Annotated in this window: 48 protein-coding genes (1 of these 48 only partly in view); 32 read left to right on the top strand and 16 right to left on the bottom strand. The window is 72.1% G+C overall.

Annotation, left to right across the window (positions count from 1 at the left end):
- The first annotated feature begins 25 nt into the window (after positions 1-25).
- Together J2S55_RS10250 and J2S55_RS10245 are read left to right on the top strand one after the other, a co-directional pair.
- Positions 26-769 (top strand): hypothetical protein, encoded by a 744-nt coding sequence (locus tag J2S55_RS10250; RefSeq protein ID WP_306859141.1) that lies wholly within the window; start codon positions 26-28, stop codon positions 767-769.
- A gap of 90 nt (positions 770-859) precedes the next feature.
- Positions 860-1,729, top strand: coding sequence for a hypothetical protein (locus J2S55_RS10245; RefSeq protein ID WP_306859140.1), 870 nt, complete (start codon positions 860-862; stop codon positions 1,727-1,729).
- Positions 1,730-2,203: 474 nt separating this feature from the next.
- Here J2S55_RS10245 and J2S55_RS10240 read toward each other — a convergent pair whose 3' ends face one another.
- From J2S55_RS10240 to J2S55_RS10230, 3 genes are all read right to left on the bottom strand, one after another.
- Complete coding sequence (locus J2S55_RS10240; RefSeq protein WP_306859138.1) at positions 2,204-2,695, bottom strand: hypothetical protein; 492 nt, start codon at positions 2,693-2,695, stop codon at positions 2,204-2,206.
- A gap of 717 nt (positions 2,696-3,412) precedes the next feature.
- Entirely contained in the window at positions 3,413-3,760 is a 348-nt protein-coding gene (locus J2S55_RS10235) for an STAS domain-containing protein (RefSeq protein ID WP_306859136.1), read from the bottom strand.
- Between the two features lie 96 nt (positions 3,761-3,856).
- A complete protein-coding gene (locus J2S55_RS10230) occupies positions 3,857-5,368 on the bottom strand; it encodes an LCP family protein (protein ID WP_306859134.1) in 1,512 nt (503 codons plus the stop codon).
- 65 nt (positions 5,369-5,433) lie between these two features.
- On the opposite strand from J2S55_RS10230, the gene J2S55_RS10225 reads away from it, so the two are divergent.
- Positions 5,434-6,465 carry a glycosyltransferase family 2 protein gene (locus tag J2S55_RS10225; protein WP_306875291.1) on the top strand — a complete coding sequence of 344 codons (1,032 nt, stop codon included), beginning with the start codon at positions 5,434-5,436 and terminating at the stop codon, positions 6,463-6,465.
- Positions 6,466-6,486: 21 nt separating this feature from the next.
- Here the strand turns inward: J2S55_RS10225 and J2S55_RS10220 are convergent, their stop codons facing one another.
- Positions 6,487-8,277, bottom strand: a complete 1,791-nt coding sequence (locus J2S55_RS10220) for a hypothetical protein (RefSeq protein ID WP_306859132.1) — start codon at positions 8,275-8,277, stop codon at positions 6,487-6,489.
- Between the two features lie 50 nt (positions 8,278-8,327).
- Entirely contained in the window at positions 8,328-9,740 is a 1,413-nt protein-coding gene (locus J2S55_RS10215; protein ID WP_306859130.1) for a bifunctional cytidylyltransferase/SDR family oxidoreductase, read from the bottom strand.
- A gap of 156 nt (positions 9,741-9,896) precedes the next feature.
- On the opposite strand from J2S55_RS10215, the gene J2S55_RS10210 reads away from it, so the two are divergent.
- From J2S55_RS10210 to J2S55_RS10185, 6 genes are all read left to right on the top strand, one after another.
- Entirely contained in the window at positions 9,897-11,516 is a 1,620-nt protein-coding gene (locus tag J2S55_RS10210; RefSeq protein WP_306859128.1) for a CDP-alcohol phosphatidyltransferase family protein, read from the top strand.
- Positions 11,517-11,614: 98 nt separating this feature from the next.
- Complete coding sequence (locus J2S55_RS10205) at positions 11,615-12,238, top strand: DUF5941 domain-containing protein (protein WP_306859126.1); 624 nt, start codon at positions 11,615-11,617, stop codon at positions 12,236-12,238.
- Positions 12,239-12,341: 103 nt separating this feature from the next.
- Entirely contained in the window at positions 12,342-13,076 is a 735-nt protein-coding gene (locus J2S55_RS10200) for a phosphocholine cytidylyltransferase family protein (RefSeq protein ID WP_306859125.1), read from the top strand.
- A 5-nt stretch (positions 13,077-13,081) separates the two neighbouring features.
- Positions 13,082-14,122, top strand: a complete 1,041-nt coding sequence (locus J2S55_RS10195; protein ID WP_306875290.1) for an iron-containing alcohol dehydrogenase family protein — start codon at positions 13,082-13,084, stop codon at positions 14,120-14,122.
- Positions 14,100-14,867: a CDP-alcohol phosphatidyltransferase family protein gene (locus J2S55_RS10190; RefSeq protein ID WP_306859122.1), complete on the top strand. Its 768-nt coding sequence runs from the start codon at positions 14,100-14,102 to the stop codon at positions 14,865-14,867. The genes J2S55_RS10195 and J2S55_RS10190 overlap by 23 nt, the downstream gene beginning before the upstream one ends.
- 196 nt (positions 14,868-15,063) lie before the next feature.
- Positions 15,064-15,945 (top strand): glycosyltransferase family 2 protein, encoded by an 882-nt coding sequence (locus tag J2S55_RS10185; RefSeq protein ID WP_306875288.1) that lies wholly within the window; start codon positions 15,064-15,066, stop codon positions 15,943-15,945.
- Between the two features lie 58 nt (positions 15,946-16,003).
- Here the strand turns inward: J2S55_RS10185 and J2S55_RS10180 are convergent, their stop codons facing one another.
- On the bottom strand, positions 16,004-16,837 hold the full coding sequence (locus tag J2S55_RS10180; RefSeq protein ID WP_306859121.1) for an aldo/keto reductase: 834 nt from the start codon (positions 16,835-16,837) through the stop codon (positions 16,004-16,006).
- Positions 16,838-17,137: 300 nt separating this feature from the next.
- Between J2S55_RS10180 and J2S55_RS10175 the strand changes: the two genes are divergently transcribed.
- Positions 17,138-18,013 carry a sugar kinase gene (locus J2S55_RS10175; protein WP_306859119.1) on the top strand — a complete coding sequence of 292 codons (876 nt, stop codon included), beginning with the start codon at positions 17,138-17,140 and terminating at the stop codon, positions 18,011-18,013.
- 128 nt (positions 18,014-18,141) lie between these two features.
- Here J2S55_RS10175 and J2S55_RS10170 read toward each other — a convergent pair whose 3' ends face one another.
- From J2S55_RS10170 to J2S55_RS10150, 5 genes are all read right to left on the bottom strand, one after another.
- Positions 18,142-18,879 (bottom strand): acetoacetate decarboxylase family protein, encoded by a 738-nt coding sequence (locus J2S55_RS10170; RefSeq protein WP_306859117.1) that lies wholly within the window; start codon positions 18,877-18,879, stop codon positions 18,142-18,144.
- A gap of 297 nt (positions 18,880-19,176) precedes the next feature.
- Positions 19,177-20,298 (bottom strand): glycosyltransferase family 4 protein, encoded by a 1,122-nt coding sequence (locus J2S55_RS10165; protein ID WP_306859114.1) that lies wholly within the window; start codon positions 20,296-20,298, stop codon positions 19,177-19,179.
- Between the two features lie 49 nt (positions 20,299-20,347).
- Entirely contained in the window at positions 20,348-22,360 is a 2,013-nt protein-coding gene (locus J2S55_RS10160; RefSeq protein WP_306859112.1) for an acyltransferase family protein, read from the bottom strand.
- 437 nt (positions 22,361-22,797) lie between these two features.
- Complete coding sequence (locus J2S55_RS10155; protein WP_306859110.1) at positions 22,798-24,390, bottom strand: LCP family protein; 1,593 nt, start codon at positions 24,388-24,390, stop codon at positions 22,798-22,800.
- Positions 24,391-24,547: 157 nt separating this feature from the next.
- Positions 24,548-25,936, bottom strand: coding sequence for a hypothetical protein (locus tag J2S55_RS10150; RefSeq protein WP_306859108.1), 1,389 nt, complete (start codon positions 25,934-25,936; stop codon positions 24,548-24,550).
- Positions 25,937-26,055: 119 nt separating this feature from the next.
- Between J2S55_RS10150 and J2S55_RS10145 the strand changes: the two genes are divergently transcribed.
- The 4 genes from J2S55_RS10145 (at position 26,056) to J2S55_RS10130 (ending at position 30,774) form a co-directional block, all read left to right on the top strand.
- Positions 26,056-28,179 (top strand): hypothetical protein, encoded by a 2,124-nt coding sequence (locus J2S55_RS10145; RefSeq protein ID WP_306859106.1) that lies wholly within the window; start codon positions 26,056-26,058, stop codon positions 28,177-28,179.
- A 175-nt stretch (positions 28,180-28,354) separates the two neighbouring features.
- Complete coding sequence (locus J2S55_RS10140; RefSeq protein WP_306859104.1) at positions 28,355-28,558, top strand: type II toxin-antitoxin system Phd/YefM family antitoxin; 204 nt, start codon at positions 28,355-28,357, stop codon at positions 28,556-28,558.
- Between the two features lie 248 nt (positions 28,559-28,806).
- A complete protein-coding gene (locus J2S55_RS10135) occupies positions 28,807-29,700 on the top strand; it encodes a glycosyltransferase family 2 protein (RefSeq protein ID WP_306859102.1) in 894 nt (297 codons plus the stop codon).
- Positions 29,701-30,774: a glycosyltransferase family 4 protein gene (locus tag J2S55_RS10130; protein ID WP_306859100.1), complete on the top strand. Its 1,074-nt coding sequence runs from the start codon at positions 29,701-29,703 to the stop codon at positions 30,772-30,774.
- On the opposite strand, the gene J2S55_RS10125 is transcribed toward J2S55_RS10130, so the two are convergent.
- Positions 30,729-31,694 (bottom strand): lysylphosphatidylglycerol synthase transmembrane domain-containing protein, encoded by a 966-nt coding sequence (locus J2S55_RS10125; RefSeq protein WP_306859098.1) that lies wholly within the window; start codon positions 31,692-31,694, stop codon positions 30,729-30,731. The two genes, J2S55_RS10130 and J2S55_RS10125, sit on opposite strands and share 46 nt — an antisense overlap.
- Positions 31,695-31,808: 114 nt before the next feature.
- Here J2S55_RS10125 and J2S55_RS10120 point away from each other — a divergent pair, with 114 nt between their 5' ends.
- The 8 genes from J2S55_RS10120 (at position 31,809) to J2S55_RS10085 (ending at position 42,194) form a co-directional block, all read left to right on the top strand.
- Positions 31,809-32,648, top strand: coding sequence for a class I SAM-dependent methyltransferase (locus J2S55_RS10120; protein WP_306859096.1), 840 nt, complete (start codon positions 31,809-31,811; stop codon positions 32,646-32,648).
- Entirely contained in the window at positions 32,645-33,571 is a 927-nt protein-coding gene (locus J2S55_RS10115) for a lysylphosphatidylglycerol synthase transmembrane domain-containing protein (RefSeq protein WP_306859095.1), read from the top strand. The genes J2S55_RS10120 and J2S55_RS10115 overlap by 4 nt, the downstream gene beginning before the upstream one ends.
- A gap of 91 nt (positions 33,572-33,662) precedes the next feature.
- Positions 33,663-34,784, top strand: a complete 1,122-nt coding sequence (locus J2S55_RS10110) for a glycosyltransferase family 4 protein (protein ID WP_306859093.1) — start codon at positions 33,663-33,665, stop codon at positions 34,782-34,784.
- Between the two features lie 17 nt (positions 34,785-34,801).
- A complete protein-coding gene (gene manB, locus J2S55_RS10105; RefSeq protein WP_306859091.1) occupies positions 34,802-35,896 on the top strand; it encodes a mannose-1-phosphate guanylyltransferase in 1,095 nt (364 codons plus the stop codon).
- Positions 35,897-35,944: 48 nt separating this feature from the next.
- Positions 35,945-36,841 carry a DNA-3-methyladenine glycosylase family protein gene (locus tag J2S55_RS10100; protein ID WP_306859088.1) on the top strand — a complete coding sequence of 299 codons (897 nt, stop codon included), beginning with the start codon at positions 35,945-35,947 and terminating at the stop codon, positions 36,839-36,841.
- Between the two features lie 379 nt (positions 36,842-37,220).
- Positions 37,221-39,815 carry a bifunctional FO biosynthesis protein CofGH gene (locus tag J2S55_RS10095; protein ID WP_306859086.1) on the top strand — a complete coding sequence of 865 codons (2,595 nt, stop codon included), beginning with the start codon at positions 37,221-37,223 and terminating at the stop codon, positions 39,813-39,815.
- A gap of 77 nt (positions 39,816-39,892) precedes the next feature.
- Entirely contained in the window at positions 39,893-41,647 is a 1,755-nt protein-coding gene (locus tag J2S55_RS10090; RefSeq protein WP_306859084.1) for a substrate-binding and VWA domain-containing protein, read from the top strand.
- A gap of 298 nt (positions 41,648-41,945) precedes the next feature.
- On the top strand, positions 41,946-42,194 hold the full coding sequence (locus tag J2S55_RS10085) for a hypothetical protein (protein WP_306859082.1): 249 nt from the start codon (positions 41,946-41,948) through the stop codon (positions 42,192-42,194).
- 330 nt (positions 42,195-42,524) lie between these two features.
- Here the strand turns inward: J2S55_RS10085 and J2S55_RS10080 are convergent, their stop codons facing one another.
- Both J2S55_RS10080 and cofD read right to left on the bottom strand, forming a co-directional pair.
- Positions 42,525-43,844, bottom strand: coding sequence for a coenzyme F420-0:L-glutamate ligase (locus J2S55_RS10080; protein WP_306859080.1), 1,320 nt, complete (start codon positions 43,842-43,844; stop codon positions 42,525-42,527).
- Positions 43,841-44,821, bottom strand: coding sequence for a 2-phospho-L-lactate transferase (cofD, locus tag J2S55_RS10075; RefSeq protein WP_306859078.1), 981 nt, complete (start codon positions 44,819-44,821; stop codon positions 43,841-43,843). The genes J2S55_RS10080 and cofD overlap by 4 nt, the downstream gene beginning before the upstream one ends.
- Positions 44,822-45,059: 238 nt before the next feature.
- Between cofD and J2S55_RS10070 the strand changes: the two genes are divergently transcribed.
- From J2S55_RS10070 to J2S55_RS10055, 4 genes are all read left to right on the top strand, one after another.
- Positions 45,060-47,279 carry an ABC transporter permease gene (locus J2S55_RS10070; protein WP_306859076.1) on the top strand — a complete coding sequence of 740 codons (2,220 nt, stop codon included), beginning with the start codon at positions 45,060-45,062 and terminating at the stop codon, positions 47,277-47,279.
- A 223-nt stretch (positions 47,280-47,502) separates the two neighbouring features.
- Positions 47,503-47,763, top strand: a complete 261-nt coding sequence (locus J2S55_RS10065) for a WhiB family transcriptional regulator (RefSeq protein ID WP_012888122.1) — start codon at positions 47,503-47,505, stop codon at positions 47,761-47,763.
- A gap of 163 nt (positions 47,764-47,926) precedes the next feature.
- Positions 47,927-50,791: a glycosyltransferase family 2 protein gene (locus J2S55_RS10060; RefSeq protein ID WP_306859073.1), complete on the top strand. Its 2,865-nt coding sequence runs from the start codon at positions 47,927-47,929 to the stop codon at positions 50,789-50,791.
- A complete protein-coding gene (locus tag J2S55_RS10055; protein ID WP_306859071.1) occupies positions 50,788-52,203 on the top strand; it encodes a DUF5719 family protein in 1,416 nt (471 codons plus the stop codon). The genes J2S55_RS10060 and J2S55_RS10055 overlap by 4 nt, the downstream gene beginning before the upstream one ends.
- 30 nt (positions 52,204-52,233) lie before the next feature.
- On the opposite strand, the gene J2S55_RS10050 is transcribed toward J2S55_RS10055, so the two are convergent.
- Positions 52,234-52,689, bottom strand: a complete 456-nt coding sequence (locus tag J2S55_RS10050; RefSeq protein ID WP_306859069.1) for a metallopeptidase family protein — start codon at positions 52,687-52,689, stop codon at positions 52,234-52,236.
- A 167-nt stretch (positions 52,690-52,856) separates the two neighbouring features.
- Here J2S55_RS10050 and J2S55_RS10045 point away from each other — a divergent pair, with 167 nt between their 5' ends.
- From J2S55_RS10045 to J2S55_RS10025, 5 genes are read left to right on the top strand one after another with little or no spacing between them, the layout of a single operon-like run.
- The gene (locus J2S55_RS10045; protein ID WP_043651503.1) at positions 52,857-53,225 is read left to right on the top strand and encodes a DUF3499 domain-containing protein; all 369 of its coding nucleotides are present in this window, start codon (positions 52,857-52,859) and stop codon (positions 53,223-53,225) included.
- A 49-nt stretch (positions 53,226-53,274) separates the two neighbouring features.
- Complete coding sequence (locus tag J2S55_RS10040; protein ID WP_306859066.1) at positions 53,275-54,627, top strand: phosphomannomutase/phosphoglucomutase; 1,353 nt, start codon at positions 53,275-53,277, stop codon at positions 54,625-54,627.
- A gap of 4 nt (positions 54,628-54,631) precedes the next feature.
- Positions 54,632-54,805 carry a Trm112 family protein gene (locus J2S55_RS10035; protein ID WP_012888128.1) on the top strand — a complete coding sequence of 58 codons (174 nt, stop codon included), beginning with the start codon at positions 54,632-54,634 and terminating at the stop codon, positions 54,803-54,805.
- Entirely contained in the window at positions 54,802-55,908 is a 1,107-nt protein-coding gene (locus tag J2S55_RS10030; RefSeq protein WP_306859061.1) for a bifunctional phosphoglucose/phosphomannose isomerase, read from the top strand. The genes J2S55_RS10035 and J2S55_RS10030 overlap by 4 nt, the downstream gene beginning before the upstream one ends.
- 42 nt (positions 55,909-55,950) lie before the next feature.
- Entirely contained in the window at positions 55,951-56,880 is a 930-nt protein-coding gene (locus J2S55_RS10025; RefSeq protein ID WP_306859059.1) for a cation diffusion facilitator family transporter, read from the top strand.
- A 178-nt stretch (positions 56,881-57,058) separates the two neighbouring features.
- Here the strand turns inward: J2S55_RS10025 and J2S55_RS10020 are convergent, their stop codons facing one another.
- The gene (locus J2S55_RS10020) at positions 57,059-57,394 is read right to left on the bottom strand and encodes a MerR family transcriptional regulator (RefSeq protein ID WP_306859057.1); all 336 of its coding nucleotides are present in this window, start codon (positions 57,392-57,394) and stop codon (positions 57,059-57,061) included.
- A gap of 216 nt (positions 57,395-57,610) precedes the next feature.
- Between J2S55_RS10020 and ahcY the strand changes: the two genes are divergently transcribed.
- On the top strand, positions 57,611-57,671 hold the 5' portion of the coding sequence (ahcY, locus tag J2S55_RS10015) for an adenosylhomocysteinase (protein ID WP_306859055.1). It continues 1,367 nt past the right edge of the window; 61 of the gene's 1,428 nt are visible here — the first part of the coding sequence; its start codon is at positions 57,611-57,613; the stop codon falls past the right edge of the window.

The following is a 57,671-nucleotide window of genomic DNA, read 5'->3' as shown; positions in this document are numbered from 1 at the left end:
AGTCATCACATCGAGAGGTACTTTCATGCAGAAAGCAACGGTCCCGAAGCCGTCCGCACACCTCGTTCTGAATTACCGGGAAAGCCGGCCCCACGGCTGGCCGGCGAGGCCGGGGCAGACGGTCGGCGCGACCATCGGCGGGCACACCGCGGCCAGGGACTTCGAGCGCAACGGAAAGTCCTACCGGATCAGCCTGCTGCCGTTCGGCCAGGCGGGCGATTCCCCCCATCCGGTTTATGAGGACGTTCCGACCGACGCGGCCATCGATTTCAAGCGGACCCTCGCCAAGGCGTTCGGCGCCTACTACTCGTTCAAGTATGTGGGCGGTTTCCACGGCGGGCCCGCGTTCGATGTCCAGTCGTACAGCGTGTTCACCGACCAGGACACCTCACCCGATCTGAGCTACGGTGCCGATCTGTACGTCGTCTGCGACCCCGGCCTCCGCCAGGGCGTCCACGGCACCCTGCGATGGATCCAGGTCGCCAGGCGGATCGGGGCCGCCGGATCGTCCGAAAGTTATGTCGACAACGTCGGACGCCCCAACCCCTTCTATAAATATGGGGGGCGCACTTCGATCTATGGCGACCAGGTGTTCAATTTCGTCTACGGCATCGTGCCCGATATGACATCCGTCCTGTCGGACGTCCAGTTCATGGCCGAAGCGTTCCTCGTACAGGACACCGGGACCACGAGCGCGACTGGGAAGGCCGTGGTCAATGTCTTCGCCGGCATCAAATACGGCTGGCAGGTGCAGGAAAGACAGCGGTGAAACGGCTCCCGCCGCCGACCGAACAGCGCGGCAAAGCGCACCCCCGCACCCAGCGCGTAAACCGGCCCCGACGATTTCGAGGTTAACCCCATGCGTCCGATCCAGGTCACAGACCCCGCAGAACCGTCCCACGTATCCGTATCACGAAGATCTCTGCTGCAAGGCGGAAGCCTCCTCGGCCTGTCCGCCCTCGCCTCGGCCGGGCTCGCCGCCGCGCCGGCGTCCGCCGCCGTCGCGTCCCGGACCCGATTCTCGGAGACAGCCGCACACCTCGTGCCGGATTACCGGCCCAGCCAGCCGCACGGGTGGTATCAGGGGTCGACGGTCGGTGGGCATGTCACGTCCAAGGACTTCGAGCACAACGGGAAGTCGTACCGGGTCGCCTTGCTCCCGTTCGGCCGGTCGGGCGATTCCCCCTACCTGGTCTACGAGGATGTTCCGGCCGATCCGGCCGTCGGTTTCAAGCGGAATCTCGCCGAGACGTTCGGAACCCACTACGCGTTCAACTATGTGGGTGGTTTCCGGGGCCGGCATGAGTTCCGCGTCCAGTCGCACAGCGTGTACGTCAGCAGGCCGTCGGAAACCTCCCCCGCCCTGGACTGCGGGGCCGACCTGCATGTCGTCTACCAGCCGGACCCTCGCAAGGGAGATCCTGCCGTCAATGACAATCTGCAATGGATCCAGGTCGTCAAGTCGCTGGGCCCCGCTCTCGACAATCTCTGGCGCGCCAACCCCTTCTATCTCGCCGGGGGACTCACCTCGGTCTACGGCAAGAAAGTCTGCAGTTTCTACGACGCACCCCAGATCGGGGTCGGGGGAGGGCCCGATCCTGATGTGCAGTTCCTGGCCGAGACGTTCCTCGTGCAGGACACCGGGACCAAGAACGCGGCGGGGAAGGACGTCGTCAACATCTTCGGCGGAATCAAGTGGGGCTGGCAGATACAGGAAGTGACACGGTGACCGGCTGAGCAGCACGACGGCGCGGGGCTGAGCGTAGCCTGTGCTGCATCGATCTCGTACGTCCACGAAGGTGGTGTACAGCGGTGCCGTACAGCAACGTCGCCTCCGTGTCGCGGCTCCGAGGCGTTAGCGGGAAGGATGTCCACCGGCTCACCTTCAACGACGGGCGCACCGCGGTTCTCTCCATCCGGGACGAGGCCGAGAACCACTGGCCGGCGGGTGCGGGGCTGGAGAGAAGCCACAACACGAAGGGCCCGGAACCCGGGCTTTGGGTTCAAGAGGTTGTCGCAACGACCCCTTGGAACCGCCCATGCGGTCTGGGTCCTTCGTCGTTTACGTATGCGCGGCGTCGTGATTGCGGATCGAAGGCTTTACGTCGATGACTCATGATCAAGACGGGTGTTGGCCTATGCTCGCTGCGATCCGGCTCCCGGACGGGAGGCTCCAACCAGATCCGCCCGGGATGAATGCGGTTCAGCAGTTCCCGGTTCCAAGGGAACGCAAAATCGAAAAACTGATCAGAGAAGAGCTGCGCGGCGGTGTGGCGCGGGCCTTCCATGAAGTCTCGCTCCCACCGCCGGCAGCGTCGATCACGTGCGCGACCCACCTGCTGTCCGCGTCCAGCAACGTGATCTTGTAGGTCCTGCCGCCCGCCGCCGGGTCGCCGGGGTCCAGTGGGAGGACCACCGTCCAGGCGCCGTCGCCGCCGACCTCGATCAGCTCGAAGTGGTATCTCGCCTTCTTGTCGTACGGCTGCCGCACGGCGGCCACCAGCGACTTGCCGGCCTGGAGCCGGGCGCTGCCCCGCATCACCTGGCAGGGGTTCCACGGCGTGGCGTTGGCCGCCACCGGTTCGGTGACCGAGGCCTCGGAGCCGGGTGCGGGCCTCCCGAAGAGGCTGCGAGCCCCTTTGACGGCGTCAACCCCTCCGGCGAAGGCCGTGCAGAGCGTGCCCACGAGCATCAAGATCGAAACAATGCACCCTACGCGTTTCACTCCTTTGGAACGGGTGTCGGGGGGCTCCTGGGAGTCGGGGAGCTCCGGCTTTTGCGGGGGATCGGGCGAGCCTTCGCGAGAGGTATCCGAGGGCTCGGCGGCCTGATGGACCATTGCGGAAATTAACCCCATTCATGATCGATGGTTCGGCTTGAATCGTCACAATAGCCTCACGATCATGAGTTAGCCAACGTAACTTCACCCGAATTTGAACGATCTTCAACATATCTGTTCTGAGCTGCATGAATGCCATTTACCCGACCGGTCAGTACGGATCAACTGGAACGGTATTCCGGCTGGTGATCCACGGTCACATATGGGCTAAAAGCCGCAACTGTGACGAATTGTGCTATCTACGGTCGAGCGCTCTCGGGGTTTCGCAAACAGGTCATTGCAGCAAAAGTGGCGGATCATGAAACACGCTCGCCTGATATTCGGGTATGGCCGGACGTATCTGTTAAGAAGGTTCCTAGTTTGTCCGCAGCCACCTGGCGTCCGGTAACGAGCCGCGCCGTTGAGTCGCTCCGTTCCGCGCCGCCCGGATCTCCCGGCCGTCAGTGGGGGCAGGCGTTCAGCCTACGGACGTCAGACGCCGCGGGGGCGGGAATCCGCGGGCCTCAGCCGGGCTGCAGGCGGGACTCGGCCGGGCTGCAGGCGGGACTCGGCCGGGACCGCCCGGATCAGGCCTCAGGCGGCGGCGTCGAGGGCCTCGCGCAGGCTCCCGCACGTCTCGAAGTGCCGGTTGAGATTGGTGATCGTCAACAGATGGGTGATCATTCCGGGGCTCACCACCAGGATGAGGCGGCCGTGGGTGTCCTTGATCCTGGTGAGCGCGCCCACCAGGATGCCCAGCCCCACCGAGTCGCAGAACGGCACCTCGGTCAGGTCCATCACCAGGCATGGGTGACCGGGGGTCTCCAGGGCTCGGTCCACCTCCGCACGGAGCCTGGGGGCGACGGCCATGTCGAGCTCGCCCGCCGCCCGCACCACCACGCAGGGACCGTTGTTCCAACTCTGAACATCGAATGCCGGCATCACGATCATCACCTCCGTGGGGGCTTACTGCCCTGGTGGGAGGCTTTTATGCGCACAGCTCATTTTTCGCGGATGTGCCAGGTGAACGCCCCCGGGTCATTTCTTGCAGATGTTCTGGGTAGCGGTCCTGGCCGTGGGGGCGGGGGTGGCGGAGGGGGTCGCGGACGGCTTGACGGCCTCGTCGACGGTGACCTTCTTGGCCCCCGGATACTTCCGGCCGACGATCACCTCGATCCGGTCGCCGAGGTCCTCCACCAGGCGCGTCTCCGCGCCGGACAGCGCGGCGGCCAGGGTCCGCGCCGAGTCCTCGCGGCCCGGGCCGTATCGGATGACCGTCTTGTCGTGGTCTCTGTCCTTGGTGTCGCCGGCCGCCTCGGGGACCAGGAACCCGGCTTTCAGCAGGTCCGTCCGGGTCCGCGCGCCGAGGCCGGTGATCGGGGTGCCGTTGAGCACCTTGACCGAGATCCGCGAGGGCGGCACGGTCAGCGCGGTGGCCGAGGGGGACGGCGTCGCGCTCGGTGTCGCGGCCGGGCTCGCCGTGGACTTGGCGGGCTTGGCGGGCTCGACGAGCGGCTCGTCGGCGGCGATCCGGCGGAACAGCTCTTTGGCCGCGTCCTTGTCCCAGAGCACGGCGGACTCGTTGGTCGGCGTCCTGTAGTCGACGTCGGCGAGCGGGACCGTGGCGAAGGCCACGTCGTCGGTGGAGACGTCCTTGAGCTGGTTGGCCAGGCCGAGCAGGTCCTTGCGGAGGGCGTCGTCCACCCGGAGCGTGCCGAGGGCGGTGTCGACGAAGGAGGCGAGCCTGACCGGGTTGGTGAGCGTGTCGCCGCTGAGCGCCTGGTGCAGCATGGCGGAGATCACCTGCTGCTGGCGGTCGATGCGGTCGAGGTCGGAGCGGGCGGTGGCCCGGGTGCGGGCGTAGGCGAGGGCCTTGACGCCGTCGAGGGAGTAGGTGCCCGGCTGGAGCGTGAGCGCGGTCTTCGGGTCGTTGATCGCGACCGGGGTGCACACCGAGACGCCCCCCAGCGCGTCGACCACCTCGATGAAGCCGAGCACGTTGACCTCGACGTAGTGGTGGATGGTCAGCCCGGTGGCGTTCTGCACGGTCCGCACGGCGAGCTTCGGGCCGCCGAGCTGGTAGGCGGCGTTGATCTTGTGGTCGCCCTTGCCGGGGATCGTCGTCCAGGTGTCGCGGGGGAGACTGACCACGGTCGCCCTGGTGTGGTCCTCCGAAAGGTGGAGCACCATCATGGTGTCGGTCCGCTCGCCGCTCTCGCGGCCGAGTTTGAGCTGGTTCTGCTTCTGCCGGGAGAGGTTGTCGCGCCGGTCCACGCCGACCACCAGGATGTTCATCGCGCCGGTGGACTGCGAGCCGGGCACCCCGGCGTCGACCGCCTCGATCTTCCGCTCGGCGTAGTTCGTCAGCGCCCACGTCACCCCGGAGCTGCTCAGGACCAGGCACGAGAGCGCGCCGGCGACGAACAGGCCGCGGCGCCGGGACCGGGCTCCCCGCACGGACCTGCGCTCACGCCTCGGATTGACCCGGACGGTGCCGTAGGCGTCACCGCCCACCTGCACACCCGAGTCGCCCTCTTCCGGGTCGCGCATGCGTGGCCCCCTAGGCTCGGCTGGGTCGATGAGGTACCCGTCCGTACAGTAGCGTGAGCGACGCCATGAAGCAGTTCCCCGACTCGCCCGCGCCGGCGTCGTCTCCCGAGACACGTGTCTGGCCCCCCATCTCCATCGTCATCCCGGTGCTGAACGAGGAGCGCCATCTGCGGGAGGCGGTGCGCCAGGTCCTCGCGCAGCGATACGCGGGACCGATCGAGGTCGTGCTCGCCATCGGCCCCTCCAAGGACCGGACCCAGGAGGTCGCCGACGCGATCGCGGCCGAGGACCCCCGGGTGACCGTGGTCCCGAACCCGACCGGACGCACCCCCAACGCCCTCAACGCCGCCATCGGCGCATCCCGCAGCGGGATCATCGCCCGCGTGGACGGCCACGCCATGCTCCCGGAGGACTATCTCCAGGTCGCGGTCGAGACGCTTGAGGAGACCGGCGCCGACAACGTCGGCGGCGTCATGGCCGCCGAGGGCGTCACGCCGTTCGAGCAGGCCGTGGCACGGGCCATGACCTCCAAGATCGGCGTCGGCGGAGCCCGGTTCCACACCGGCGGCACCGCGGGCCCGGCCGACACGGTCTACCTCGGCGTCTTCCGCCGTGCGGCGCTGGACCGGGTCGGCGGCTACGACGAGCACTTCCAGCGGGCGCAGGACTGGGAGATGAACCACCGCATCCGCGAGACCGGCGGCCTGGTCTGGTTCCAGCCCCGGATGCGCGTCTCCTACCGGCCCAGGCCCACGGTCAAGGCCCTCGCCAAGCAATACTTCCACTACGGCCGCTGGCGGAGGGTCGTCGCCCGCACCCACGAGGGCACGATCAACCTGCGCTACCTGGCGCCCCCGGCGGCGGTGCTGGCCATCCTCGCCGGTCTGGCCGTCTCCCCGTTCTTCTGGCCGGGCCTGCTGGTCCCCGGCGCCTACCTGGCGGCGATCCTGGCCGGCTCGGCGGTGACCGGCAGCGGCCTGCCCGCCGCCTCGCTCCTCCGGCTGCCCCTGGCCTACATCACCATGCACATGTCGTGGGGCTGGGGTTTCCTGACGAGCCCGAAGAGCCTGAGCCGGCCCGTGAGGACGCGGGGCTGACCCGCGCGGGCGGAGACGGCCTCAGCCGTCTCCGCCGCCGTGCACGGCGCGGCCGTAGGCGCCGTTCACCGCCCCGTTGAAGCGGGCCATGGCGTCCGGGCCGGAACCGAGCAGATAGGTCTTCAGCGTGCGCCTGGCGGCCGCCAGGGCGTCCTCCTCGGCGTGGTCCAGGCCCGCCAGGACGGCGGGCAGCTCGCTCAGGCCCTCGGTGAGCAGATAGCCGGCCTCCGCGCTCGGATACCGCTCGCGGAAGGTCCGCTCCGGCAGCCCCGCCACGTTGGTCACCATGTACGGCTTGCCGCTGGCGATGAAGTCCGCCACCACGCTGGAGATGTCGGCGATCATCAGGTCGGCCTGGTTGAAGCAGTCGTAGAGGGGCGGCCGGGGTCCGGTGACGGCCTGGTGCCTGATCGGCTCGGCGTGGGCCGTGCCGGCGGGGTGGCGGGCGATCGACCGGGACAGCTCCGCCCCCTCCAGGATCGCGAGGATCTCCCGGTGGGCGCGGTCGGCGGCGGGGTTGCGGTAGCCGGTCAGCGGATGCGGCTTGTAGATCACCCGGAGCGCGGGGGAGTGGGCGAGCAGGGCCCGGACGATCGCCGGCCCCATCGTGATGATCGAGGTGTGGAACAGGTCGTCGGTCCACCCCTCCCAGGTGGGGGCGTAGAGCACGGTGCGGTACGGCAGGCCGGGCCCGGCCGTGCGGACGCCGGTGAGCTGCGGGCGGCCCACCTCGTGGATGTCCTCGTCGCGCACGCCCACCCGGGCGCGGAGGTAGCGGTCGCGCCCGGCCCGCCCGGCCACCCAGACCTCGTCGTAGACCTTGGTGAACGGGTTGAACGACGCCTCCTTGTCGCTGTCCCCGTGACCCACGAAGACGCTGCGCATCCCCTGGATGCGCAGCATGTGGATGTTCTTGCCGACGTTGGACGGATACAGGCACACCCGGGCCGAACCGAGAGCCCGGAAGCTCATCAGGTCGGCCGCCGAGGGGATGCAGACCACCGGCAGCGAGGTCTCTCCCAGCGTCCGGAGCATCCCCCGCTCCCGCAGGACCACCACGGCCCGCCGGTCGATCCGCTCCAGCGGGCGCAGCCACATGCTGACCTGGTAGGCGGAGTCGTTCGGCCCGGAGAAGTAGAGGATCACCTCCGGCCGGTACCGGGCCAGGCGCCTGCCGGCCGCCTTCAGCACGGCGCGCCGGTTGCGCAGCGGCCGGACCCGGCGCAGGTGGGGCAGGACGCCGAGCACGCCCGCGCTCCCGAGGCCCAGCGCGAGCGCCGCCCCGGCCGCGCCCAGGCGGTCGGTGCCGAGGACCGCGCCCAGGGCGGCGCCCCCGACGGGGAGCACGTCGAGGTAGAGCGCCCGCATGCTCCGGTGGCCGACCAGGATGTCGGCCGGGGGCGCCGGGATCTCCGGCACGCCGTCGATGTTGCGGGTCAGCACCGGCAGCTGGCCGAGGACGCGGGTGTAGGCGATCGCCAGCCCGGTCTGCAGGGCCCGCACGCCGTGCAGGGCGGTCAGCCCCAGGACCAGGGCCGCCAACCAGGGCGAGTCGGTGCCCGCCGTACGCGCGACCAGGAGGACCACGGCCATCTCGCGGAAGGCGAACCGCAGCGTGAGGCCCAGGTGCACCCTGTTCAGCAGGTCCGTCAGGCGGCGGGCCCGCCGCCTGACGGCGATCTCGGTCGCGTACGACAGCACGCACAGCGCCAGGAACGGCCACGGCAGGGGCCACAGGGCGGTGACGACGAGCGGTGGGTACGGGCCGAGTACGGCGGCGCACGCCATCAGGGCGCGAGGGTCACGCTTCATCTTCCGACGCTAACCCGAGTGGTGGCGTTTGCCCTGGTAGACGCGCTGTGTCAGGTTCCGTCGAGGCGGACGTCGATCACGTGCCCGGTGAGGTCGGAGATGAGCACGTCCATGGAGGTCTGCGCCACGGCGCGCGGCGAGAGCAGGGTGTGCGCCGGTTCCTCACCGAAGGCCCGGATCCGCATCGGGGTGCTGGTCCGTTCCGGGTTGACGCAGTTGACCCGGACGCCGTACTCGGCCCACTCGTCGGCGAGGGCCTGGGTCAGGTTCACCACGGCGGCCTTCGTCGAGGAGTAGAGGCTGTAGTCGGCCCGGCCCCGCGTGTAGGAGGAGGAGGTGTACAGCAGCAGGTGGCCCCGGGTGTCGCGGAGGTGGCCGATGGCGGCCCTGGCGATGTTGACGGGGCCGAGGTAGTTCACGCCCACGGTCTCGGCGATCGTGGCGTCGTTGACCTCGCCGAGCTTGCCCATGTGCAGCACGCCGGCGGTGTTGACCACGTAGTCGATCCTGCCGGTCTCCTTGGCCGCGTGGTCGAGCGCGTCGCTCACCGCCTGGGCGTCCTCCACGCGCACCCCGTTCAGCGACCGGGAGAAGGAGAAGACCTCGGCGCCGTGGCGCCGGGCCAGGTCGACCACGTCGGCGCCGATGCCGTAGCTGCCGCCGAAGACCACCATGGTCCGGCCCTCCATGGCCTCCCGGTAGGCGTAGGCGGAGCGCTCCGGGGCGCTGCCCGCGGCCAGTTGGAAGAGCTTGTCGGCGATGAACACGTCGACCGGGTGGGTGACCTTCATGTTGTGCTCGCTGCCCGGCACGACGTAGATCGGCACGTCGGGCAGGTAGCGCAGCACCACGCCGCAGTCGTCGGTGGGCGGCTGCCGGTCGAAACCGGGGTCGGCGAAGGCCCGCTCGTAGGCCTCGCGGATCACCGAGAGCCGGAAGCACTGCGGTGTCTGGCCGCGCCGCAGCCTGGAGCGGTCCGGGATGTCACGGACGATCTCCCCGCGCGGACCCGGGGCGGCCACCAGGATCGTGTCGGAGCTCGGGATCGCCACGTCGACGGCCGAGTAGGTCTTCAGGGCCTCCACGCACTCGGTGATGATCCGCGGTTCCAGCAGCGGCCGCACGGCGTCGTGCAGGAGCACGTCGCACTCCTGCGCGCCCAGGGCCCTCAGCGCCCGCCAGGTGGTCTCGGGACGGCTCGCGCCGCCCTCCAGGACCTTGCTGACCTTCCCGAAGCCGTTGCGGGCGACGATCCGCTCCACCTCGTCGGTGAAGCCCGGGGTCATCATGACGATGATCTCGTCGACCTCCGGCGCGCCGTTGAACAGGGCGAGGGTGTGCTCCAGGATCGTCTTCCCGGCGATTTTGACGAGCTGCTTGGGAGTGTTGAGGCCGACGCGCTGGCCGACTCCGCCGGCAAGGACGACCCCGACGGTGCGGAGACGTGGTTCGAGAGCGGCCAAGTTCTGCTTCCTTTAACGGGGCTGGATACGGCGAGCGTAATGGGTGCGTACCCGATCGCAGGTCGCGCTCCCGTGCTATCCAGTCAAGATCTCGCTACGCTAAGTGCGCACTCCCCGATTCGTACGGTGACCCCGTCGGATACGAAGGAGCCCGGTTTGCATGATCCTCACGTCCCCGCGCCCCCCGGCCTCTCCCGGACGGTCGCCGTGGTGCTCGCCACCACGGAGGCGGCGGGTCTGCGCTGCGCCGACGGCACGCTGCTCGACCGGCTGACCGGCCAGCTCGCCCGGCTGCCGGTGGGGGACGTGCACGTGGTCGGCCGTTCCAGCGGCGTCATCCACGCCCCCGGCGGCACCTACATGATCGGCTCGGCGGGCTCGCGAGGGCTCGCCGACGACCTGCGCAGGGTCGCGGAGGTGGCCCGCGGGGCCACCGGCCCGGTGGCCGTGGTCGCGGGTGACCTGGTGGCCCACACCGAGGCGCTGGCCATGCTCCTGGAGCACCCCGCGCGTGACACGGGCGCGCTGGTGGCCACCGGCGGCGAGGGCCCCGGGCCGCTGCGCCCGCCGGTCCGGGTCGAGGGCGGCCGGGTGGTCGCCGCGGGCACCTCCTTCCACGGCGTCGCCGACGCCGGCGGCACCTTCAGGGGCGTGCTCCAGGTGGGCGTGGCCGATCTCGCCGGCCTCGCCGAGACCGCGCGGACGCTGGCCGAGCTGGCCGAGGCCGGCGGGTTCGGCCCGATGGGGGGCGCCGAGGTCGGCGACCTCCTCCTGGTCGGCCTGGTCCGCTCCGGCGTCCCGGTGCGCGCCTGCGACGCCGGGGCGCTGCACTGCGACCGGGTGGCCGAACAGGAGGCCGCCGACTCGGCCGTGCGGCGGCTGGAGGAGGTAGACGAGGACACCGCCCGGCTGGAGGCCGCGGTCAAGTCCGGCGACGGCTTCTTCACCACCCACTTCGTGAGCTCCTGGTCCACGCACCTGGTCAAGGCGGCGGCCGACCTGCGCCTGACGCCGAACGCGGTCACCGGGATCTCCGTCGGCCTGGCCCTGCTCGCCGCGGTCTGGTTCACCGCGGGCACCCGCGAGGGGCAGATCGCCGGGGCCCTCCTCCTCTACCTGTCGTTCGTGCTCGACTGCGTCGACGGCCAGCTCGCCCGCTACACCCGCGCGTTCTCCCCGCTCGGCGCGTGGCTGGACGCCACCTTCGACCGGGTCAAGGAGTACGCCGTCTACGTGGGCCTCGCCATCGGCTACGCGACGGGGCTGGACGACTCCCACGGCGGCCCGAACGGCATCTGGGCGCTGGCGGTCTCGGCGATGATCCTGCAGACGCTCCGTCACACGATCGACTTCTCCTACGCGGGGGCCCGCGCCGACGCCGACCGGCTGAGGCCGGCCCCCGCCGGGACGGCCGCGGAGCTGACCGTCCCGGCCGACGCGTCCATGCGGCCGGCGTCGCGGCCGGCGGCGCTGGAGCGCAAGACCGAGGTCGCCGACGGGATAGCCGCCGCCGAGCGATACCTGCGGGAGCGGCGGGGGCCCGCGGACGGCCGGGGGAACGTGGTCGTGAGGCTCTCGCGCCGCCTGGAGCGGAGCGCTCCCACCCGCTGGCTGAAGAAGATCATCGTGCTCCCCATCGGGGAGCGGATGGCGCTGATCGCGGTGACCGCCGCGGTGTTCAACGCCCGGGTGACCTTCGTCGCGCTGCTGGCCTGGGGCGGTGTCGCCGCCCTCTACACGCTCGCCGGCCGGGTCGGCAGGTCCCTCAGCCGATGACCGGACACATGGGCGCCGCGACCGGCGCGGTGCGAGGCGGATCGGGAGGCGAGGTCCGGCGGGCCTCGCGCGGAGCGAGCGAGGAGACGGGTGCGCCCATGGTTTCCGTCCACATGACACCGGTGCCGCACAGCACCGTGACGGCCTACCGGGACGACGGGGCGCTGTCGCGGGCGATGGGCACGCTGGTGGCCGGGCAGCTCCCGCCGCTGCCGCCCGCCCTCGTCGGGATGTTCGTGACCGGGGTGCTGCTGATGGTGGGCGTGGCCGGCACCGACGGGCTGGCGGTCTTCGCCCCGGCGGTGGCGCTGCTGCTGGCCGGTCCCGGCAGCTCCCACCCGCACGACGGCAGGCTCGACTGGCTGGTCCCGCCGATCCTGCGCCTGACCGAATACGGGTTCGTGGCCTCGGTCGGGTTCGCGCACGACGTGCCGCCGTGGCTGATCTTCCTGCTGCTCGGCGCGATGGCCTTCCACCACTACGACGTGGTCTACCGGGTGCGCCAGCGGGTCTACCCGCCGCCCTGGCTGGCCACCTCCGGTCTGGGCTGGGACGGCCGCATGCTGCTGATCGCGCTGGGCGCCCTCGCCGGGCAGGTCACGCTGGTCTTCGCGCTGCTCGCGCTATACCTGTGGGGGTTCTTCGGGTGGGAGAGCGTCACCTGCTGGGCGGTCGCGCCGCGCTCGGGGGTGGACGCCGACGATCTGGGCGCTCACGATTGAGAACGCCTGGCAAACCCCGGATTACACGATCAGGGCCTAAAGCCAACTAACCTTTGGGGCCAGGAGTGCCCGCCGAGGGGCTCACTTGGATGAGGAGTGCACGTTGCTGGGAATGGTGCTGGCCGCCGGGGCCGGACGACGCCTGCGGCCGTACACGGACACGCTGCCCAAGGCGCTGGTGCCGGTCGACGGCGAGACCACGATCATGGACATCTCGCTGCGGAACCTCGCGGCGGCGGACCTCCGTGACGTCGTGGTCGTCGTCGGCTACCAGGCGCAGGCCGTACACGAGCGGAAGGCCGAGCTGGAGCGGCGGCACGGTGTGAAGCTCACCCTCGTGCACAACGACAAGGCCGAGGAGTGGAACAACGCCTACTCCCTGTGGTGCGCGCGCGACTACTTCGACCAGGGCGTGCTGCTGGTCAACGGCGACACCGTGCACCCGGTCTCCGTGGAGCACACGCTGCTGTCCGCGCCGGCCACCAGCGACATCCTGCTCGCGGTCGACGACGTCAAGAAGCTCGCCGACGAGGAGATGAAGGTCACCCTCGACGGCGACGGCCACCTCAAGCTGATCACCAAGCTGATGGACCCGGCCGACGCCGCCGGCGAATACATCGGCGCGACGCTGATCCGCCCGGGCATCGGCGGGCGCCTCGCCGACGCCCTGCAGGCCACCTTCGAGCGCGACCCGCAGCTCTACTACGAGGACGGCTACCAGGAGCTGGTCGCCCGCGGTGAGAAGATCGCGGTCGCCCCGATCGGTGAGGTCTCGTGGGTCGAGGTCGACAACCACGACGACCTCGCGAAGGCGCGGGAGATCGCGTGCCGATACTAGCCAGGATGCTGCCCGCCCCGCTGACCATGGAGGTCCGGCGGGGCGCCGTCGCCCAGCTCGGCTCGCTGCTGGCCGACAGCCGGGTGGCGACCTCCGGGCGGGTGGCGGTGGCGGTGGGCGCGGGCCAGGGCGACCGGATCGCCTCGGTGATCGCCCCCTCGCTCGGCGAGGCCCAGGTCTTCCGGGTGGCCGACGGCTCGGTGGACGCGGCGGTCTCGCTCGGCGCCGACCTGCGCAAGGGCGCCTACGAGGCCCTTGTCGGGATCGGCGGCGGCAAGACCATCGACGCGACCAAATACGCCGCCTCGCTCGCCGGGATCCCGATGGTGGCGGTGGCGACCAACCTGTCGCACGACGGGATCTGCTCGCCGGTGGCGTCGCTGACGCACGACGGCGGCAAGGGCTCCTTCGGCGTGCCCATGCCGCTGGCCATCATGGTGGATCTCGACTTCGTCCACGACGCGCCCCCGTCGCTGGTCCGCTCGGGGGTCGGCGACGTGGTGAGCAACCTGTCGGCGATCGAGGACTGGCAGCTCGGCAACGCCGAGCGCGGCGAGCCGATCGACGGCGTGGCCTGCGCGATGGCCCGCACCGCGGCGGAGGCGGTGATCGGCAGGAGCGACTCGATCGAGTCCGACGCCTTCCTGACCGTGCTGGCCGAGGCGCTCATCCTCTCGGGGATGTCGATGGTGATCGCCGGGTCGTCCCGTCCCTCCAGTGGCGGAGACCATGAGATCCTTCATGCCGTGGATCAGCTTTTTCCCGGCACCTCCAACCACGGCGAGCTCGCCGGGGTAGGGGCCGCCTTCTGCTTCTTCCTCCGCGAGGACGCGCGGAGGCTGGACCAGGTCGTCGACTGCCTGCGCACGCATGAGCTGCCGGTCACCCCCGTCGACCTGGGCCTGAGCGCCGACCAGTTCACCCAGGCGGTCATGCTGGCGCCGTCGACCCGTCCGGGGCGCTACACGATCCTGGAGCACCTGCGCCTGTCGGAGCCGGAGATTCGGGAGCGGGTGGAGGACTATGTCCGGGCCGTCGGTCGCTGAGTTCCGTGCGGTGGCCCAGCCGCACTCGACCATGGACCGCAACAGCGGCGAGCACTGGGCCGGCGTGCTCTACATGCGCAAGCTGTCGATCTACGTCACCTGGTTCCTGGCCAAGACGCCGATCACGCCCAACCAGACCACCTGGCTGATGATCCTGTCCGGGCTGCTGGCCGGCGTGGTCCTCGCGCTGCCCGGTCTGGGGGCCGCGGTCGGGGCCGCCCTGCTGATCCAGCTCTACCTGCTGCTCGACTGCTCCGACGGCGAGCTGGCGCGGTGGACCAGGCGGACCTCCATCACCGGCGTCTACCTGGACCGGGTCGGCCACTACTTCGCCGAGGCCGCCCTGCTCATCGGGCTGGGCTTCCGGGCGTCGCAGACCCTCCCCGACTGGTACACCGTGATGGGCTTCGCCGCCGCGCTCGGCGCCATCCTGATCAAGGCGGAGACCGACCTGGTCGACGTGGCCCGCGCCAGGTCCGGCCTGGTCGCGGCCACCGAGAGCTCGGCCGAGCAGTTCCGGTCGCGGGGTCTGGGCCTGGCCCGCAAGGCCGCCGCCGCCCTGAAGTTCCACCGGCTCGTCCAGGCCGTCGAGCTGTCCCTCATCGTGGTCGTCGCCGCGGTGTGGGACCTGCTCAGCGGCGGCCTGGCCGCCACCCGGGTGCTCATGGTGGCCTGCGTCGTGGTCGCCGTGCTGCAGATGGCGCTGCACCTGGTCAGCATCCTGGCCTCCAGGCGGCTTTCATGAGGAACCGGACAGCGTCCCGGTACGTCGTAGGTGCGGACACCCCGCTGTTTGGTGGGTGTTCGCCGACGGTTCCGATACGCTTGCTTTCCGGTAAATCAGAAACGTCCAGTCACGCCATATGTGCCCGAACCAGCAGACTCGGTGATCATGAAAGTATGCTCCGCACGTGCTCTCGACGCGTCAGGGCGATGACCCGTTGAAGATCTCGTGCGTCATCCTCACCATGGGCAACCGGGTCCCCGAGCTGGCCCGGGCTGTCGAGTCCGCGCTGCACCAGACCGACGGCGACGTCGAGGTGGTCATCGTCGGCAACGGCGCGGACGTCCCCGAGCTGTCGGTCGGCGTGCCCCCCGGCTCGTCCGCCTCGATCAAGATCGTCCGGCTCAGCCACAACACCGGCATCCCGGCGGGCCGCAACCGCGGCGTCGAGGAGTGCTCGGGCGACGTGGTGCTCTTCCTGGACGACGACGGCTGGTACGGTGCGATGGACGTCGTCTCCCACCTGCGTGAGCGCTTCTCCACCGAGCACGACCTGGCCGTCGTCTCCTTCCGGGTGATGGATCCCGACGGCGGCACCGGCCAGCGCCGCCACGTCCCCCGCCTGCGCGCGGGGGACCCGGAGCGCTCCTCTCCGGTCACCACCTTCCTGGGCGGCGCCTGCGCCATCCGCCGCTCCGCCTTCCTCCAGGTCGGCGGCCTCCCCGAGCGTTTCTTCTACGCCCACGAGGAGACCGACCTGGCCTGGCGGCTGCTCGGCGAGGGCTACCGCATCGAATACGACGCCCAGACCGTCATGTACCACCCGCAGGTCCCGCCGACTCGGCACGCCGACTTCTACCGCCTCAACGCGCGCAACCGCGTCTGGCTGGCCCGTCGCAACCTCCCCTGGCCCCTGGCCGCGTTCTACCTCCTCAACTGGGTTGTCCTCACCCTGATCCGCGAGCGCTCCGGCACCGCCCTGCGCGCCTGGTTCAAGGGCTTCACCGAGGGTCTGCGCGAGCCCGCCGGTGAGCGCCGTCCCATGGGCTGGAAGACCGCCTGGCGGATGCTCCGCCTGGGCCGTCCGCCGATCGTCTGACCTCGGTACGGCCCGGCCGGGTGTGTCCCGGACCGGGCCGCTCGCCGGATCCGGTCGATCACGGGACCCAGTTGAAGGTGTCCGGGTCCGGTCCGACCCGCTCGTCGCGGTTCAGCCGCGAGATCTCGCCCATCTCGTCCTCGCCCAGCTCGAAGCCGAAGATGTCGAGGTTCTCCTCCATCCGGGCGCGGCGGACCGACTTCGGGAAGACGATGTCGCCGCGCTGGACGTGCCAGCGCAGCGTCACCTGGGCGGGCGTCCTGCCGTGCCGCTCGGCGATCCGCGTGATGGCCGGGTCGCCGAGCACCTTGCCCTGCGCGATCGGCGACCACGCCTCGGTGGCGATGCCGTGCTCGGCGTTGAAGGCCCGGACGTCGTCCTGGGTGAGATACGGGTGCGCCTCGATCTGGTTGACCGCGGGCACGGTCCCGGTCTCCTCCAGCAGCCTGCGCAGGTGGTGCGGCTGGAAGTTGGAGACGCCGACGGCCTTGGCGCGGCCGGAGCGGTGGATCTCCTCCATCGCCCTCCAGGTCTCGACGTAGTCGCCGATCTCGGGCAGCGGCCAGTGGATGAGGAACAGGTCCAGGTAGTCGGAGCCCAGATCCTCCAGCGACCGGTTGAACGCCTTCAGCACGTCGTCGTAGGCGTGGAAGCCGTTGCCCAGCTTGCTCGTGACGAAGACGTCGCCCCGGTCGAGGCCGGAGGCCCGGACCGCCGCGCCGACCTGCTTCTCGTTGCCGTACATCTCGGCGGTGTCGATGTGCCGGTAGCCGACGTCGAGCGCGGTGCGGACCGCCTCCTCCGTCTTGTCCGGCTCGATCTGGTAGGTCCCGAAGCCCAACTGCGGGATCTCGACGCCGTTGTCCAGCCTGATGTCGGGTATCTCGGTCATCCGATTCCCCCTTTATAGTCGTGGCCTTTTTAGCCCCTTGGGGGCCGGTACCCGGGCCGGCGCCGTTTAACAGACCCGCCCGACCACCCGGCGGGCCCGTCGGGCGGACCCGTCCGCGACCCCGCTCCGAGCCGCCCGCCCACCGGGAATGTCACCACCGGATCTCTCTTCCGGTCCTCGGCGGAGGCCGTACGGGACATGTCGCTAGAGTTCGGGTTCCGGCCCTTCCCGAACGGGTCCCCGGCCGGATCCGAACGATGGCTCCATCGGCGCCGCACGGCGCCGTGAAAGGGTTCCGGCGTGGACGTCTACACCCTCGGCGAGGCGTTCGCCGTCGTCACCAGCGGCCGGATCCGGCACGAGCACGAGGCCAGGCTGGACGTGGCCGGGGCGGAGTTCACCGTCGCGGTCGGGCTGGCCAGGCTCGGCCACACGGCCGCCTGGCTGGGCAAGGTGGGGGGCGACGAACTCGGCGTGCGGATCCTCACGGCGCTGCGCGGGGAGGGCGTCGACGTCGCGGACGCCCGGGTGGACGACGCCGCCCCGACCGCGATGCTCCTGAAGGAGTCCAGGCCGGGGCAGGCGGCCCGGGTCACCTACTACCGGACGGGGACCCGGCTCACGCAGGGGAACGTCCCCACCGACCGGATCGCGGCCTCCCGGATCCTGCACGTCAGCGGGATCACCGCCGCGCTGGACGCGCGCGACGCCATGCACGCCGCCATCCGGGCCGCGCGGATGGCGGGGGTCACCGTCTCGGTGGCCGTCAACTACCGCGACCAGCTCTGGCCGGATCTGCGGGAGGCCGAGGAGGTCCTCGGCGCGCTGGCCTGCTCGGCCGACGTGCTGTTCGTCCGGCAGAGCGAGCTGGACCTGGTCAAGCCGGCGCTCACCGGGGACCGGGAGGTCATCGTGATCCGGGGCACCCGGGGCACGAGCGTCCGGGTGAACGGCGTCCGCCACGACGCCCCGAGCCTGGCCGCGCCCGTGGTCGACCCCACCGGTTCGGCGGACGCCTTCGCCGCGGGCTACCTCAGCGCGCTGCTGGAGGGACTGCACCCCGCCGACCGGCTGCGCCGGGGCGCCCTGCTGACGGCTTTCGCGGTGTCCAGCACCAGCGAATGGCAGGGACTGCCCACCAGGGCCGAGCTGCCGATGCTGGAGCACGACGGCTGAGCGCCGCCGCCCGCCCGCCGGGACCGGCGCCCGGCGGTCCGACCGGGACCGGCGCCCGGCGGTCCGCCCGGGGGACGCGGAACCCGGCGGGCCGCGATCCGCGGTCCCCTCCCGCGGAGACCGGCCGCCTAGAGCTCCTTCGCCTCGCCGAAGGTCATGGTGAGGTGGGAGACCGTGCTGGTCATCAGGGCGCGTTTGGGCAGCCCGAGCTCGCTCAGCTCCTTGGCGACGGGGTGGTTGCCCAGGCGGATCAGCGCGCCCCCGGGACGCACGCGGACCCCCCGGGGGGTCATCGACCAGGGGATGCGGCGGGTGACGCCCTCCAGATGGCTGTAGGCGTCGGCGGGGGCCATCGTCCCGCCCGCGGGGACCGGGGCGCCGGGTCTGATCAGCAGGTCCAGCACCAGGCGGCCGTCCTTGCGCAGGATGCACCGCTTGTAGGGGGAGGTCAGGCGCAGGTCGATGTCGGCCAGCTCCTTGGGGAAGCCCCAGATGGTGCGGCCTGCCTCCAGGGTGAAGCCCTGGTCGACCGGGAGCCAGTGGACGAACGCCCCGGTGCCGGCGCTGCGCAGCTCGGCCAGCCCCGCGCGCAGCCCCCGGGGTGGCGTCGGGCCCCCGTCGGGGGGCCGGACCAGGAAGGCCACGCCGAACTCCCGGTAGGCGTCGAGGTCGCCGTCGGCGTAGTCGACGAACACCAGCGTGCACAGGGCCTTGCCGGGCAGCACCTCGGCGACGTCCAGCCTGGAGTAGGCGATCACGGCCCGGGCGGCGTCGGCCCGGACCAGATAGGAGGCGCTGCAGACCGTGGCGTCCCGGATCCGCACCGGCATGGCGATCTCGCGTCCCTGGATCAGATGGCGTGCCATGCCTCCAGTACACCAATCCCCGGCCCTCACGTCACCGGTGTGTGACCAATCCTCTGCCGGGTCCGTCTCCTGGTCCGTGACGGATCAACCCCCGACGCGGAGGCGGCCGTCGGCACCCGCATTGAGCAGCTCTACCGGGAGCACCGGCCGCTGGTCTGCGGTTACCTCCTGCGCCTACGCCGACTCCCTGGCCACGATCCCGTCGCTGCGCGAGCCGATCGAGGACCCCGCGTCGCGACGGTGCGGGTGGCCGACATCGCCTTCGGCCTGGAGCGGCCCCGGTGACCGCGCGGAGGGTCAGACCACGAGGGGACGGTGGTGGGCGCGCGCGGGGGCGGCGCTCGCCGTCGCCCACCCCTCCAGCAGCCCCACGAACTCGCCCGCCTGGTCGGGCCAGTGGTAGCGGCGCAGCGCCTCCGCATGACCGCGCGCGCCCATCGCCGCTGCCCCCTCGGGGTCCTCCCGCAGCGCCAGTACGGCGCGCAGCGCCGCGTCCACGTCCCCGAAGGGCGTGACGACGCCGCAGTCGGCCCGCTCGACCAGCGAGGAGGCGGCCGGCAGCGGCGTGGTGATCACCGGGAGCCCGCGGGACATGTACTCGACGACCTTGGTCGGCATCGACCGCCGGTAGTTGGGCACGTCGTGCAGGAGCGACAGCCCGGCGATCGCCCCCTCGGCCATCCGCAGCGCGTGCTGGTTGGGCACGTATCCGTACCAGTCGAGCAGGCCGTCTCGCTGCGCGTCCCGCAGCAGCGGCCTGATCTCGGCGTCGGCGGCGCCCACCAGGTCCGTCCTGATCCCGTGCGGGTGCAGCCGCCGGGCCAGCTCGATCAGCTCCACCGCGCCCCTGGCCCGGGACAGGTGGCCCACGTAGACCACCCGGTTCCGGCCGGGCGGCGCGGGCGGCCGCGGGGGCACGTAGGTGGTGTTGGGCACCACCGGGTGGGGGCGGGAGAAGCGCTCCCGGTAGGACTCCTCGGCCAGGATGAGGTGCAGGCGCTTCTCCGCGCGGGCCTCGACCCGGCGGATCAGCGGCGGCAGGGTCCGGCGCAGGTGCTCGGGGAGGTAGGGCTTGCTCTCCAGCGCGGCGGCGGTGTCCTCGTGGACGTCCCAGACCGTGACGGGGCGGCTCCTTGGCAGCCGGAACAGCAGCTCGATGTCATGGACGACCAGCAGGTCGGCCCCCTCGACGCCGCGCTTGAGGGCCCCGCGGGCGGCCTTGAGGGCGCGTCCGCGCCGGCGGCCCACCGCGCGGGGGACGTCGATCGCCCGGACCCGGGGGTCGGGGGTGACGTTGCAGTCGGTGAAGGGCGCGACATAGGTGATCTCGTGCCCCGCGTCGAGGAGCGCCCGGATCTGCCGATGCATGATCCGGGCGTCTTCGGGGCGATGAACGATAGTCCCGACACATACCCGCATATCCCGATGCTGAGTGCCGGTTCCGTCATCACCGGATGTGTTGAGTTAATTACCGGGTAACTGCCGCTGAACTCTCCCTGCCGGCGGCCTCCGGCGCGGTGCCGGCGGGCTCCGGCGACCTGGCGGGGGAGGCCGCCGACGGCCGGCGGTAGAGCCAGACCAGGCGGGGTTCGAGCAGCCACTTGAAGAGTTTGCGGGTCTCCGGCAGGGACAGCACGATGGCCAGCGCCAGCGAGCTCGACGCGATCGCCATCACCCCCAGCGGGCCGTACAGCCAGGGGAAGCTCAGCCACCCCTGGTCCTTGGCGATGAGCACCACGACGCCGTGGAGCAGATAGGCGTAGAGCGTGCGGGTGCCGAGGTCGGAGAACCAGGTCTCCCGCCGCGGCACCACCGCCAGCAGCGCGACCGACATGGCCAGCGCCGCGACCAGCAGCGCGCCGCGCACGCCGAGCCCGATCCACCAGCTCATGTCCATGGACTTGAAGCTGTAGCGGAAGTAGATCGGCTTGAGGTTGACGTGCGGGGCGATGAAGATCGCCACCGCGGCGCCCCCGGCCAGCGTGAGCCCGCCCAGGATCCTGACCCACACCGGCTTGAGCAGGTCGAAGTGCTCGGGCTTGAGCACCAGGCCGAGCACGTAGAAGGGGAGCAGGCCGAAGAAGCGGTCGATGCTGAAGTCGCCGGAGATCTCCGAGAAGCCGGCGACCATGTAGATGATCACCGCGACCAGCAGCGGCTGCCGCATCCGGTTCCAGATGGGCGTGGAGATCCGCCAGAGCACCAGCGCCAGCAGGTACCAGTTCAGCCAGGCCGGGTCGATGATCGTCAGGGTCCACTTCTGGCCCAGCCCGAAGCGGAGCAGCGCGTAGCCGATCTCCACGACCACGTACGGCACCAGCATGGTGTCGACCAGCTTGTTGATCTTGGCGTTGGAGTTCCAGAAGTTCCGGCCGAGATAACCGCTGATCAGCACGAACGCCGGCATGTGGAAGGTGTAGATGAACAGGTAGGCCGACTTGGCCGAGTGCGTGGCCAGGGTGGGCACCAGCGAGTGCCCGGTCACCACCAGGGCGATCAGGACGAACTTCACGTTGTCGAGATACGGCTCGCGCTTCTTCCTGGCGGGCGGAGCGGCGGGCTCCTCCTCCGGGCGCGGCTCCTGCTCCTGCTCCTCCGGCCCTGCGGACCGGTCCCAGGGGGAGGGGGCGGCCCCGCGGCTGGAGTTCTCCCAGTAGGAGAACGGCCGCTCGGCGGCGGCCGGCGCGTCCTGCGGCTGCGGCCGGTGGGGGGCCGCCGGGGCCCGGACGGTGTCGTGCTCCGACGACCACGCGGGATCCAGCGGGTCCAGAAGGTTGCCGGCGGGCGCGGTGGCGGGCGTGATGTCCAGCGGGCTCCTGCGGGCGGGCGTCCGCGCGTCCGGGTACGGTGTCCGCGTCTCCCGGGCGGAGGGACGGCGGGCGTCGTCGGATGATCCCCATCCCTGCGGAGCGGAGCCCTGCCGGGTGTCTCCCCGCGATCCCCATGACTCCGGAGGGGAGGACGGGTGGAGGTCCTCGGACGGGCGGAGGTCCTCGGATGATCCCCATCCCTGCGGAGCGGGGCCCTGCCGGGTGTCCTCCCGCGATCCCCGCGGCTGCGGCGGGGAGGACGGCGGGGTCTCCCGCTGCGGGGTCCGTCCCCGCGGCCCGGAGGACGCCCGGGCGTCCCGGCGGGAGGTCGGCTCCTGCTCGCCGGGGGGCGTCTGGGTGTCCCAGTTCGCCCATGCGTCCTCGGAGGGGGTGGGCGGCTCCTGGTAGGCCGGGTAGCCCCAGGCGGTGACCTCGCCGGCCCCCTCGTCCCAGCCCTGCTCCTCGCGATGACCGTCGCGGGTGGACGGGGCGGGACCGAGGTCCGGGGGCTCGGGCCAGGAGGCCCGGGAGGCCGGAGACGGCTGCGCGTGCTCGGGCATCGGCCACGAGGCGGAGGTCCGGCCCTGTCCGCCGGACCCGCCGGTGCCGGCGTCGGGGGCGCCGTCGTCACGGGGGGCCGGCATGTGGAAGGGAGATCGGGTGTCGCTCACGGGGAAAACGCTCAGCTATCTGTCGGAGACTGGGAGGTGGTCGGACACACTGGTTAAGACGCCCGGGGACCGCCGGAGGATGCGGCCGAATGGGCTCCGGCTCGCCGACCCGACCACCCTAAACCGAGCGCGTGGGGTCTGTCGCACGAGCGCCGGGGGGCGGCGGGGGTTCCCGGTGAATCGTGATCTTCCGGAGGCCGCCCGTCCGCGCCGCCCGCCGTACGGCCGATGGCGCGCCGTACGGCCCGCGGTGTCCGCGGTGTCCTCCGTACGGCCCGCGGTGTCCGTGGGGTCCTCCGTACGGCCCGCGCCGCTCATGGCGCGTGCCGTGCGGTCCGTGCCGCCCAGGGGGCGTGCCGTACGGCCTGAGGTGGCCGTCGCGCCCGCGCCGCCCGCCGTACGGCCCGCGCCGTCCGGCGGGCCGCCGGGGGCGGGGCCTACTGGCAAGGGTTGGTCTTGCTGTCGACGACGGAGTCCTTGAGGGAGTCGGGGATCTTGGTGGGGACCCGGACGCCCTTCCAGTCGGTGCCGATGATCAGCTGGACGACCGGGCCGGTGGGCAGCGGGGTGGCCGGGATGGTCGCGGCGTAGTTCTCCATGCTGGCGGGCTTCACCTTGCCCGCCACGGGGGTGAGCTTGTCGCCGGAGAGCCTGGCGGCCAGCGCGTCGGCGTAGGAGGCGCCCTCGGCGTCCCGCTTGCCGTAGCGCAGCACGGTGGTGGGCACGTCGCCGGTGGCCGGGCGGGCGTTGCCGACCTGGGTCACCCGGAAGCCCTGGTCGGCCAGCTTGGCGGCCACCTCCTTGGCCAGGCCGTACGTGCCGGTGCCGTTGAAGACCTGGACCTGGACCTGCTCGTGCTTGACGGCCGGTTTCGCGGAGGCGTTGGGGACCGGGCTCTTGGTCACCTCGGTGTCGCTGCGGATCGCGTCGAACAGCTCGGTGGCGGCGGGCTGCCGCCAGACGACCCGGTTCTTGTCGGCGGGGTCCGGCATCCACGGCACGGTGATGGCCTTCAGGCCGGAGGAGGTGAGGGACTTCGCGCTCTGGGCGATCTCCAGCAGGCGCCCGGTGTCGAGGTTGCTGTCCATCGTCACCGACGAGGCGGCGGCCTTCAGGAAGTTGTTCAGCTTGCCGAGGTCGGTCAGCAGGTCGGAGCTGGTGGCCTTCTTCATCACCTGCTGGAGGAAGACCTGCTGGCGCTTGATCCGGCTGAGGTCGCTGCCGTCGCCGAGCGCGTAGCGGGCGCGGACGTAGGCGAGGGCGGTCTTGCCCATCACGTTGTGCTTGCCCTTGGTCAGCTCCAGCTTGGCCTTCTTGTCCATCACGTCCTCGGGCAGGCAGATCTCGATGCCGCCCAGCGCGTCGACGATGTTGGTGAAGCCGGCGAAGTCGACCTTGACGAAGTGGTCGACGTGGATCTGGGTCAGCGCCTCGATCGTCTTCCACGTGCAGACGATGCCGCCGTCGTTGAAGGCCGAGTTGATCTGCTTGAGGCCGGCGGGAATGGCCGCCTTCGTCACGGGGTTCTCGCAGGCGGGCACCTGGACCATGGAGTCGCGGGGGAAGCTGACCAGGGTGGCCTTGTCACGGTTGGGGGAGATGTGGAGCAGGATGATCGTGTCGGTCCGCTCGCCCTGGCCCTGCATGTGCTGGCCGTATCTCTTGTTCCCGGCGCCGTCGCGGGTGTCGGAGCCCACGACGAGCACGTTGAGCGCCCCGGTCTCCGGGGGGCGGTTGGCGCCGAGCTTGTCCACGACGCTCTCGCGGGTGATGCTGTCGTCGAGGTCGCGGTAGAACTTGTAGCCGCCGAGGGTGCCGGCCACCAGGACGCCGGTCATCGCGATGCTGACCCAGCCGCCCACGCCCAGCCGTCCGGCCTTGCGGCGCGGGTCGCGGGGCGGTCCGGCGTAGTCGCTCGGGGGCTCGGGGGGCGGGCCGCCGTCCCCGCCCGCGCGGCGGGAGCCCCGGCGGCCGTGGCCGGCCGGCTCGGCCCGGCGGTCCTTCACGGAGACGTGCCGATGGTCGCTCATGCGATCTCCTCGCCTGGCGGCAACGCCCGGTGCTGCTTCAGCTCGCTCATTGCGCCCAAAGGGTAGGTCATGAGGTGAGTGCCGGGCGCCATGATGACGTGAACTTGGTCATGACCGCCCCTTGCCGCTCCCGTGGTGATCCGGGCGCCCAGCATACTCAAATACGGACATTTCTTGGAATGTTATGGAAAGAAGGTTTGCCCGCCACAAAAGCCGCTGCCAGACACGCTGCCGGTACGGCGGGCAGCACGTAGCGGTAGTCGAATTCCGCGACCGCCGGGGGCATGACGAGCAGCACCACCGCCGTCGTCCACGGCAGCACCCACAGCGTGGAGTCCGGGCGCAGGCGCCGCACGGCCGCCGCCACCGGGGGGATCAGCAGGATCACCAGCACCGCCGCGCCGGGCAGCCGGACGACGTCCTGGTAGGCCCGCATCCAGCCCGCGTAGGGCTCGACGATCCGGGTGGCGATCGGCCCCCGCTCGTAGTCGCGCTCGGCGCGCTCGGCGCCCACCGTGGCCGGGTAGCGGCCCGGGGGCGCCGGCGGCGCCGCCGGGAACTCGTAGTAGTCGTAGACCTCCTGGTCCGGGTAGACCGGACGGCCCAGGGTGAAGGAGCGGGCCAGCTCGGAGGCGACCGAGCCGAGATAGCCCAGCGGCTGGCTGCGGATGGCCAGTGAGGCGAACCGGCCGGCCAGGGCGTCGTTCTCCTCGGTGAAGGTGATGCCGGGCAGCTTGACCAGCGGCGAGTCGGGGCTCCAGACGTATTCCTGCGCGGGGGGCCGCCGGGCGGGCGGGCGGGGGTCGCAGAGCACGGCCAGGTCCGCGGGCGGCCTCATCACCGCGCAGTCGGCGAAGGTCATCGTCTTGGCGTAGAGGAAGACGCCGTTGGCGCCCACGATCCCGATCCGGCCGTGGGTCGCGTGGAACCAGGCCCCGTAGCCCAGGATCGGCAGGGCCGCGGCCGCCAGCATCACCCCGGCCGTCAGCACCCGCCCCCGCGCCCGGTAGATCAGCCAGCCCGCGAAGATCACGACCAGCGGCAGCCCGACGGTCCTGGTCAGCGTCGCCGCCGCGACCAGCAGCCCGATCCCGCACGCCGTACGCCACCCGGCGGTCCGGGACAGGGCCAGGCAGATCGCCGACATCACCAGCGCGGCGAACAGGGTGTCGGAGACCAGCAGGTGCTCCAGTTCGATCTGGTAGGCGTCCAGTAGGGAAGGGGCGGACGCGAGCACCGCGGCCCAGCCGGGGGCGCCCAGCCGCCGGGCGGTGAGATAGACGAGCACGCCGACCAGCAGCCCCAGCAGATGCTGGACCAGCGCGACGGAGGCGAAGCTGTGAAACGGTTCGAGCAGCCGCAGGAACATCGAGTATCCGGCCGGGCGGACCAGGTCGGGCCGGGGCTTCAGCGCGGTCACCACATATGTGTAGGAGTCGGGGAACCAGATCGCGGGCCGGTATCCCAGCATGGTGACCGCCCGCAGGACGGCGCCGAGACCCAGCACCCCCAGGAACCACCGGTGCCCCCGAGCCCAGCCGACCACTCCCCGCCCCCTTCGCGCGCTGCGCGTACGCTACCGGCTTTCAGCGGCCCGCCGCGCGCACCCATCGCCGCAGCCGGAGGCTGCCACTACGCTCGGGACCAGCTATGAGGATCACCTGGTTGGATCGCACGCGCAGGCCCTCGGCGGGCAGGGTGCTCGCCGTGGTCTCGGCCGCGCCCGCGCTCGTGCTGGCGGGCTGGCTGCTGGCCGGGCTGTCGCTGCTGCTGTTCGGCTGGTTCCGGCCGATCGCCGCCCTGCCGCTGGGCCTGGTGATCGCCGCCCTGCTGTGCCGCTACGGCCTGCGCCGCCTGCCCGAGACCGTCGAGGCGACCGCCTGGCAGACCGCCGGGGTCATCGCCGTGGCCCTGGCCTCGGGGGTCTTCAACGGGCTGTTCCACAGCGAGCAGCTCATCGTCCGCCGCGACCCCGCCACCTACGCCCAGTACGCCGTCTGGCTGGCCGGTCACGGCTCGCTGCCCGCCCCCCACCAGCAGGCGGCCTTCGGCGGACCGGACCAGGCGCTCCGCTTCGACAGCCCGGGCTTCTACCCCTCCGGCGGCGCGGTCGTGCCGCAGTTCATGCCGGGGGCGCCGCTGATCGACGCGCTGGGCCACTGGCTGGGCGGCCTACCTGGGCTCCTGCTGACGGCGCCGCTGCTGGGCGCGCTGGCGGTGCTCGTGCTGGCGGGAGTCGTCGCCCGGCTGGTCGGCGCCCGCTGGGCCCCGCTGGCCGCGCTGGTGTTCGCGGTCAGCCTGCCGATCCTCTACACCTCGCGCACCACCTTCAGCGAGATCCCCTCCCTGATCCTGCTCTTCGGCGGCCTCGCCCTGCTGCACGACGCCCAGGTCAGGCTCCGCTCCGGCATCACGGGCCTGGGCTACCTGCCGTCCCTGCCCTCCGACGAGCAGCCGGGGCGGATCCGCCGGGCCCAGTCCGACGGCGCCGTGATCGGGGCGGAGCTGGCCGGCCTGGTCTTCGGGCTGGCCGTCCTGGTCAGGATCGACGGACTGCGCGACGTGCTGCCCGTGCTCGCCTACGCCGGGCTGCTGATCGCCCTGCGGCGGGCGGGCGTCCGCGACGAGGGGCGGCTCGGCGTGCCGCTGCTGTTCGGGCTGGCGGCCGGGGCCGGGACGGGGGTCGCGGCCGGATACATCCTGTCCAGGCCCTACCTGGACTACCTGTCCGGCTCCTTCGAGCCGCTGCTGGCCATCTGCGGAGCGGTGCTGGCCCTCACCCTGGTCGTCGCGCTGCTGGCGCCGCGGCTGGCGGCCCTCCTGCGCCGGGCGGCGGGGATCCGCCGGCTGCCCGAGTTCGCCGGCGCCCTGGTGGCGCTGGTCATGACGGCCTTCGCGGCCCGGCCGTGGCTGCAGACCGTGATCCGGCAGCCGGCCACGCCGGAGGACCGGCTGAACTACGAGTTCATCGAGCGGACCCAGCTGGCCAACGGGCTGCCGGCCGACGGCGCCCGGCTCTACTACGAGGAGTCGCTTTACTGGGTGATCTGGTACGTCGGGGTGCCCGTGGTGGTGCTGGCGACGCTGGCCGGGGCGGTGCTCACGCGCCGGATGGCCAGGGGGCGGGGGTTCGGCTGGCTGCTGCCGCTGGCCGTCGTCGGCTGGACCACGGTCACCACGCTCTACCGGCCGGGCATCACCCCCGACCACCCGTGGGCCGCCCGGCGGCTGGTCCCCGTCGTCATCCCCGGCCTCGTCCTGCTGGCGGTCTGGGGGTTGCGCTGGGTGCGGGACAAGGCCCGCAGGATGGGATACGGCCAGGCCGTGCAGCGGGGCCTGGCCACCGGTGGCGCGGTGCTCCTGCTCGTCCCCCCGGCGATCACCTCCATCGGGACGGCCTTCACCCCCGTCGAGCGCGGCGAGCGCGCGGCGGTCGAGGCGATGTGCGCGGCCCTGCCGGAACGGGCCTCGGTGCTGATCGTGGAGCGGGTCACCGGCGACCGCCTCACCCAGGTCGTCCGGGGCACCTGCGGCGTGCCCACCGCCCGGGTCGCCTTCCCGGTGGGCGCCGACATCCCCGTCAGGTCCGACGTCGAGCGCCTGGTCGGCCGGGTCCGCGCCGCCGGCCGCGTCCCCGTCCTGCTCGCCGCCAAGCGGGAGCAGCTCCTCCCGTACGGCGAGGCGGTCCAGGTGCTGAAGCTCGCCGTCCGCCAGGACGAGAGATCGCTGACCGGCCCCCCGGACGGCACCTGGTCGCTGTCCATGAACGTCTGGATGGCCGTCGCCTAGGCCGGTCGTCCCCGTGGGCGCCGGGCCGGCGCGGAGGGGGCCGGTCTGGCTTGGTAGGGAATGCCCGGCTATGCGGGGGTGGGAGCGCGCGGAGCGGGCCACCGAGCCATGACGGACGCCTGCTTCCTGGCCGCTTTCCCCCCGGTGCGGGCCACGTGGAGGGCATGATTGCCACATGAGTCAGCAGTTGCACAGCAAGCCCACGGTAGCCGTCCGTGACCTCGCCCATAAGACCAGTCAGGTTCTCGCGCGGGTCAAGGCGGGAGAGACGCTGACCGTCACCCAGAACGGTGAGCCCGTCGCCATGGTCGTGCCGTTCCGGCAGCCGGAGCCGGCCGTGCCCGCCGGGGGGCACGCGACGGGCGAGGATCCCGTGTGAGCCTCCCCCGCTGAGGGGGCGCGACGGACCGGCCGGGCCGGGGGGCGGGCGCGGAGCGCCCGGGGGCCCGGCCGGGCGCGCCCGAGGTGGCACGCGGCCGTCCGGACGGGGCGACGCGCCGGGGCGCGCGGCCGTCCGGACGGGCGAGCGTGACCGTCCGGACGGGGTGATGTGCGTCCGGCTCCCAGCGGGGCAGAGTATCCTCGCCCGACGTGAGCACGCCCGAGACCTCCGAGAGTGGACCAGCTGTGGACGCAACGCCGTACGTCACGATCGTTCTGCCCTGTTACAACGAGCAGGACCATGTCATCGACGAGGTCGAGCGCATCTGCGGGGCCATGGACCGCAGCGGCTACACCTACGAGCTCGTGGCCGTGGACGACTGCTCCAGCGACCAGACGCTGGCCAGGCTGCAGGAGGCCGCGCCGCGCTTCCCCAACATGCGGATCCGGGCCTTCCACCGCAACGGCGGGTCGGGCACGGTGCGCCGGATCGGCAGCCAGGAGGCGCGCGGCGAGATCGTCGTGTGGACCGACGCCGACATGACCTACCCGAACGAGCGCATCCCCGAGCTCGTCGAGATCCTGGACAAGGACCACACGATCGACCAGGTCGTGGGCGCGCGGACCACCGAGGAGGGCTCGCACAAGTTCCTGCGGGTGCCGGCGAAGTGGTTCATCCGCAAGGTGGCCGAGCGGCTGGCGGGCCAGAAGATCCCCGACCTCAACAGCGGACTGCGGGCCTTCCGCAAGTCGGTCGCCCGGCCGTATCTACGGCTGCTGCCGCCCGGATTCTCCTGCGTCACCACGATCACGCTGTCGTTCCTGTCCAACCAGCACGACGTCTACTACCTGCCGATCGAATACAGCAAGCGGGCGGGTAAGTCGAAGTTCAGCTTCGTCTCCGACGCCTACCGCTACATCCTGCAGGTGCTGCGGATGGTCATGTACTTCAACCCGCTCAAGGTGCTCATGCCGCCCGCGCTCTGGCTGGTCGGCATCGGCCTGGTCAAGGGCGTCGTCGACATGATCCGCTACGGCTTCTACCTGACCAGCAACACCATCGTGATCTTCCTGTCCGGGCTGCTCATCGGCTCGCTGGCGCTGCTGGCCGACCTCATCGTGCGCTCCAGGAGCGAGTAGATGCGGATCGCGATCGTCGGGCCGACCCACCCCTACAAGGGCGGCGGGGCCGCGCACACCACCGAGCTGGCGCACCGCCTGCGGGCCGCCGGGCACGAGGTGGTGATCGAGTCGTGGAAGGCCCAGTACCCCTCCTTCCTCTATCCGGGGCAGCAGACCGTGGACACCCCCGCGGGCGCGCCCTACCCCGACGTCCGCCGTGACCTCGACTGGCGCCGCCCGGACGGCTGGGTCCGCTGCGGACGCCGGCTGGCGGAGGCCGACCTGGTGATCCTCGCCGTGCTCAGCCCCGTGCAGGTCCCGCCCTACCTGGGCATCCTGTACGGCCTGGGCCGCCGGACCCGGACCGTCGCGCTCTGCCACAACGTCCTGCCCCACGAGCGCAAGCCCTACGACGTCCCGCTGATGAGGGCGCTGCTGCGCCGGGTGGACGGGGTGCTCGTCCACTCCGAGCAGCAGGCCGCGCCGGCCCGCGAGCTCGGTCCCGCCCCGGTGACGGTGGCCGAGATGGCGCCGCACCTGCCGGCCGGGCTCCAGGAGCACCCCCATGTCGAGGGCGTGACCAACAGGCTGCTGTTCTTCGGCCTGGTCCGCCCGTACAAGGGGCTCGACCTGCTGATCCGCGCGCTGCCCGAGGGCGTCTCGCTCCGGGTCGCGGGGGAGTTCTGGGGCTGCCTGGAGCAGACGGAGGCGCTGGTCACCGAGCTCGGCCTGACCGCCAGGGTGGAGCTGCGGCCGGGTTACGTGGCCGACGGGGACGTGCCGGGGCTGTTCGCCGACGTCGACGCGCTCGTCCTGCCCTACCGGAGCGGTACGGCCAGCCAGCAGGTGTGGTTCGGGCACGAGCACGGGGTGCCGGTGATCGCCACCCGGGTGGGGACGCTCGGTGACCACGTGACCGACGGCGTCGACGGGCTGCTCGTCGAGCCCGGGTCGGTGGAGGCGCTCCGCGCGGCGCTGACCGCCTTCTACCGGCCGGGCGAGCCCGAGCGGCTGCGCGCCGGGGTCAAGGCCGTCGACCCCGAGCCCTACTGGGCGACGTATGTGGACGCCCTGGTCTCGGCGGGGGCCTGAGCGCCGCGACCGAGCAGCCAGCCGATCCCGGCCCAGGCCACGTCGGTGAAGGTGAAGGCCAGCCGGGAGATCAGGGCGACGACCCCGGCGGTGATCACGGCCGCGGTGGCGCCGTGCGTGTCGATCGCCGGCGCGATGACCGCGACCATCGCGGCCTCGCGCACGCCCACCCCGGCCGGGACGACCGCGATCAGCAGGCCGGTCGCCCAGGCGAAGGCGTAGGCCCCGGCGCCGAGCGGGTAGAGCGAGAAGTCGCCGGTCAGGTCGCCGAGGATGAGCCAGGTGTGCAGGCCGTAGACCAGCCAGCCCAGGACGGTCCAGGCGACGGCGGCCAGCAGGGCGCGGCCGGGCAGCACCCGCTCGACGGGGTCCCTGCGGGCGATCCGCAGCGCCAGGTTCAGGCCCCAGGTGAGGACCCTCGGGTGCAGGCACAGGACGATCACCGGGATGACCAGGGCGAGATACCACGCCCGCTCGGCCACCGAGCGGGCGGTGAACGGCAGCGTGGCGGCGGCCAGGCCGACCGCGCAGCCCAGCGAGATCACCAGGGCCAGGGAGGTGGCGCTGAAGGTGCGCCGGGGCGGGCAGCCGTGGTCGCGGCCCAGCTCCATCATCGCGGCGTAGGCCCAGACCGATCCCGGGACGTATTTGCCGAGCTGGCCGACGAACAGCACGCGCGCGGCCACGCGCGGCGACAGCGCGGAGCCCAGCCCGGCGACCACGCTGCGCCAGGCCAGGAGCATGCATCCCGCTCCGGCCATCACCGCCGCGCAGGACCCGGCCACCGACCACCAGGACAGCCGGGCGAGCGCTTCGAGCGTGCCCTGCCAGTTGCGGGACAGGCCGTAGCCGACGAAGGCCAGCGCGACCAGGGCGAGCAGGACCCGGAGGAGGCGGCTTGACCGCAGTCGGCTGAGCACCCGCCAAGGGTATGACGTGGACCTTACCCGGCGGTAGGGTCTCGGCCCGCCGGTACTCTTGGGCGGCGTGGCGGAGCTGGGCCGCGTGATGGAGCGAGGAGCGGTGGGCGGGCGATGAGCGGGAAACGGCAGGCGCAGCTGGCGTACTCCGAGTTCCAGGCGGCGATGCTGGACGAGGAGAAGCGCCGCCGCAAGGCGGCGAAGATCGTGGCGGTGCTCGGCCACTTCCTCGGCCGTGACAAGGACGTCCTGCACGGCCTGACGGTCGCCGACATCGGCTGCTCGGCGGGGTTCATCGCCGACGAGCTCGCCGGCGCGGGCGCGAGCCGCACCTTCGGCGTCGACATCGACGTGCCCGGCCTGCGCAAGGCGGCCGAGCGCTTCGGCGAGCGGGTCGAGTTCGTCTGCGCCGACGGCACCGCGCTGCCCTTCCCCGACGGCTCCATCGACGTGCTGGTCTTCAACCACATCTACGAGCACGTGGTGGACCCCGACGCGATCATGGCCGAGATGCGCCGGGTGCTCGCCGACGACGGCGTGCTCTACCTGGGGCTGGGCAACCGGCTCGGGGTGATGGAGCCGCACTACAAGCTGCCGTTCCTGTCCTACCTGCCGCCCGCGCTGGCCGACCGCTACGTCCGGCTGTCGGGCCGGGCCGACAGCTACTACGAGCGCTACCGCACCCGCCGCGGCCTGCGGAAGATGGTGCGCGGCCTGCGGGTGTGGGACTACACCTTCCCGGTGCTGGCCACCCCGGCGGCCTTCGCCGGCGCCGAGCTGTTCCCCGGCGTGGTCGGCCGCGTGGCCGGGGGCGTGCTGGCCCGGCTGCCCCGCTCCGTCCTGCGGGGGCTGCTGCCGGTCGTGCCGACCTACCTGTGGGTGGCCACCAAGAGCACCCGCCGCCCGGCTGGGGCGTCCCTGCCCCAGCCGCCCGACCCGGTCCGCCCCCTGTGAAACGCCTGGTCCGCGCCGCCTTCCTGCTCGTGGCGCTGGGGTTCGGCGCGTGGGTGGTGGCGAGGCAGTGGGAGGAGATCCTGGCCGGGTTCGCCCGGCTGTCCTGGCAGGCGCTCGCGCTGTCGCTGGTCGCCGTGGTCGCGGCGCTGTGCGGCGGGATGATGACCTGGCGGGCGCTGCTGGCCGACCTCGGCTCGCCGCTGCCGTTCCGCCCGGCGGCGAAGGTCTTCTTCGTCGGCCAGCTGGGGAAATACATCCCCGGTTCCATCTGGCCGATGCTCGCCCAGATGGAGATGGGCCGCGAGCTGGGGGTGCCCAGGTCGCGGAGCGCTGCGGCCTTCTTCCTGACGATGCCGGTGCAGCTCGGCAGCGGGCTGGTGATCTCGGGGGTGACGCTGCCGGCCGCCCTGCCGGGGGCGGCCGCGCCGTACGCCTGGGCGTTCCTGCTGATCCCGGTGCTCGCGGTGGTGTTCGAGCCGCGGGTGATCAACGCGGTCCTCGGGTTCGGGCTGCGGAAGCTGAAGCGCGAGCCGTTGGAGCGCCCGCTCTCCCGCCGGGGCATGCTCACCGCGCTGGGCTGGGCGATGCTCGGCTGGACCGCCTACGGCCTGCACCTGGCGGCGGTCGTCCACGACTTCGGGCCCTCGGGTGTCTCGGTGGCGGTGTTCTCCATCGGGGCGTTCGCGCTGTCCTGGTGCCTGGGGATCATGACGTTCGTGGTCCCCGCCGGAGCCGGGGTGCGGGAGGTGGCCATGGTCGCCGTGCTGGCGCCCGTCCTGAACCAGGGATCGGCGATCGCCGTGGCGCTCTGCTCCAGGATCGTCATCATCGCCGGCGATCTCGTCTGCGCCGGCGCCGCGGGTCTGTCGGCGCGCCGCGCCGCCGATCCCCGGCGGGATCCCGACCCGGGAAAAGCCGTGTGATTTACCCCACGATTTCGGAGGCGGTGGCAATAGAGTGAACGGGAGAAGAGGGACGACCGTCCCGCGTGGATCTTGAGGGGAGCGATCCTTCTTGACGCCCCGAGTGCTCGTCGACGCGGCCGCCGTTCCGGCCGATCGCGGTGCGTTGATCAGATATGTCGACGGCCTCGTCGCCGCGCTGGACAGGGCCGGCGCCGACCTGGCGGTCGTCTGCCAGCGGGCCGAGGCCGGCCGTTACGCCGCGCTCGCGCCCTCCGCCCGGATCCTGTCCGGTCCCCTCGGCATCACCAACCGGGCGGCCCGGCTCGCCTGGGAGCAGACCGGGCTCCCGGTCCTGGCCCAGCAGGCCGGCGCCCAGGTGATCCACGCCCCCTATTACTCGATGCCGCTGCGCTCGGGCCTGCCGACCGTGGTGACCGTGCACGACGTCACCTGGTTCACCGAGCCCGCGCCGCACGGCGCGGTCAAGGCGTCCTTCTTCCGCTCGGCGACCCGCACGGCCGTCCGGCACGCCTCCCGGGTGGTCGTGCCCTCCAAGGCGACCAGGGACGAGCTGATCCGGGTGCTCGCCGCCGACCCCACCCGGATCGACGTCGCCTACCACGGCGTGGACCCGGCGCTGTTCCACCGGCCCTCCGAGCGGGAGGTCAGGCACGCCGCCGACCGGCTCGGCCTGCACGGCACCCCCTACGTCGCCTTCCTCGGCCCGCTGGACCCGCGCAAGAACGTCCCCAACCTGATCCGCGGCTTCGTCCGGGCCGTCGAGGACCTCCCCGACCCGCCCGCCCTGGTGCTGGCCGGGGGCCTGCGCGACGCCGAGGTGGACGCCGCGGTCGAGGAGGTCCCCTCCCGGGTGAGGGTGCTGCGCCCGGGCTATCTGGCCTTCACCGACCTGTCGGGGTTCCTCGGCGGCGCGCTCGTGGCGGCCTTCCCCTCGCGCGGCGAGGGTTTCGGGCTCCCGGTGCTGGAGGCGATGGCCTGCGGCGCGCCGGTGCTCACCACGCACCGCACCTCGCTGCCCGAGGTGGGCGGGGACGCGGTCGCCTACACCGAGCCCGACGACGTCAGCATCGCCGAGGCGCTGCGCGCGCTGCTGGCCTCGCCGGAGCGCCGCGAGGCCCTGTCCGCCGCGGGGCTCGCCCGCTCCAGGGAGTTCACCTGGGAGGCCTCGGCCGAGGCCCATCTGCTCTCGTATCAACGTGCTGTCGAATAGTGAGCTAACCTCGCGGGATGACGGAGACCCCTTTGCCGGAGCTCGAGGCGATTCTCCTTGTCGGAGGACAGGGGACGCGTCTGCGTCCGCTGACGCTCGGCACCCCCAAGCCGCTGCTGCCCACCGCTGGGGTTCCCTTCCTCGCACACCAGCTCGCCCGGGCCCGCGCGTTCGGCGTGCGGCGCATCGTGTTCGCGACCTCCTACCGGGCGGAGATGTTCTCCGAGGCGTTCGGTGACGGCTCGGCGTTCGGGCTCTCGCTCGAATACATGACCGAGGAGACCCCGCTCGGCACCGGCGGCGCCATCCGCAACGCCGCCGAGGCGCTGACCTGCGGCCCCGACGCGCCGGTGCTGGTGCTCAACGGCGACATCCTGTCCGGCCACGACATCGGCGACCAGGTCGCCCGGCACGTCGAGCGGCAGGCCGCCCTCACCCTGCACCTGACCGAGGTCGACGATCCCACGCGCTTCGGCTGCGTGCCGACCGACGCGGAGGGGCGGGTGACCGCCTTCCTGGAGAAGACCCCCAACCCGGTCACCAACCGGATCAACGCCGGCTGCTACGTCTTCACCCGCTCGGTGATCGACTCGATCCCGGCCGGGCAGGTCGTCTCGGTCGAGCGCGAGACCTTCCCCGGCCTGATCGACTCCGGTGCCCTGGTGCTGGGATACGCCGACGCCTCCTACTGGCTCGACGTGGGCACGCCCGCGGCCTTCATCAAGGGCTCCCGCGACCTGGTGCTCGGCCGCCTCGCCTCGCCCGCCCTGCCCGGCCCCACCGGCGAGTTCCTCGCGCTGCCCGGGGCCCGGATCTCGGCCGAGGCCAAGATCGACGGTGGTTCGGTGGCCGGCGCCCGCGCGGTCGTGGAGTCCGGCGCGCAGGTCTCCGGCAGCGTGCTCGGCGACGGCTGCGTGATCCACTCGGGGGCGACCGTGGTCGACTCGGTGGTCGGCATCGGCGCCCGCGTCGCCTCCGGGGCGGTCCTGCGCGACGTCGTCATCGGCGACGGCGCGATCGTGGGGCCCGGCAACGAGCTCATGGCGGGCAGCCGCATCTGGCCCGGTGTCGTGCTCCCCGAGTGCGCCGTCCGCTTCTCCAGCGACGTCTGAGCCCGATCGCGGGGTGCACGGCGCGATGACAGGGCTGCGCGGGATGTCGTGAGGGAGCGGCGGTGGCGTTCGGAGGGGCCGCTCGACCTTGAGCTGACCCTTGCCCCGCACCGGCGCGGGACGGGTGATCCCGCCTGGCGGAAGACGCCCGACGGGGCGATCTGGCGGACCTCGCGGACACCGGACGGTCCCGGGACGTTACGGGTGCTCGCCCGGCACGGGCAGGTCGACGGCGCGGCCTGGGGCCCGGGGGCCGGCTGGCTGCTGGAGAGGCTGCCCGCGATGCTCGGCGCCGACGACGACCTCTCGGGGTTCGTCCCCGGGCACGCCGTGGTCCGCGACGCGGCCAGGCGCCACGAAGGGCTCCGGATCGGCCGGACCTTCCGGGTGCTGGAGGCTCTCGTGCCCGCCGTGCTCGAACAGAAGGTCGTCTCCACCGAGGCGTGGCGGGCGTGGCGGTGGCTGCTGGGCCGCTACGGCGAGCCCGCGCCGGGGCCCGCCCCGGAGGGGATGCGGGTCTTCCCCGAGCCCGAGGTGTGGCGGTCGATCCCGTCGTGGGACTGGCACCGGGCGGGGGCGGAGGCCGTACGGGCGCGGACCATCGTCAACGCCGTGTGGCACGCGGACAAGCTGGAGGCGGCCGAGGGCAGTGCCGAGGCGGACCGGCTGCTGCGGGCGCTGCCCGGGGTGGGGGTGTGGACCTCCGCAGAGGTGCGGCAGCGATCGCACGGTGACGCGGACGCGGTCTCGGTGGGCGACTATCACCTGCCCTCGCTGGTCGGCTGGTCGCTGACCGGCGGGAAGGTCGACGACGCGGAGATGCTGCGGCTGCTCGCGCCCTACCGGGGGCACCGGCACCGGGTCGGCCGGCTGCTGGTGCTGGGCGGTGAGCGGCCACCCGCTCGGGGACCGCGGATGCCGGTGCGCGACTACCGCTCCTTCTGAACCGGGTCCTTCTGAACCGGGCCGGTGCCGGTGCGTGACCACCGCTCCCGAACCGGGCCGGTGCCGGTGCGCGACCACCGCTCCCGAACCGGGCCGGTCACGAGGGGCGGGTCGCGGTCCGCCAGTCGCGGCTGTCGCGAGTGTCGGCTCCGACCAGCGGGGCGAGGACGGCGATCGCGGCGAGGACGAGGAGAAACCAGATCATTTTCGGCTCCTTGAGGGCTGTGGGGGATGTCCTGGTTGGATGCCTCCAATATATGTAGCTACAAGCATTTACGTCTATCGAGAGTTGCTTGACTGCACGCTTTAGGAGAACTGAAGAGACGGCGTAGTGGTACCCGGCCTCCGGTTTCCCGGCGGTGCGCCGTAATGTGCGGGCATGAGCGTGAACCCCACCGATACCGCGATGCGCAGGGCCCTGGCCCGCGCCCGCGACGGAAAAGCTCTCGACCTCACCGAAGCGACCGTCCTGCTGCACGCCAGAGACGCCCACCTCGACACCCTGCTCGAACACGCCGGACGGGTAAGGGACGCGGGGCTGGAGGCCGTCGGGCGGCAAGGGATCATCACATACAGCCGCAAGGTCTTCATCCCGCTCACCCGGCTCTGCCGTGACCGGTGCGGCTACTGCACCTTCGCCACCGCTCCGCACAAGCTGGAGAGCATGTATCTCAGCCCCGACGAGGTGCTGGAGATCGCCCGGCAGGGGGCGGCGATGGGGTGCAAGGAGGCGCTGTTCACCCTGGGCGACCGGCCGGAGGAGCGCTGGCCCCAGGCCCGTGAGTGGCTGCACGCGCACGGCTACGACGACACGCTGTCCTACGTCCGCGCGATGGCCATCCGGGTGCTGGAGGAGACCGGGCTGCTGCCGCACCTGAACCCCGGGGTCATGACCTGGCAGGACCTGCAGCGTCTCAAGCCGGTCGCGCCGTCGATGGGCATGATGCTGGAGACGACCTCGCGGCGGCTGTTCGAGGAGAAGGGGCAGCCGCACTACGGCTCGCCGGACAAGGACCCCGCGGTACGGCTGCGCGTCCTGGAGGACGCGGGACGGACGAACGTGCCCTTCACCAGCGGCATCCTCATCGGCATCGGTGAGACGGTGGAGGAGCGGGCCGAGTCGCTGTTCGCGCTGCGCAGGGTGGCACGCGAGTACGGCGGGCTCCAGGAGATCATCGTCCAGAACTTCCGCGCCAAGCCGGACACCGCGATGCGCGGCATGCCGGACGCCGACCTGCAGGAGCTGGCCGCGACCATCGCGGTGACCCGGCTGGTGCTGGGGCCCCGCATGAGGGTCCAGGCCCCGCCGAACCTGGTCGACTCCGAGTACGCCCTGATGATCAGGGCCGGCATCGACGACTGGGGCGGGATCTCCCCGCTGACGCCCGACCACGTCAACCCCGAGCGCCCCTGGCCCCAGATCGACGACCTGGCCGCCCGCACGGCCGCCACCGGGTTCGCCCTGCGGGAGCGGCTGACGATCTACCCCGAGTACGTGCTGGCCGGCGAGCCCTGGCTCGATCCCCGGCTCCAGGTCCACGTGGCCGCCCTGGCCGATCCGGAGACGGGCCTGGCCCGTGAGGACGCCGTCGTCACCGGCCGTCCCTGGCAGGAGCCGGACGGCGGATTCGTCTCCCTGGGCCGGACCGACCTGCACACGGCCGTCGACACCGAGGGCCGCACCGGCGACCGCCGCGACGACTTCGACCATGTCTACGGTGACTGGGAGGCCCTCAGGGAGCGGCTCCCCGCGCCCGCCGCGCCCGCGGTGCGGCTCGGAGAGGTCCGCCAGGCGCTGCGGCAGGCCGCCACCGACCCGGCCCGCCTGACCGACGCGCAGGCGCTGGCCCTCCTCGACGTCGCCGGCGACCCCGGCGGCGCGGGCGCCGACGACGCGGCGCTGGAGGAGCTGTGCCGGATCGCCGACGACCTCCGCAGGGAGGTGGTCGGCGACGAGGTGACCTACGTGGTGAACCGCAACATCAACTTCACCAACGTCTGCTACACCGGCTGCCGCTTCTGCGCCTTCGCGCAGCGCCGTACCGACGCCGACGCCTACACCCTGAGCCTGGAGCAGGTCGCCGACCGGGCCTGGGAGGGGTGGCAGGCGGGGGCGACCGAGGTGTGCATGCAGGGCGGCATCCATCCGGACATGCCCGGCAGCGCCTACTTCGACATCGCCAGGGCGGTCAAGGCCCGGGTGCCGGAGATGCACGTCCACGCCTTCTCTCCGATGGAGGTCATCAACGGCGCCAGCCGTACCGACCTGTCCATCGAGGAGTGGCTGATCGCGGCCAGGGAGGCGGGCGTCGACTCGCTCCCCGGCACCGCGGCCGAGATCCTCGACGACGACGTGCGCTGGGTGCTCACCAAGGGCAAGCTGCCCACCAAGGAGTGGGTGGAGGTCATCTCCACCGCGCACCGGGTCGGCATCCCGACGACCTCCACGATGATGTACGGCCACGTGGACACCCACGCCCACTGGGTCCAGCACATCCGGCTGATCCGCCGCATCCAGGAGGAGACCGGCGGGTTCTCCGAGTTCGTGCTGCTGCCGTTCGTCCACCACAGCGCGCCCATCTACCTGGCCGGGATCGCCCGGCCCGGGCCGACGGCGCGGGAGAACCGGGCCGTGCACGCGCTGGCCCGCGTCCTGCTGCACGGCGCGATCGGCAACATCCAGTGCTCCTGGGTCAAGCTCCAGGACGACCTGTGCCGCCAGGTGCTGCAGGGCGGGGTCAACGACCTCGGCGGCACGCTGATGGAGGAGACGATCAGCCGGATGGCGGGGTCGGAGAACGGCTCCTTCAAGACGATCAGCGACATCGCGGCCATGGTTGCCCCGACCGGCCGGCCGCTCCGGCAGCGGACCACCTCCTACGGCGTGCCGGGGGAGGAGCGGCTGGCCGCGGCGGCGGCGAGCGACGGAGTTTGTCAAAGTGTGCGTAACTTCGTCCCGCTGGGGCGTCGATAACAAGTTCTCTATTGACTTGCGCGACCTGCGGGGTTCATTGGGACAATCGTCATTTCCCTGAAGCGAGAGGTCCCCGCGTGCCCTCCTCCGGTCGACACCGTGCGGCCGCCGGCGCCGAGACGCGCCGGCGGCAGGCAGGTCTGCGCCTGTCACTGGCGGCGGTCGCGATCCTGACCGCCCTGGCCGGGAGCGTGGTGCTGGTGCTCGGACCGGCGGAGGGCGGGTGCTCGGGCCGGGACCCGGTGCTGGTCGACGTCGCCGCCGCGGTGGACATCGCGCCGACCGTCATGGAGGCCGCCGGGCGGTTCAACCGGAGCGGGGCGGACGTCGACGGCCGGTGCGTACTGGTACAAGTTACAGAACAGCCGCCCGCCACCGTGCTGCGCACCCTGATCGGGGGCACCGCCGGGGTGCTCAGCGAGCGCCCCGACGGCTGGATCGCCGACTCCTCGGCCTGGATCCGGCTCGCGCGCAAGCAGGGCGCCGGGAGCATGGCGGGCACCGAGACCGTGATGGCGACCTCGCCCCTGGTCTTCGCCACCCGCAGGTCCCTCGCCCAGCGCTTCGCGGTTGGCAAGACCGACATGAACTGGCGGATGGTCTTCCCGGCCACCACCCGGGGCCGGATCCGGCCCAACGCCGACGAGCCCGACGTGGTCCGCGTCCCGGACCCCTCGCTCGCCGGGGCCGGGATCGCCACGGTGGCCGCGGCCAGAGACGTCGTCGGCACCGGCGCGGACGCCGACCGCTCGCTCACCGCCTTCGTCCGCTGGGCCCAGGCGGGGGCGGCGCCCGACTACCGGAGCATGCTCGCCGCGGTCGACGACCGCTCCTTCTGGCAGCGTCCGGTGGTGATCGTCCCCGAGCAGTCGGTGTGGGCGCACAACCGCCTGCCCTCCGACGACCCGGTGGTCGCGCTGCACCCCCGCGAGGGGACCATCAACCTGGACTATCCCTACGTGGTCACCTCCGCGGACCGGACGGTGGCGGGCGGATCGCGGGCCTTCGCCGCCTGGCTGCGCTCCCCGGAGACCCAGGACGCCGTACGGCGGGCGGGCTTCCGCTCGGCCGACGGCACCCAGGGGCCCTACTCGCCCGGACCGGAGATCCCCACCGAGGCGCCTCGCACCCGCCCGACCATCCTGCCCGCGATGATCGACGAGGCGCTGGAGGCGTGGAGCAGGCTGGCTCCGCCGACCAACATCCTGGTCCTGGCCGACACCGGCAGGCACATGGCCCAGCCGATCAAGGGGGAGAAGGGCAGGACCAAGCTCACCGTCGCGCTTGAAGCGGCCCGGCTGGGCCTGCAGCTCTTCCCCAACTCGACGCACATGGGCATGTGGGAGTTCGCCGCGGCCAAGGGCGGCGACCACCGCGAGCGAGTACGGCTCGGCCCGATCCTGGAACCCGACGGAGGCCAGGTCATCCGGCGCAGCCGCCTGGAGGAGCTGACCCGGACCCTGCGCGCCGACCCCGGGCTGTCCAGCTCCCTCTACGACTCGATCCTCGCGGGGTTCCGCGAGGTGGCCGACTCCTACGACGAGGGGATGAACAACACCCTGCTGGTCATCACCGCGGGCAAGGACGACGGCAAGGGCGTGTCGAGCGGCGCGCTGGTCGACAGGCTCAAGGACGAGTGGGACCCGGAGCGTCCGGTCCAGATCGTCGTGCTCGCCTTCGGCGACGACCTCGACCGCGCCGCCCTCGGCCAGGTGACGGCCGTCACCAACGGCTCCCTGCACGTCGCCCAGGCGCCCGGCGAGATCATCGACGTCTTCCTGTCCGCGCTGGCCCGCCGCCTGTGCCACCCCACCTGCCCCGCCTCCCCGTGACCGCGCCCGGCCGCGTGCCGGGCCCGTGACGGCCCGGCCGGGAGGTGTCCTCGCCTGCCCGGTGGCCCCGCCGGGCGGGCCGAAGGAGATAGTTCCTAGCGTTTCTGTAGTCATTGGCATACTCTTAGTGACGAAGCCCTGCTCCCCTTAGGTAGGAGTGCGCCGATGGAAAGCTCGGACGGCCGGATCCTGATGCTCATCGTCATCGCGACGATCGTGTTCGCCATCGCCCGTCTCTCATAGCAGCCCACCCGCCTTCAGTCACGAATCCTGCTTCCCCCTAGGTAGGAGTGCGCCGATGGAAAGCTCGGACGGCCGGATCCTGATCATCATCGTGATCGCGACGATCGTGTTCTTCGTCGGGCGGCGCTTCCAGCGGACGCTGGACACGTGGGCGGGGTGGGGCAAGGCGATCCAGGCGGCGGCCGAGGCGGCGGAGAAGATCCCCGGCGCGAAGTCGGCGGCCTGGGCGGCGGTCCGCGGCATGGTCGTGGTCGGTCTGGGGGCGCTGATCCTGTTCGCGGTGGTCGCCAACGCGATCCGGTGAGGACGGGCCCTCGGCGGCGCCCGGCGGGCCCGCGTCCGGGGCGGAGCCCCGGAGCGCGCGGGCCTGGAGACCCGGGCGCGGGCCCGGGGTTCGGAGCAGGTGGGCCTGGAGACCCGGGTGTGCGGAGCCCGGGGCCCGGCCCGTGCCGGGCCCGCGCGGCGCCGGGCCGCGCTCGACGGTCAGTGGTCCAGGGAGCCGGAGGCCAGTGCCCTGTTCCTCATCGGAGGCGCGGATCCCCGCCGGCCCGGGGTGCCGGGAGCGGGGAAGGCCGCCCCCGGCGGTCCCGGGTGCTCGACCGCCTGTCCGCGACTCCCGTCGAGGAGCGTCGCCCTAGCGGACGACGACGAAGTCGGTCGCCTGCCTGGGGGCACGGTCACGCGGCGGGGCTGCCGGGTGGCCGATCGCCACGGTGCCCATCGGGTCCCAGCCCGGGGGCAGGTCGAGCACCTCGCGGACCACGTCGCGGCAGAACATGGTGGACGACACCCAGGCCGAGCCCAGCCCCTCCATCGCGAGCTGGACCAGGAAGTTCTGGACCCCGGCGCCCATGGCGACCACGAACATCTCCCGCTCGGCCGCGTTGCGCCGGCCGTCGCGGTAGGTGTGCGAGCCGTCCATGACCAGGCAGGGCACCGCGAGATACGGCGCCGCGCGCAGCACGTCTCCGCGCCGGATCCGTCTGGCGACCGCCTCCTCGGAGAAGCCGTCGCCGCGCAGGTCGGCGATCCACGCCTCACGCATGGCGTCGAGCAGTTTCTCCCGGACGCCGGCCGACTCCAGCAGGACGAACCGCCACGGGGTCGTGTGGTGCGGGGCGGGTGCGGCGATCGCGGCGTCCACCGCCCGGCGGACCTTGGCCCCGTCGACCGGCTCGCCGGAGAACTCGCGGACGGTCCTGCGGGCGAAGACCACGTCGCGCGAGCCGTAGCGGAACATGTCGTCCTCGGACTGGCGGACGAGCTCGCGGACCCCCGGGCCGTCCTCCTCGGTGGTGTATTCCGCCATGCCCCGGATCACCGCCACCGGGGTCTGCGCGAGCTTGCCCTTGACCAGGTCGCCGGCCGCGGCGAGCTCGTCGGCGACGGCGGTCAGGGTGACCTCCAGCGCGTTGCCGTGGTCGTCGGACAGGCCCCGGTAGTCGAGCGCGGGGGTCACGCCGGCCACGCCGATGGCGAGGTCGGTCTGGCCGTTGCGCCAGGGGCGGCCGAAGGTGTCGGAGACGACCACGCCGACCGACACGCCGAGCCGCCGGCGGACGCTCGCCCGGACGGCCGCGGCGGAGGCGTCCGGGTCGACGGGCAGCAGCACGACGGTTCCGGGCTCGGTGTTGGAGGCGTCGACCCCGGCGGCGGCCATGACGAACCCGTGCGTGGTCTGCGCGATCACCGTCTCGCCCCGGCGGGCGACGACCCGGGTGGTCTCCGCGGCGATCGCCTCGCTCCGGCCGGTCTCCCGGCGGACCCGGCCCTCGGCCTTGCTGGAGATCTTCGAGGTGACCACGAGGATGTCGCCGTCGCGCAGGTCGGGGACGGCGGCGGCGATCAGCTCGCCGATGTCGTCGCCCTCCCGCACCTCGGGCATCCCGGGGGCCGGGAAGATCTCCAGTCTGGCTTCGGCCCGTCCGTCCTGCCTGCGCCGGACCCTGCTCATCGCGCGCCCCCGCTCTGCGGCGCCGCGGACCCGCCGGGGCGGGCGGCGAGCTCGGTGGCCAGGTCGAGGGCCGCCCGGGCGATGGCGGCGGCGGACTCGACGTCGTGCATGATCAGGGGACGGGCCTCGATGCGGACGCCGTCGAGGCGGACCCCGGCGTCCTCCTCGGCGACCAGCCAGCCGTCGACCAGCGGCGAGCCGTACAGCTCCAGGACCGCCTGGGCGGTGGTGTCCACGCCGATCGCGGTGAGGCAGGCGTCGGCCATGCCGCGGACCGGGGCGCCGCCGACGATGGGGGAGACGCCGACGACCGTCTTGGTCTCCAGAGCCTCGCGGATGCCCTTGATCTGCAGGATCGTGCCGATGCTGACGACCGGGTTGGACGGCGGCAGGATCACCACGTCGGCGTCGGCGATGGCCTGGAGCACGCCGGGGGCGGGCCGGGCCTGGTCGGCGCCGACCAGGATGATCTGCTCGGCCGGGACGGAGGCGCGCATCCGCACCCACCACTCCTGGAAGTGGACGGCCCGGCGGCCCTGCCCGTCGGAGATGACCACGTGGGTCTCGGTCCGGTCGTCGCTCATCGGGATCAGCCGTACGCCCGGCTCCCAGCGGGCGCACAGCGCCTCGGTGACCGCCGACAGCGGGTATCCGGCCTTGAGCATCTGGGTGCGCACGATGTGGGTGGCGAAGTCGCGGTCACCCAGGCCGAACCACTGCGGTTCGACGCCGTAGGCGGCAAGCTCCTCCTTGACGACGTGGGTCTCCTTCTGCCGGCCCCACCCCTGCTCCTCGTCGATACCGCCGCCCAGGGTGTACATCACGGTGTCGAGGTCGGGACAGACCTGTAGGCCGTAAAGGGTGATGTCGTCACCGGTGTTGCCGATGACGGTGATCTCCGAGTCGGGGGTCGCGGCGAGCAGGCCGCGCAGGAAACGGGCGCCGCCGATTCCGCCGGCGAGGGACACAATGCGCATGCCGTCCAGTCTTCCATTGAGCCCTGTACGTCGGTCCGAAGGGCCTGCCGCCGGGGCGGCGGCCACCTTGTCTTGATCGTTACGAGGGCTGTCTTCGCTGGCAGAGTTGGCTGTGGGGGTTCCCGAAATATACGCCAATAGGGTGCAATGGAGCACATATGGGATTCATGGGGTTCATGGGTCTACCAACACCAAAGTCAGCCATGTGCAAAACTGGCCCGGGTTTACCTAGGACCCAATGGGGGTAGCTGTGACCAACGTCGAGGCGGGCCGGCTCCGAGAACCGGCCGCATGGCTCATGATCGCCATCGCGTCCACGAGCGTTCTCGTCGGCGTCGAGCGACTGCTGTTCGGAGGATCCGCCTTCGGATCGTCCTTCGGCCTGCGCGCCGCCGGATACGTCGACGACTTCACCTCGCCGGTCATCGCGGCGCTGTCCGTCGGCGCCGTGCTGCTGGCCAGCCACCTCGGTCCGGTGATCGCGCGGCTGAAGGTGATGGTCTACGTGGCGGTGGCCACGCTGGGACTGGCCGCGCTGTTCGGTGTGGTCGGGCTGCTCGGCGGGCTGTTCAGCGGCGACGTGGGCTTCGGGATGAAGATCGAGTTCCTCCTCGTCGGCCTCCCCAGCCTCGCGCTGGCCGTGCTCGCGCTGCTCTACCTGCTGCCGAAGGCGGCCTCGGCCGCCGGGACAGCCGGCTCCGGCCGCCCCCAGGAGCACCACATCCCGCAGGGCGGCCAGGCATACTCCCAGGGCGGCCACGCCCAGCAGGGGTTCCAGCCCCAGGACCAGGTTCAGCAGGGCGGGCCGGGTTATCCGCAGGGGTTCCAGCCGCAGGATCAGGGGCCGCAGCAGGGTTTCCAGTCCCAGGATCAGGGTCAGCAGCAGGGCTTCCAGCCGCAGGACCAGGGGCCGCAGCAGGGCTTCCAGCCCCAGGACCAGCAGGGTTACTCCCAGGGTGGTCACGCCCAGCAGGGGTTCCAGCCCCAGGAGCAGGTTCAGCAGGGCGGGCCGGGTTATCCGCAGGGCTTCCAGCCGCAGGATCAGGGGCCGCAGCAGGGTTTCCAGTCCCAGGATCAGGGTCAGCAGCAGGGCTTCCAGGCCCAGGAGCAGCAGGGTTACTCCCAGGGTGGTCACGCCCAGCAGGTCCCGCCCGCGCCCCAGCCGTCCTACAGCCAGCCGGCGCTCCCGCCCGCGCGCAGCTCCGCCTCCGACGGCTACGGTCAGCAGGCCGCCTCCGAGGGTTACGGCCAGCAGGCCGCCTCCGACGGGTACGGCCAGCAGGCCGCCTCCGACGGGTACGGCCAGCAGCAGGCGCACGGCTACCCCCCGCCGGCCGCGGACGGATACCCCCAGGCCGCCTACGCGCCGCCGGTCGACAACCGGCAGTACGGCCAGCAGGCCGCCCCCTACGCCCCGGCGCAGCCGGCCCCGCAGGCCCTGCCCGCGCCGCAGCCGCTGCCCGCCGCCCCGGCCGAGACCTACACCCCGAGCCCGTACGTCGCCGCGGACGTCCAGCCCCCGGCCAAGCCGTACGAGCCGCCGGTGACGGCCTACGACCCGCCGGTCTACACCTCGCCCGTGGAGCAGCAGCCCCAGGCCCCGCTCTACGCCGAACCCCAGCTCCCGAGCTACGCGCCGGCCGCCGATGCCCAGCTCCCGGGCTACGCCCAGCAGCCCGAGCAGCAGCTGCCGGGCTACGCGCCGGCCGCCGAACCCCAGTTCCCGGGGTACGCCCAGCAGGCCGACGCCCAGCCTCCGGCCTACGCCCCGCAGCCCGAGCAGCAGCAGGCCCCCTTCTACCAGGCCCAGCCCGAGGCGCCCGCCTACCAGGCCCAGCCCGAGGCGCCCGCGCCGTACGCGCCGGCCGACGGCCAGTCGCGCGTCTCCTTCGACAGCCAGGCGCAGCCGTCGTTCCCGAAGCCCCCGGAGAACTACGGCCAGCCGTTCGGCGGCTACTCCGGCGCGGATTTCGCCCGGCCGACCGAGCCGAACCTGCACTACCCGGCGCCCGACCCGGTCGACCCCCGCTCCCAGCAGATGGCCCAGGCCTACCAGCAGGCGGAGAGCTACCAGCAGCAGGTCCAGGGGGCCGATCCGCAGCTCCGGGTCCCCGAGTACGGGACCTCCCAGGCGGGCGGGGCCTACGACGACCCGTTCGGCCACCCGCAGGCGCCGCCGGCCGCGCAGCCGTACCAGCAGCAGGGCGGCCACCAGTGGGACGCGCCGGCCGACGCGACGCTCCGGTTCGACCCGAACGCCTACCAGGGGGATCCGCTCAACGACCCCAACGCCGGGCGCAACTCCTGGGACTCGCAGCCGGCCATAGACCCCACGGCCATCTACAAGCCGGAGCGCTCGGCTCAGGTCACGGGTGAGGAAACCCCCGATAGAGAGAGGGTGGGCCCGGGTCAGGAGCAGAACATGTCCTGGTACGGTTCCGACCGTCGAGAGCACTGAACGGCCAGGCGATCGTCACGACCTCTTGGCGCGATCGCCGTCATGGCAGGCACACGGCCCAGAACCGGGGAGAGCAGGTCTTTCCCCGGATACCGGCATGCCGCTTGACGCCACACCGGGCACGCGCGTGTAATTACACACGTGTTGTTACGCCTTCCTCAGGGTGGGTAAGAGGGAGGCGTTCATAGGGGGGCTCCATTTGCGGGCGGCAGGGAGGTGTGCAGTGGCCGACCTGGTCATCGCACAGGACAGCATCGCTGAAGAGCAGCTTGGCTGGCAGGAACGCGCCTTGTGTGCGCAGACCGACCCGGAGGCGTTCTTCCCGGAGAAGGGCGGATCCACACGGGAGGCCAAGAAGGTTTGCCGCTCCTGCGAGGTGCGTGCCGAGTGCCTTGAGTACGCGCTTGAGCATGATGAGCGGTTTGGCATCTGGGGTGGGCTTTCCGAGCGGGAACGCCGCCGGATCAAGCGTGAAGCAGTCTGAGAGGCAGTCCGTGGCGCTCGCTGAGAGCGCTTGACGATATCTATCTCCACGGGTCACGTGGCCGCCGGTCACGTGACCCTTTTTTCATGCGCGCGCCATGGCCGGACATAGGGTGTCGTATCGTTGTCGCGCCGATCATCACCCCCTCCTGAACTCGGGACGCATGTCCAGCACCGACTCCCCTCGTCTCCACCACACGGTCACCGCGATCGTCGTCTCCCACGACGGCGCCCGCTGGCTGCAGGAGACCCTCGACGCGCTGCTCAGACAGACCCGGCCGGTGGACCGCGCCGTCGGGGTGGACAACGGCAGCCGGGACGGCAGCGCCGCGCTGCTGAGCGGCGTCCTCGGCCCGAACGCCGTGCTCGCCCTTCCGCGCTCGACGAGCTTCGGCCAGGCGGTCGCCGAGGTGCTCGACCGGCTGGGGCCGGCCGGCGGGCAGGAGTGGATCTGGCTGCTGCACGACGACTGCGCGCCGGACGACACCGCGCTGCAGAACCTGCTCCGGGCCGCCGAACAGGATCCCAAGGCCGGGGTGCTCGGCCCCAAGCTCCGCGACTGGCTGGACCGGCGGCTCCTGCTGGAGGTCGGCGTCACCGTCGACCGGACGGGCCGCCGCGACACCGGGCTGGAGGCCCGGGAGTTCGACCAGGGGCAGTACGACGGGGTCCGGGACGTGCTCTCGGTCTCCACGGCGGGGATGCTGATCCGCCGGGACGTCTGGGACGAGGTGGGCGGGCTCGACCCCGACCTGCCGCTGTTCCGTGACGACCTCGACCTGTGCTGGCGGGTGCGGGCCGCCGGGCACCGGGTGCAGAACGTCACCCAGGCGGTGGCCTGGCACGCCGAGGCCGCCACCCGGCGGCGGCGCCGCATCACCGCCAGCGGCGACCATCCCCGCCGCCTGGACCGCCGCAACGCCATCTTCGTGATCATGGCGAACCTGCCGTTCTGGCCGCTGATGTGGGCGCTGGTCCGCAACCTCTCCGGATCGGTCTTCCGCACGCTGCTGTTCCTGGTGGCCAAGCAGCCCGCCAACGCGCTGGACGAGATCGCCGCGCTTGGCTCCGTGCTCGGCCGTCCCGGCCGGATGATCAGGGCCCGCCGGATGCGCGCCAAGGGCCGCAAACAGAGCCACGCCGCGATCAAACGGCTGCTCACCCCGCCGGGCGCGGGCTACCGGCGCCTGTCGGACCGGGTCCAGAGCTACCTGGCCGGGACCGGCTTCGTGGAGTCCGCCGGGCGGCACCACGCCGTGACCCCCTCGCAGGAGGACGGTGAGGAGCTGCTCACCGACACCGGGGTGATGCAGCGGTTCTTCGGCAACCCCGGCGTGCTGCTCTTCCTCGCGCTCGCCGTGGTCACGCTGGTCGCCGAGCGCGGCCTGATCGGCGGCGCCCGGCTGGGCGGCGGCGCCCTCGTCCCGGTGATCGGCGGGGCCTCCGACCTCTGGGACCTCTACGTCGAGAGCTACCACCAGGCGGGCCTGGGCAGCGACGCGTGGGCGCCGCCGTACGTCGCGGTGCTGGCCGCGCTCTCCACGGTGCTGTTCGGCAAGACCTGGCTGGCGGTCTCGGTGCTGCTGCTGGGCTGCGTGCCGCTGGCCGGGTTCTCCGCCTACGTGGCGACCCGTTCGATCGTCCCGGGCCGGTGGACCCGCGTCTGGCTGGCCTCCTCCTACGCGCTCCTGCCGGTGGCCACCGGCGCGGTCGCCGCCGGACGGCTCGGCACCGCCGTGGTCTTCGTGCTGCTGCCCGTCTACGCGGCGCTGGCCACCACCCTGCTCTCCGGGGAGGGCCGCCGGGCCCGCCGCGCCGCGTGGGGGCTGGGACTCCTCCTGGCCGTCGGCACGGCCTTCGCCCCGCTGGTCTACCCGCTCACACTCGTCCTCGGCGCGCTGGCCGCGCTGGCCTTCCCCCGCCGGGGCCTGGCCGTCTCCGTGGTGATCGCCTTCGGCGTCCCGGTGGCGCTGCTGTTCCCCTGGCTGGCCCAGGTGCTCAGGAACCCGGGCCAGCTCCTGCTGGAGGCCGGGCTGCACCAGCTCGCCCTGGTCGACGCCGCCCTGCCCGCCCCGTCCCTGCTGCTGCTCAGCCCCGGCGGCCCCGGCATGCCGCCGCTCTGGGTGACCGGCGGTCTCATCTCCGCCTGCCTGGCCGCGCTGCTCATGCGCCGCAACCGGATGGTCATCGCGATCGGCTGGGGCGTCGCGCTCTTCGGCGTGCTGGTGGCGATCCTGGTCAGCCGGACCCCCGTCACCTCCCTCAACGGCGACGTCGTGGCACCGGCCTGGCCTGGTGTGCCGCTGGCCTTCGCCGCCACCGGCATGCTCGTGGTGGCCGCCCTCACCGCCGACCGGATCGTCGAGTTCCGGGCGGCCGGCGGACTGCGCAGGATCACCGCGTTCGCCGTCGTGGCGGTCGCCTTCTCCACGCCGCTGCTCGCGGCCGCCATGTGGATCACCAAGGGTGTGGCCGGTCCGATCGACGGGAACGTGCCCGACGCGATGCCCGCCCTGGTCGCGGTCAACTCCACCGGCGGCAGCCGGACGCTGCTGCTGCGCACCAAGGAGAACGGCCTGACCTTCACCGTGCTGCGCGGCCGTACCCCGGTGATCGGCGAGTCCGACATCCCCACGCCGCAGGGGGTCCGCGAGAGCGTCGGCGTCGCGGCGGCCGGGCTGGTCTCCGGCCGCGGCGGCGACGACGCCCGCGTGCTGGCCGCCCACGGCGTGCAGTACGTCGTGGTGGCCGCGCCGGTGAGCCCGGAGATCGGCCACGCGCTGGACTCCCAGCCCGCCCTGGCCAGGATGAGCCTGTCCCGGGCCCTCGGCGTGTGGCGGCTGACCCAGCCGGTCGCCGCGGTCCCCACTCCGCAGGGCGACCCCTGGCACGGCCGCTGGCTCTGGGCCCAGGCCGTGATGCTGCTGGTCGTCTCGGTCCTGGCCGCGCCCGGCTCGCGGACCGACGAGACCGACGGCCCCGCCGCCCAGGACCCGTCCGAGCCCTCGAGAGAGCCGACCCTCCGGTGAAATCACTGATCGAAAACCGGTTCAGCCTGCTCGGCCTGGTCCTGGTGGCCCTGCTCGCCCTGTACGGCGTGGCCTCCGCGACCCAGCCGGAGGCCACGGCCAAGCCCGCCCCCGGCCCCCAGAAGGTGCCCGTCGCCTCCGTGACGACCGTCTGTCCCGCCCCCGCCGAGACCACCGTCGGCGTGATCACCCCGCCGGGCGGCAAGGGACAGGGCGCCACGACGCTCGTCACCGGCGACACGACCCTCGCCACCATGGACACCCCCGGCAGCCTCTGGCACGAGAAGGTCCCCGCCAAGTCGGGGCCGCTCGTGGTGGCCGCCACCGGGAGCATGGCCGCCGGTCTGGAGGCGGAGCAGACCCGGAGGGAGACCTCGGGCGGGCAGCGCGGGCTGGCGGGGGTGCGGTGCGTGGAGCCGGTGGCGAGCACCTGGCTGATCGGGCCCGGCCCGGCGGCGGCCGACGTCACGCTCCACCTCACCAACGCCGACCTCGCCCCGGCCATCGTGGAGGTCATGGTCTACTCCGGCGAGGGCCCGGTGATCAGCGACTCCGGCGGCGTGTCCGTGCTCGAAGCGGGCGAGAGCCGTACGATCAAGGTCAAGGACCTGGCCCCCTCACCGCTCGTCATGGCCCTTGAGGTGCGCACCAGCTCCGGCCGGGTCGCCGCCGCGGCGCGGGCGATCATGCACGGCGGCCGGGGCGTCGACTGGCTGCCGGTCTCGACCGCCCCGGCCACCCGCGTCGTGGTGCCGGGCATCCCCGGCGGCGGGGGGAAGCGCGAGCTGTACGTCGCCTCCATCGCCGAGTCCGACACCCTGGTCGAGGTCAAGGCGCTCACCCCCGACGGGACCTACGCCCTCAAGGACCGCGAGCTCGTCGAGGTCCCCGCCGGTTCCGTCGCCACCCTCGACCTGTCCGCCGCCGCCAGCGGGCAGCCCTCGGCGCTCCTGCTCACCTCGGACACGCCGATCGTGGCCGGGCTGGCCGTCACCGGCACCGGCGCGAAGGGCGATGTGGCCTTCACCGCCGGGGCCGCCCCGATCGACCTGGGCAGCGTGGTCGCCGACAACCGCACGGGCAAGAAGAAGAGCTCCCGGCTGCTGCTGACCGCGCCGGACGCGGCCGGCAAGGTGCGGGTCCAGGTGCTGCCGGGCAAGGGCGAGGCGCCGGAGCCGTTCGAGGTGGACATCGCCGCCGCGCGCACCAAGGAGGTCAAGCTGCCCAAGGTGGACGGCGCCTTCGCGGTGGTCGTGCTGCCGCTGCCGGGCTCCGGCCCGGTCTACGGCGGGCGGGTGATGGACGAGAGCGTCAAGGGCGGCCTGCTGCTGACCGCGCAGCCGCTGGCGGCGGCCCGCATGTGGGCGCTGGTCCCGCCGATCACCGAGTCCGTGGCGGCCGTGCTGCCCTGAGGCGCCGGCGCTCCGCCCGCGCCGTCCCGCTCAGTCGCGCTCGTCGTAGCCGGGGTCGACCGTCTCGGGGGACAGGCCCAGGAGCCCGGCGACCTGCTCCACCACGGTGTCGTGCACCAGCGCGCCGAGCTGGTCGCGGTCGCGGGCCCGGGCCTCCAGGGGACGCCGGTAGATGATCACGACGGCCGGGCGCTTGCCCACGGCGGGCTCGGCCCGGCCGAACGGGATCGGCTCGCCGGAGAGCAGGCCGGGCCCGTCGCCGAGCTGGCTGATCGGCGGCACCTCCTCGACCGCGAACTCCACCGCCGCCAGCTGCTTGCTCCAGCGGGGCTTGAGCCGGTCCACCGCGTCCAGGACGAAGTCGTCGAAGCGCTCGCCGCGTGACTTGGCGATCGGCACGTGGGAGGGGGCCAGCGGGCCGCGCATGCCGCGGCCGTGCCGGTCGCGTCTGCGGGGAGGGCGGGGTCCACGGGGTGCCGAGCTCACGGGCCAAGCTTAGACGCGCCCGGCGGAAGGCAGGGAAGAGGTTGTGACAGGGGGCCTAAGCCGTACAGGCGGGTGGAAGGTGGGACACGTGTCCGAATTGTGGCGACACGCTCGTTAAGAGCGCTCAGATAGTGGCGCCTCGGACGCTTACCGGATACGGTCCCACCGTGAGCCCCGTCCGCCGCTGTTCCCGCACCGCGTGCAGTCAGCCTGCCGTATTCACGCTCACGTACGTCTACGCCGATTCGACCGCCGTTCTCGGGCCCTTGGCGACGTACGCCGAGCCGCACTGTTATGACCTGTGCGCCGAGCATGCCGAGCGGTTGACCGCGCCCCGCGGCTGGGAGGTCGTCCGCCTCCCCACCGACGGCGCACCGCCGAGCACGGACGACCTCGAAGCCCTCGCCAACGCGGTCCGCGAGGCCGCCAGGCCCGCGCCGACAGGCGGCACCGAGCCCGTCGGCCAGGGGGTCGAGGTCGGGCGCCGCGGCCATCTGAGGGTGCTCCGTTCCGCTCAGCCCCAGCGCGACCGCTGACCCGACTAGGCTGGGGTCAGCAGACACGACGTAAAAGGGCGGAGCTGGAGTGGGCGACCTCGCCAAGATCTTCAAGGCGTACGACGTTCGAGGCGTCGTGCCGGACGAGTTCGACGAGGAGGCCGCGGAGGCGGTCGGCGCCGCCTTCGTAGAGGTGACCGGCGCCGAGACCGCCGTGGTGGCACACGACATGCGCGCCTCGTCCGGACCGCTGGCCGCGGCCTTCGCCCGCGGGGCCACCTCCCAGGGGGCCGACGTCGTCCACGCCGGGCTGGCCTCCACCGACCTGCTCTACTACGCCAGCGGCAGCCTCGCCCTGCCCGGCGTGATGTTCACCGCCAGCCACAACCCGGCCCGATACAACGGCATGAAGATGTGCCGGGCCGGTGCCGTCCCGATCGGCGGCGACAGCGGCCTGGCGGAGATCCGCGACCGGGCGGCCGAGCTGCTGAGGTCCGGGGTGGGCGGCGCCGGCGGCGGCACCGTGACCGGGCGCGACCTGCTGCGGGGCTACGCCGACCACCTGCGCACGCTGGTGGACCTGTCCGGCATCCGGCCGCTGAAGGTCGTGGTCGACGCGGGCAACGGCATGGGCGGCCACACCGTCCCGGTGGTGTTCGAGGGGCTCCCGCTGGAGCTGACCGGACTCTACTTCGAGCTGGACGGCACCTTCCCCAACCACGAGGCCAACCCGATCGAGCCGGAGAACCTGCGCGACCTGCAGAAGGCCGTGATCGACGCCGGCGCCGACATCGGCCTGGCCTTCGACGGCGACGCCGACCGCTGCTGGGTCGTCGACGAGCGCGGCGAGTCGGTCTCCCCCTCCGCCGTCACCGCGCTGGTGGCGGTGCGCGAGCTGGCCAAGAACCCCGGCGCCAAGATCATCCATAACCTGATCACCTCGCGGGGCGTCCCGGAGATCATCGCCGAGCACGGCGGCGAGCCGGTCCGCACCCGGGTCGGACACTCCTTCATCAAGGCCGAGATGGCCAGGACCGGCGCGGTCTTCGGCGGCGAGCACTCCGCGCACTACTACTTCAAGGACTTCTGGTCCGCCGACTCCGGCATGCTGGCCGCGCTGCACGTGCTGGCCGCGCTGGGCGGGCAGGACCGGCCGCTGTCGGAGATCCTCACGGACTACGCCCGCTACACGGCCTCCGGAGAGATCAACAGCACGGTCGCCGACCAGGCGGAGGCGGCGGCACGGGTCCGCGAGACGTTCGCCGGCCGTGACGGCGTCACCTTCGACGAGCTGGACGGCCTGACCGTGTCCGGCCCCGGATGGTGGTTCAATCTTCGTCCGTCCAACACCGAACCGCTGCTCAGGCTGAACGCCGAGGCGGCCGACGAGATTCAGATGGCAGCGATCAGGGACGAAGTTCTCGCTGTCGTGAGGAGCTGAACGAGTGAAGATCGACGACTGGCTGCTTGAGATCCTGGCCTGTCCCAACTGCAAGTCCCCGCTGCGCGCCGAGCCCGAGGTGGACGAGCTGTCGTGCACCTCCGCCAGCTGCGGCCTGGTCTATCCCGTCCGGGACGACATCCCGGTGCTGCTGGTCGACGAGGCGCGGAAGTCGTGAACTGGGAGCCCGATCGGCTCGACGATCAGACGCTGCTGACCGAGGGCGATCCGTCGGGCATGCTGCGCGCGGTGGCGGCATCGGCGGCGCAGGTCCGCACCGCCCACCGGACGGCGCGCGAGGCGGACCTCTCGCCGCTGCGCGCGGACGGCCGGCCCAGGAGCATCGTGGTCGCAGGCATGGGCGGTTCGGGCATCGCCGGTGACGTCCTCAACGCGGTGTGCGGTCACGGCGCCCCGCTGCCGATCATGACCGTGCGGTCCTACCGCCTGCCCGGCTGGGTCGGCGCGACCGACCTGGTGATCGCGGTGTCGTGCTCGGGCCGGACCGAGGAGACGCTCGCGGTGGCGGCGGAGGCCGTCCGCCGCGGCTGCCGCCTGCTGGTGCTGGGCGCGCCCGACTCGCCGCTGCAGGCAATCGCCAGGCAGGCGGGCGCGCCGTTCGTGCCCGTCAGCACCGGGGGGCAGCCGCGCGCCGCCGTCTGGGCGCTGTCGATCCCGCTGATCGTCGCCGCCGCCGAGCTCGGCCTGCTCCAGGTGGACGAGGAGGTGTTCGAGGGCACGGCCAAGCGCCTGGAGGACATCGCCCACCGGTGCCGCCCGGCGAGCGAGTCGTTCATCAACCCGGGCAAGACGCTGGCCATGGAGCTGGCCGAGACCGTGCCGATGATCTGGGGATCCTCCCCGCTGGCCGCGGTCGCCGCCTACCGGTGGGCCTGCCAGCTCAACGAGAACGGCAAATATCCGGCCGTCTGGGGTGAGATCCCCGAGGTGAACCACAACCAGGTGGTGGCCTTCGACGGTCCGCTGGCCACCCGCGACATCTTCGCCGACGACGGCGGACGGTCGCTGCGGCTGTTCGTGCTGCGCGACGTGGAGGAGCATCCGCAGGTGGCGCGGCGGCGCGAGGTGTCGGTCCGGATGGCCGAGGACCGGGGCGTGCCGGTCACCCAGCTCGCCGCCGAGGGGCTGCACCCGCTGGAACGGCTCGCGGCGCTGATTGAATTGGGTGACTACGCGAGTACGTACCTCGCGCTGGGGTACGGGATCGACCCGACCCCTGTGTCGGCCATCACAGAGCTGAAGGCGCGGATTTCCCATTAGGATTCCGTCCGTCTTTTTCGGAATCAATGAGCGGAGGCTGCCGTGAGCGCGGGCGGCGGTACTAAGGCGATCATTGCGGCACTGTCCGCCAACCTTGCGATCGCGGCGGCCAAGTTCGTCGCCTTCCTGGTCACGACCTCATCGTCGATGCTCGCCGAGTCGATCCACTCCCTCGCCGACTCGGGCAACCAGGTGTTGCTGCTGGTCGGCGGGAAGCGGGCGGCGCGGAAGCGGACGGCGGAGCATCCCTTCGGCTACGGCCGGGAGCGATACTTCTACGCCTTCGTCGTGGCGGTGGTGCTGTTCACGATCGGCGCGCTGTTCTCCCTCTACGAGGGCTGGCACAAGATCAGCGATCCGCATCCGGTGGAGACGCCCATCGTGGCGTTCGGTGTGCTGATCTTCGCGATCATCGCCGAGTCGTTCTCCTTCCGCACCGCGATCAAGGAGTCCAACCCGATCCGCGGCAGCCAGACCTGGATGCAGTTCATCCGCCGCTCCAAGTCGCCGGAGCTGCCGGTCATCGTGCTGGAGGACCTCGGCGCGCTGGTCGGCCTGGTCCTCGCGCTGCTCGGCGTGACGATGGCCGTGATCACCGGTGACGGCGTCTGGGACGGCGTCGGCACGATGGCGATCGGCGTCCTGCTGGCCGTCATCGCGGTCATCCTCGCGATCGAGACCAAGTCACTGCTGATCGGCGAGGGTGCGGGCCCGGAGGTCGAGAGGAAGATCTGCGCCGCTCTGGAGGGCACGCCCGAGGTCGCCCGGGTCATCCACATGCGCACGCTCCACCTGGGGCCGGAGGAGATCCTGGTCGCCGCCAAGATCGCGGTGGACCACGACGACACGGCCGCCGAGGTGGCCCGCGGGATCGACCAGGCCGAGCAGCGCATCCGCGCCGCCGTGCCGGAGGCCCGCGTCATCTACCTTGAGCCGGACCTCGACAGGTCCAAGGTCAACGGTTCGGTCTGAGCCACAGCGCCCCTGAGGGCCCCGGCGCCGTGCGGCGCCGGGGCCCTTCCGCGTCCGGGGGCGCGGCCCGCCCGCTGGAGGTCTCTCCGAGGGGTGTGGGCCGTCGGTGATCCGCGTCCGGGGATGTGGCCCGCCTGCTGGAGGTCTCTCCGAGGGGCCGGGGCCGTCGGTGATCCGCCTAGGGGCGGCCTTGGAGCAGGCGCAGCGCCTTCTCCTTCTCGAAGTCCAGCGCCCGGCGCGGGGCCTGCAGGCGGCCGATCCGCAGGCCCAGGTCGCGTACGGCCTGCGCCACGGTGGGCTCGCTCAGCACCCGGAGGGCGAAGGCCAGCTCGGAGGGGGAGATGTCGAACCGTTTCTCCAGCTCCACGCCCTGGGCGACGGCCGACAGCTCCTCGGGGCCGAAGCGCCGGTGCGCCCCCTGGCTCCTGACGGGAGGGAGCAGGCCGAGCGCCTCGCGGTAACGGAGCATGCGGGGGGACATCCCCAGCCGCCGGGCGGCCTCGGTGATCCGCATTCTCGGGCCTTTCCGCAGAGTCTTACATTCTTGTGTCAGGTTAGCCGTCTGGAAGGTGCGCGGAGGCATCCGGGCCGCCTAAACTCGCATCGTCGACTTTTCCGGTGGAGCGGCGAGCCGGGTCCGAGAGCGAAGCAGGGTCGCGAGACCGGCGAGGGCCACGAGGCGAGCGCGACCATCAACCAGAAGCGCGACCATCTACCAGAGGGGTAACACATGGACTTCAAGGTCGCCGACCTTTCCCTTGCGGCTTTCGGCCGCAAGGAGATCCAGCTCG

Origin of the sequence: Streptosporangium brasiliense (assembly GCF_030811595.1) — a bacterium.
Lineage (GTDB): Bacteria > Actinomycetota > Actinomycetes > Streptosporangiales > Streptosporangiaceae > Streptosporangium > Streptosporangium brasiliense.
The sequence above is the reverse complement of the archived record's forward strand: the minus strand, read 5'-3'. Positions and strand labels throughout refer to the sequence as shown.

Excerpts from the sequence above, each read along its gene's own strand:
- J2S55_RS10140 (WP_306859104.1), top strand. The coding sequence starts at position 28,355 with ATGAGTCAGCAGTTGCACAGCAAGCCCACGGTAGCCGTCCGTGACCTC.
- J2S55_RS10250 (WP_306859141.1), top strand. The coding sequence starts at position 26 with ATGCAGAAAGCAACGGTCCCGAAGCCGTCCGCACACCTCGTTCTGAAT.
- J2S55_RS10085 (WP_306859082.1), top strand. The coding sequence starts at position 41,946 with ATGGAAAGCTCGGACGGCCGGATCCTGATCATCATCGTGATCGCGACG.
- J2S55_RS10205 (WP_306859126.1), top strand. The coding sequence starts at position 11,615 with ATGGTTTCCGTCCACATGACACCGGTGCCGCACAGCACCGTGACGGCC.
- J2S55_RS10020 (WP_306859057.1), bottom strand. The coding sequence starts at position 57,394 with ATGCGGATCACCGAGGCCGCCCGGCGGCTGGGGATGTCCCCCCGCATG.
- J2S55_RS10095 (WP_306859086.1), top strand. The coding sequence starts at position 37,221 with ATGAGCGTGAACCCCACCGATACCGCGATGCGCAGGGCCCTGGCCCGC.
- J2S55_RS10155 (WP_306859110.1), bottom strand. The coding sequence starts at position 24,390 with ATGAGCGACCATCGGCACGTCTCCGTGAAGGACCGCCGGGCCGAGCCG.
- J2S55_RS10195 (WP_306875290.1), top strand. The coding sequence starts at position 13,082 with ATGCTGCCCGCCCCGCTGACCATGGAGGTCCGGCGGGGCGCCGTCGCC.
- J2S55_RS10130 (WP_306859100.1), top strand. The coding sequence starts at position 29,701 with ATGCGGATCGCGATCGTCGGGCCGACCCACCCCTACAAGGGCGGCGGG.
- J2S55_RS10060 (WP_306859073.1), top strand. The coding sequence starts at position 47,927 with ATGTCCAGCACCGACTCCCCTCGTCTCCACCACACGGTCACCGCGATC.
- J2S55_RS10190 (WP_306859122.1), top strand. The coding sequence starts at position 14,100 with ATGTCCGGGCCGTCGGTCGCTGAGTTCCGTGCGGTGGCCCAGCCGCAC.
- manB (WP_306859091.1), top strand. The coding sequence starts at position 34,802 with ATGACGGAGACCCCTTTGCCGGAGCTCGAGGCGATTCTCCTTGTCGGA.
- J2S55_RS10120 (WP_306859096.1), top strand. The coding sequence starts at position 31,809 with ATGAGCGGGAAACGGCAGGCGCAGCTGGCGTACTCCGAGTTCCAGGCG.
- J2S55_RS10170 (WP_306859117.1), bottom strand. The coding sequence starts at position 18,879 with ATGGCACGCCATCTGATCCAGGGACGCGAGATCGCCATGCCGGTGCGG.
- J2S55_RS10230 (WP_306859134.1), bottom strand. The coding sequence starts at position 5,368 with ATGCGCGACCCGGAAGAGGGCGACTCGGGTGTGCAGGTGGGCGGTGAC.
- cofD (WP_306859078.1), bottom strand. The coding sequence starts at position 44,821 with ATGCGCATTGTGTCCCTCGCCGGCGGAATCGGCGGCGCCCGTTTCCTG.
- J2S55_RS10220 (WP_306859132.1), bottom strand. The coding sequence starts at position 8,277 with ATGAAGCGTGACCCTCGCGCCCTGATGGCGTGCGCCGCCGTACTCGGC.
- J2S55_RS10070 (WP_306859076.1), top strand. The coding sequence starts at position 45,060 with ATGGGGGTAGCTGTGACCAACGTCGAGGCGGGCCGGCTCCGAGAACCG.
- J2S55_RS10235 (WP_306859136.1), bottom strand. The coding sequence starts at position 3,760 with ATGCCGGCATTCGATGTTCAGAGTTGGAACAACGGTCCCTGCGTGGTG.
- J2S55_RS10180 (WP_306859121.1), bottom strand. The coding sequence starts at position 16,837 with ATGACCGAGATACCCGACATCAGGCTGGACAACGGCGTCGAGATCCCG.
- J2S55_RS10245 (WP_306859140.1), top strand. The coding sequence starts at position 860 with ATGCGTCCGATCCAGGTCACAGACCCCGCAGAACCGTCCCACGTATCC.
- J2S55_RS10225 (WP_306875291.1), top strand. The coding sequence starts at position 5,434 with ATGAAGCAGTTCCCCGACTCGCCCGCGCCGGCGTCGTCTCCCGAGACA.
- J2S55_RS10080 (WP_306859080.1), bottom strand. The coding sequence starts at position 43,844 with ATGAGCAGGGTCCGGCGCAGGCAGGACGGACGGGCCGAAGCCAGACTG.
- J2S55_RS10165 (WP_306859114.1), bottom strand. The coding sequence starts at position 20,298 with ATGCGGGTATGTGTCGGGACTATCGTTCATCGCCCCGAAGACGCCCGG.